This window comes from Nitrososphaera sp., assembly GCF_037447015.1.
GTDB lineage: Archaea > Thermoproteota > Nitrososphaeria > Nitrososphaerales > Nitrososphaeraceae > Nitrososphaera.
In genome coordinates this window covers 1-57671 of sequence record NZ_JBBIHK010000008.1, presented here as the reverse complement: position 1 = coordinate 57671, position 57671 = coordinate 1, and the positions used below count along the sequence as shown (strand labels likewise).

General features: G+C 56.6%; 52 protein-coding genes and 2 tRNA genes (1 of these 54 running past the window's edge). 33 read left to right on the top strand and 21 right to left on the bottom strand.

Annotated elements, in window-relative coordinates; genetic code table 11:
* On the top strand, positions 1–3949 hold the 3' portion of the coding sequence (locus tag WKI84_RS04835) for a S8 family serine peptidase (RefSeq protein ID WP_337862396.1). 989 nt of this gene lie to the left of the window's left edge; only the last 3949 of its 4938 coding nucleotides appear in the window; its start codon lies off the left edge, out of view; its stop codon occupies positions 3947–3949.
* Positions 3950–3993: 44 nt separating this feature from the next.
* Positions 3994–4338, top strand: coding sequence for a thioredoxin (gene trxA / locus WKI84_RS04830; protein WP_337862395.1), 345 nt, complete (start codon positions 3994–3996; stop codon positions 4336–4338).
* Between the two features lie 6 nt (positions 4339–4344).
* Here trxA (WKI84_RS04830) and infB read toward each other — a convergent pair whose 3' ends face one another.
* The 6 genes from infB to glmM all read right to left on the bottom strand — a co-directional run bounded on the left by infB (position 4345) and on the right by glmM (position 8928).
* A complete protein-coding gene (gene infB / locus WKI84_RS04825; protein ID WP_337862394.1) occupies positions 4345–6144 on the bottom strand; it encodes a translation initiation factor IF-2 in 1800 nt (599 codons plus the stop codon).
* Positions 6145–6146: 2 nt separating this feature from the next.
* Positions 6147–6551 (bottom strand): nucleoside-diphosphate kinase, encoded by a 405-nt coding sequence (gene ndk, locus WKI84_RS04820; protein ID WP_337862393.1) that lies wholly within the window; start codon positions 6549–6551, stop codon positions 6147–6149.
* A 47-nt stretch (positions 6552–6598) separates the two neighbouring features.
* Entirely contained in the window at positions 6599–6814 is a 216-nt protein-coding gene (locus tag WKI84_RS04815) for a 50S ribosomal protein L24e (protein WP_337862392.1), read from the bottom strand.
* Between the two features lie 9 nt (positions 6815–6823).
* Complete coding sequence (locus WKI84_RS04810) at positions 6824–7045, bottom strand: 30S ribosomal protein S28e (protein ID WP_337862391.1); 222 nt, start codon at positions 7043–7045, stop codon at positions 6824–6826.
* A 16-nt stretch (positions 7046–7061) separates the two neighbouring features.
* Positions 7062–7445 carry a 50S ribosomal protein L7Ae gene (gene rpl7ae / locus WKI84_RS04805; RefSeq protein ID WP_337862390.1) on the bottom strand — a complete coding sequence of 128 codons (384 nt, stop codon included), beginning with the start codon at positions 7443–7445 and terminating at the stop codon, positions 7062–7064.
* Positions 7446–7521: 76 nt separating this feature from the next.
* Entirely contained in the window at positions 7522–8928 is a 1407-nt protein-coding gene (gene glmM, locus WKI84_RS04800) for a phosphoglucosamine mutase (protein ID WP_337862389.1), read from the bottom strand.
* 62 nt (positions 8929–8990) lie between these two features.
* Here glmM and WKI84_RS04795 point away from each other — a divergent pair.
* Positions 8991–9102, top strand: a tRNA-Leu gene (locus tag WKI84_RS04795).
* 511 nt (positions 9103–9613) lie between these two features.
* Here the strand turns inward: WKI84_RS04795 and WKI84_RS04790 are convergent.
* Positions 9614–10120 (bottom strand): hypothetical protein, encoded by a 507-nt coding sequence (locus tag WKI84_RS04790; protein WP_337862388.1) that lies wholly within the window; start codon positions 10118–10120, stop codon positions 9614–9616.
* A gap of 139 nt (positions 10121–10259) precedes the next feature.
* Between WKI84_RS04790 and WKI84_RS04785 the strand changes: the two genes are divergently transcribed.
* The 3 genes from WKI84_RS04785 (at position 10260) to WKI84_RS04775 (ending at position 11416) form a co-directional block, all read left to right on the top strand.
* On the top strand, positions 10260–10418 hold the full coding sequence (locus WKI84_RS04785) for a hypothetical protein (protein WP_337862387.1): 159 nt from the start codon (positions 10260–10262) through the stop codon (positions 10416–10418).
* Between the two features lie 64 nt (positions 10419–10482).
* Positions 10483–10713 carry a hypothetical protein gene (locus WKI84_RS04780; protein WP_337862386.1) on the top strand — a complete coding sequence of 77 codons (231 nt, stop codon included), beginning with the start codon at positions 10483–10485 and terminating at the stop codon, positions 10711–10713.
* A gap of 247 nt (positions 10714–10960) precedes the next feature.
* Positions 10961–11416 carry an Lrp/AsnC family transcriptional regulator gene (locus WKI84_RS04775; RefSeq protein ID WP_337862385.1) on the top strand — a complete coding sequence of 152 codons (456 nt, stop codon included), beginning with the start codon at positions 10961–10963 and terminating at the stop codon, positions 11414–11416.
* Between the two features lie 5 nt (positions 11417–11421).
* On the opposite strand, the gene WKI84_RS04770 is transcribed toward WKI84_RS04775, so the two are convergent.
* On the bottom strand, positions 11422–11697 hold the full coding sequence (locus WKI84_RS04770) for a winged helix-turn-helix transcriptional regulator (RefSeq protein WP_337862384.1): 276 nt from the start codon (positions 11695–11697) through the stop codon (positions 11422–11424).
* A gap of 112 nt (positions 11698–11809) precedes the next feature.
* Here WKI84_RS04770 and WKI84_RS04765 point away from each other — a divergent pair, with 112 nt between their 5' ends.
* The 5 genes from WKI84_RS04765 to leuS all read left to right on the top strand — a co-directional run bounded on the left by WKI84_RS04765 (position 11810) and on the right by leuS (position 18443).
* Positions 11810–12016, top strand: coding sequence for a hypothetical protein (locus WKI84_RS04765; RefSeq protein ID WP_337862383.1), 207 nt, complete (start codon positions 11810–11812; stop codon positions 12014–12016).
* 12 nt (positions 12017–12028) lie between these two features.
* Positions 12029–12226 (top strand): hypothetical protein, encoded by a 198-nt coding sequence (locus tag WKI84_RS04760; protein ID WP_337862382.1) that lies wholly within the window; start codon positions 12029–12031, stop codon positions 12224–12226.
* A gap of 35 nt (positions 12227–12261) precedes the next feature.
* Positions 12262–12615, top strand: coding sequence for a thioredoxin (trxA, locus tag WKI84_RS04755; RefSeq protein ID WP_337862381.1), 354 nt, complete (start codon positions 12262–12264; stop codon positions 12613–12615).
* A gap of 121 nt (positions 12616–12736) precedes the next feature.
* Positions 12737–15502 carry an alanine--tRNA ligase gene (alaS, locus tag WKI84_RS04750; RefSeq protein WP_337862380.1) on the top strand — a complete coding sequence of 922 codons (2766 nt, stop codon included), beginning with the start codon at positions 12737–12739 and terminating at the stop codon, positions 15500–15502.
* A 7-nt stretch (positions 15503–15509) separates the two neighbouring features.
* On the top strand, positions 15510–18443 hold the full coding sequence (gene leuS / locus WKI84_RS04745) for a leucine--tRNA ligase (RefSeq protein ID WP_337862379.1): 2934 nt from the start codon (positions 15510–15512) through the stop codon (positions 18441–18443).
* A gap of 5 nt (positions 18444–18448) precedes the next feature.
* Here leuS and WKI84_RS04740 read toward each other — a convergent pair whose 3' ends face one another.
* Positions 18449–18643, bottom strand: coding sequence for a hypothetical protein (locus WKI84_RS04740; RefSeq protein ID WP_337862378.1), 195 nt, complete (start codon positions 18641–18643; stop codon positions 18449–18451).
* Positions 18644–18749: 106 nt separating this feature from the next.
* Here WKI84_RS04740 and WKI84_RS04735 point away from each other — a divergent pair, with 106 nt between their 5' ends.
* The 4 genes from WKI84_RS04735 to argF are packed head-to-tail and all read left to right on the top strand — an operon-like array spanning position 18750 to position 22935.
* Positions 18750–19778, top strand: a complete 1029-nt coding sequence (locus WKI84_RS04735; RefSeq protein ID WP_337862377.1) for an NAD(P)/FAD-dependent oxidoreductase — start codon at positions 18750–18752, stop codon at positions 19776–19778.
* A gap of 36 nt (positions 19779–19814) precedes the next feature.
* A complete protein-coding gene (gene pfdA / locus WKI84_RS04730) occupies positions 19815–20342 on the top strand; it encodes a prefoldin subunit alpha (RefSeq protein ID WP_337862376.1) in 528 nt (175 codons plus the stop codon).
* Positions 20343–20378: 36 nt separating this feature from the next.
* Entirely contained in the window at positions 20379–21977 is a 1599-nt protein-coding gene (ftsY, locus tag WKI84_RS04725; protein WP_337862375.1) for a signal recognition particle-docking protein FtsY, read from the top strand.
* Positions 21949–22935 carry an ornithine carbamoyltransferase gene (argF, locus tag WKI84_RS04720; RefSeq protein ID WP_337862374.1) on the top strand — a complete coding sequence of 329 codons (987 nt, stop codon included), beginning with the start codon at positions 21949–21951 and terminating at the stop codon, positions 22933–22935. Before ftsY ends, argF begins: the two co-directional genes overlap by 29 nt.
* Here argF and WKI84_RS04715 read toward each other — a convergent pair.
* Complete coding sequence (locus tag WKI84_RS04715) at positions 22932–23651, bottom strand: DedA family protein (RefSeq protein WP_337862373.1); 720 nt, start codon at positions 23649–23651, stop codon at positions 22932–22934. The two genes, argF and WKI84_RS04715, sit on opposite strands and share 4 nt — an antisense overlap.
* Before the next feature lie 158 nt (positions 23652–23809).
* On the opposite strand from WKI84_RS04715, the gene WKI84_RS04710 reads away from it, so the two are divergent.
* From WKI84_RS04710 to WKI84_RS04700, 3 genes are all read left to right on the top strand, one after another.
* Entirely contained in the window at positions 23810–25030 is a 1221-nt protein-coding gene (locus WKI84_RS04710; RefSeq protein ID WP_337862372.1) for a DUF763 domain-containing protein, read from the top strand.
* A 4-nt stretch (positions 25031–25034) separates the two neighbouring features.
* Positions 25035–25379, top strand: coding sequence for a non-heme iron oxygenase ferredoxin subunit (locus tag WKI84_RS04705; RefSeq protein ID WP_337862371.1), 345 nt, complete (start codon positions 25035–25037; stop codon positions 25377–25379).
* Positions 25380–25550: 171 nt separating this feature from the next.
* A complete protein-coding gene (locus WKI84_RS04700) occupies positions 25551–26501 on the top strand; it encodes an MBL fold metallo-hydrolase (RefSeq protein WP_337862370.1) in 951 nt (316 codons plus the stop codon).
* Between the two features lie 84 nt (positions 26502–26585).
* Here WKI84_RS04700 and WKI84_RS04695 read toward each other — a convergent pair whose 3' ends face one another.
* The 3 genes from WKI84_RS04695 to WKI84_RS04685 are packed head-to-tail and all read right to left on the bottom strand — an operon-like array spanning position 26586 to position 28562.
* Positions 26586–27851, bottom strand: coding sequence for a cation:proton antiporter (locus tag WKI84_RS04695; RefSeq protein WP_337862369.1), 1266 nt, complete (start codon positions 27849–27851; stop codon positions 26586–26588).
* A gap of 15 nt (positions 27852–27866) precedes the next feature.
* On the bottom strand, positions 27867–28202 hold the full coding sequence (locus WKI84_RS04690) for an MTH1187 family thiamine-binding protein (RefSeq protein ID WP_337862368.1): 336 nt from the start codon (positions 28200–28202) through the stop codon (positions 27867–27869).
* 48 nt (positions 28203–28250) lie between these two features.
* Complete coding sequence (locus WKI84_RS04685) at positions 28251–28562, bottom strand: hypothetical protein (protein WP_337862367.1); 312 nt, start codon at positions 28560–28562, stop codon at positions 28251–28253.
* Positions 28563–28658: 96 nt separating this feature from the next.
* On the opposite strand from WKI84_RS04685, the gene WKI84_RS04680 reads away from it, so the two are divergent.
* From WKI84_RS04680 to pckA, 9 genes are all read left to right on the top strand, one after another.
* Entirely contained in the window at positions 28659–29483 is an 825-nt protein-coding gene (locus tag WKI84_RS04680) for a methyltransferase domain-containing protein (RefSeq protein WP_337862366.1), read from the top strand.
* A 314-nt stretch (positions 29484–29797) separates the two neighbouring features.
* Positions 29798–33871, top strand: coding sequence for a hypothetical protein (locus WKI84_RS04675; RefSeq protein WP_337862365.1), 4074 nt, complete (start codon positions 29798–29800; stop codon positions 33869–33871).
* Positions 33872–33981: 110 nt separating this feature from the next.
* Positions 33982–34368 carry a hypothetical protein gene (locus WKI84_RS04670; protein WP_337862364.1) on the top strand — a complete coding sequence of 129 codons (387 nt, stop codon included), beginning with the start codon at positions 33982–33984 and terminating at the stop codon, positions 34366–34368.
* A gap of 49 nt (positions 34369–34417) precedes the next feature.
* Entirely contained in the window at positions 34418–34681 is a 264-nt protein-coding gene (locus WKI84_RS04665) for a hypothetical protein (protein ID WP_337862363.1), read from the top strand.
* 194 nt (positions 34682–34875) lie between these two features.
* Positions 34876–35823 (top strand): PhnD/SsuA/transferrin family substrate-binding protein, encoded by a 948-nt coding sequence (locus WKI84_RS04660; RefSeq protein WP_337862362.1) that lies wholly within the window; start codon positions 34876–34878, stop codon positions 35821–35823.
* Positions 35823–36554 carry an ATP-binding cassette domain-containing protein gene (locus tag WKI84_RS04655; RefSeq protein ID WP_337862426.1) on the top strand — a complete coding sequence of 244 codons (732 nt, stop codon included), beginning with the start codon at positions 35823–35825 and terminating at the stop codon, positions 36552–36554. Before WKI84_RS04660 ends, WKI84_RS04655 begins: the two co-directional genes overlap by 1 nt.
* Positions 36555–36653: 99 nt before the next feature.
* Positions 36654–37376 (top strand): ABC transporter permease subunit, encoded by a 723-nt coding sequence (locus WKI84_RS04650; protein ID WP_337862361.1) that lies wholly within the window; start codon positions 36654–36656, stop codon positions 37374–37376.
* 280 nt (positions 37377–37656) lie between these two features.
* Entirely contained in the window at positions 37657–37857 is a 201-nt protein-coding gene (locus WKI84_RS04645; protein WP_337862360.1) for a hypothetical protein, read from the top strand.
* Positions 37858–37990: 133 nt separating this feature from the next.
* A complete protein-coding gene (gene pckA / locus WKI84_RS04640; RefSeq protein ID WP_337862359.1) occupies positions 37991–39574 on the top strand; it encodes a phosphoenolpyruvate carboxykinase (ATP) in 1584 nt (527 codons plus the stop codon).
* A 54-nt stretch (positions 39575–39628) separates the two neighbouring features.
* Here the strand turns inward: pckA and WKI84_RS04635 are convergent.
* Positions 39629–39746: transfer RNA gene (locus WKI84_RS04635), tRNA-Gln, on the bottom strand.
* 35 nt (positions 39747–39781) lie between these two features.
* On the bottom strand, positions 39782–40153 hold the full coding sequence (locus tag WKI84_RS04630) for a hypothetical protein (protein WP_337862358.1): 372 nt from the start codon (positions 40151–40153) through the stop codon (positions 39782–39784).
* 51 nt (positions 40154–40204) lie between these two features.
* Between WKI84_RS04630 and WKI84_RS04625 the strand changes: the two genes are divergently transcribed.
* Positions 40205–40918: a YkgJ family cysteine cluster protein gene (locus WKI84_RS04625; protein WP_337862357.1), complete on the top strand. Its 714-nt coding sequence runs from the start codon at positions 40205–40207 to the stop codon at positions 40916–40918.
* A 26-nt stretch (positions 40919–40944) separates the two neighbouring features.
* Here the strand turns inward: WKI84_RS04625 and WKI84_RS04620 are convergent, their stop codons facing one another.
* From WKI84_RS04620 to WKI84_RS04610, 3 genes are all read right to left on the bottom strand, one after another.
* On the bottom strand, positions 40945–41568 hold the full coding sequence (locus WKI84_RS04620; protein WP_337862356.1) for a superoxide dismutase: 624 nt from the start codon (positions 41566–41568) through the stop codon (positions 40945–40947).
* Between the two features lie 32 nt (positions 41569–41600).
* Entirely contained in the window at positions 41601–42200 is a 600-nt protein-coding gene (locus WKI84_RS04615) for a hypothetical protein (RefSeq protein ID WP_337862355.1), read from the bottom strand.
* Between the two features lie 80 nt (positions 42201–42280).
* On the bottom strand, positions 42281–43516 hold the full coding sequence (locus WKI84_RS04610) for a hypothetical protein (protein ID WP_337862354.1): 1236 nt from the start codon (positions 43514–43516) through the stop codon (positions 42281–42283).
* A 173-nt stretch (positions 43517–43689) separates the two neighbouring features.
* Between WKI84_RS04610 and WKI84_RS04605 the strand changes: the two genes are divergently transcribed.
* From WKI84_RS04605 to WKI84_RS04595, 3 genes are all read left to right on the top strand, one after another.
* Positions 43690–45093 (top strand): hypothetical protein, encoded by a 1404-nt coding sequence (locus WKI84_RS04605; protein ID WP_337862353.1) that lies wholly within the window; start codon positions 43690–43692, stop codon positions 45091–45093.
* Entirely contained in the window at positions 45090–45497 is a 408-nt protein-coding gene (locus WKI84_RS04600) for a hypothetical protein (RefSeq protein WP_337862352.1), read from the top strand. The genes WKI84_RS04605 and WKI84_RS04600 overlap by 4 nt, the downstream gene beginning before the upstream one ends.
* 232 nt (positions 45498–45729) lie before the next feature.
* Complete coding sequence (locus WKI84_RS04595) at positions 45730–47130, top strand: hydroxymethylglutaryl-CoA synthase (RefSeq protein ID WP_337862351.1); 1401 nt, start codon at positions 45730–45732, stop codon at positions 47128–47130.
* Between the two features lie 9 nt (positions 47131–47139).
* On the opposite strand, the gene ilvA is transcribed toward WKI84_RS04595, so the two are convergent.
* Positions 47140–48390, bottom strand: coding sequence for a threonine ammonia-lyase (gene ilvA, locus WKI84_RS04590; RefSeq protein WP_337862350.1), 1251 nt, complete (start codon positions 48388–48390; stop codon positions 47140–47142).
* Between the two features lie 402 nt (positions 48391–48792).
* Between ilvA and WKI84_RS04585 the strand changes: the two genes are divergently transcribed.
* Both WKI84_RS04585 and WKI84_RS04580 read left to right on the top strand, forming a co-directional pair.
* Positions 48793–52761 carry a hypothetical protein gene (locus tag WKI84_RS04585; protein ID WP_337862349.1) on the top strand — a complete coding sequence of 1323 codons (3969 nt, stop codon included), beginning with the start codon at positions 48793–48795 and terminating at the stop codon, positions 52759–52761.
* A gap of 313 nt (positions 52762–53074) precedes the next feature.
* Positions 53075–53368 carry a hypothetical protein gene (locus WKI84_RS04580; RefSeq protein ID WP_337862348.1) on the top strand — a complete coding sequence of 98 codons (294 nt, stop codon included), beginning with the start codon at positions 53075–53077 and terminating at the stop codon, positions 53366–53368.
* Positions 53369–54111: 743 nt separating this feature from the next.
* On the opposite strand, the gene WKI84_RS04575 is transcribed toward WKI84_RS04580, so the two are convergent.
* Complete coding sequence (locus WKI84_RS04575; RefSeq protein WP_337862347.1) at positions 54112–55296, bottom strand: hypothetical protein; 1185 nt, start codon at positions 55294–55296, stop codon at positions 54112–54114.
* Positions 55297–55350: 54 nt separating this feature from the next.
* Complete coding sequence (locus WKI84_RS04570; protein ID WP_337862346.1) at positions 55351–57543, bottom strand: S8 family serine peptidase; 2193 nt, start codon at positions 57541–57543, stop codon at positions 55351–55353.
* Positions 57544–57671 lie beyond the last annotated feature (128 nt).

The window sequence follows — 57671 nt, the reverse complement described above, 5'->3', positions numbered from 1 at the left end:
GATGGGAGTCCAGCTCCAGGTAAGCGTACAGTTTGGCACCTTGACGCTTGTCCTGGTGCCTGTCCTGGTGGTCGATTCGGAAAAGCCGGGCGCCTATGACACTATAGTCGCAGACATGTCCTACGCCTGGTACTCGTTTACGATAGCGATAGCCGGTGCATATCCGGGCACCAACCACCTGATACCTCCCAAGCTGACGTTCGACTATACCGACGAGACGCCGTTCAAGATAGGCGGCGGCAACGAGTTTTTGACCTACGACTACAACAGGGACGGCTTTGCCGACTTTTCCGCAGGCACGGCAGGGGCGCGCGTGCTTGACATCTGGCGCGTAATAGACAACAAGACACGCGTCGTGCAGGCCGGCGACGCGGACAGCAGTAGCGGGATGGGATACGCAGGGGCGATATCGGCGAGGCTGCTTGAGCCGATGGACCCGGCGGGCGAATACGTCGGCGTGATGTTTGACTTTCAGGGGCACGGCACGAGCACGGCGGCAACCGTGGCGTCAAAGGGAGAAGCCAAGTACGACATTTACAGCAACTCGACAAAGTACAGGCTGGCAGGGATGGCGCCGGACGCCAAGATAATCCCGGTCAAGGCGCTGTGGGCCGGCGACGCGCTTTACGGCTGGCTGTACGCTTCCGGCTTTGAGCCCGACTACAATGATAATAACAATGACGGCAAATGGCGCTACACAGGCGAGCACAAGGCAGACATCATCAGCAACAGCTGGGGCATCTCCAACTTTCCGCTGCTGAAATACGGCCCCGGCTTTGACCTGCTCAGCGTTTTTTCGTCGCTTCTGGTGGTGCCGGGCCTTTTGGCAGACGGCTATCCGGGCACCGTGATGGTCGACAGCGCAGGCAACAACGGCGTCGGGTACGGGAGCGTCGCGACGCCCAACGTGTCACCGTTTTCGATCTCTGTCGGCGCCACCACAAACAACGTGCACCTGCAGTACGGCCCCTTTGCCAACATCACCCGATTTGGCTCCTCCGCCGCTGCGTTTGACGATGTGGCCGAGTTTTCCAGCAGGGGGCCGGGCCTCATTGGAGACCCCAAGCCAGACATCATGGCAGTAGGGTCGTACGGCTTTACCCCGACTGCAGTGACTGCCAAGAACCTGGAGGCGAAAAAGAACGACGCCAACAACGACGGGGCGTTCTCGCTCTTTGGAGGGACGAGCATGGCCGCGCCGATGGTCGCAGGCGCAGCGGCGCTTGTCGCGCAGGAGCTAAAGGAGGGCGCAGGTGGTAAGCCGGCAGATCCGTTTGAAGTAAAGCGCATACTGATGGCTTCGGCCAAGGACCTGAAGAACGACCCGTTCGTGCAGGGTGCAGGCAGAGTAGACGCGCTTGCCGCAGTCGAGCTTGCGCGGGGCAAGACAGGCAGGTTTTCCATGCACACAACGAGCACGGCAGAGAACGTGCTGTCCGTCATGGCTCCGGCGCTGTATGCGTACAACAGCACCCTTGGGATAATAGAGGGCGAAAGGCTGTCGTCGCTGCTGTCCTTGCTGCCGGCGGCAACGACGGCGTCGACGACATCACCAACAGCATACCCATCGCTGCTGGCAGGGCATGCTTCTCTAAAGGATTCGCGCTGGTTTGCCGGCTACATAGAGCAGGGCGGCTCGTCGTCGACCAGGCTCGTGATAGAGAACCCGTCAAAAGAGAAGGACATTAACGTAGAATTGTCCAGCACGATAGAAAAGCTGGTGGCGCGGTACGAAGTGAGCAACACGACCAAGCTGTTCGTGGTCGACCCGACGCACAAAGAAAAGCAATTTGGATATGCGCCCAACTATTACAACCTGACCAAGGTGGCGGGTGGGAAAATCCCCCCTGGCGCAGACCTGATGGTAGCCCGCGTCAACTTTCCGTTCAACAGCTTTTTGAACTCGACAGAGCTCTTTGCAGACCACCTGCGCATAGCGTCCGTCTACGCCTATGACTGGCGCGACGCTGACGGCGACGGCAAGGTCGAGTTTAAAGAGACCACGCTCATCAACAGGGGTGGCTCGTGGGGCACCACGCAGGAGGTGAGGGTGGGCGAACCGGTGTCCAAGTTCAAGGGCACTCCCCTCATCGGCGTCTACCCCGTCCCAAGCGTGTTCTCGTTCTGGCGCGGCGACCGCCACATCAACTCCACTTCCATGAACTATACGCTCACAGTGGAGCTGTACAAGAGGATGCCAAACCCAGACGTCGAGATCGAAGGCACTCTGATTGGAGGAGACAAGGCGTTTGTTTCCGTGCCGGCAGGCGGCAGCGCCGGGGTCAGCGCCACCGTAAACGTCAGTGACGACGCCCTGTCAGGCGTGTATTACGGGGAGATCGTCGCAAGGAGCAGAGAAGGCAACAGAGACAGAGAGATGGTGATGCCGGTTAGCTATGTAGTCACGACCAGGCCCGTCCCAAAGGACGTGCCGGTGGTAATCTCTCCCCCGGCAGGCGGCAGCGGTATTGCTGCTGCGGCAGTAGGAGGAAGGCACGGCCCGGAGGAGATAGAAACGGCGCTTGGCCTGCGGCCAAACGGCTACGTCGGCGGCCTGTCTGACATGACGTCGCGCTACTCTGCCGGCGACTGGCGGTCGTACTATTTCAGCGTCAAGGATCCCACGATAACGTCCATGAACCTAAAGGTCTCGTGGCCCCACAACTCGACTTCGATAAACGCGATGGCGTACGGGCCCGACGGCAGGATGGTCGCCTCAAGCGTCCCGGCCGGCGTGTTCCAAGAGTTTGCAGGGTGGGCAAGCAACGACTGGCTGGGCACCTCGTCCGTGAGCGAGGGCGGCGCCTTTTACTTTGGACAGAACAACGGCGCCAATTCCACAGTACTGTCCGTCCCGATAAACGGCACGGGCATCTACTCAGTGCTTATGCACAATACCCTGTTCCACGGGGAGAGCCTGTACGAGTCCGTGATAGTAGAGGCCAAGTTCTCCACCCTGCTGCCAGATTCAGAGCCGCCCAGGATATTGGCAAGCGTGCCAGAGTTTGTGACAGGCGTGTCAAGGGTGCCTGTCAAGGTGGACGACGAAAACGCCGCAGGGGTTTCTTATTCCATAGACGGCATCATCCAGCAATTGCCGCCGCCTGACACGACGAGAGGCAGAAATGCAGGTGTGGTCATAATAGACGGCAAGGGTCTCACAGAGGGCCGGCACACCATCATCATCGAGTCGTCCGACACCGTGGGCCACTCGTCGTCGCTTGAATCCGCCTTTATCGTGGACAGGACCCCGCCGTCTGTCGTCCTTGCAATAGGCAACAGCACCCTTCCTCAGGAGGGCGGCAATAGCAAGATCTATGTTTCCAGCAGAGATATCCTTGCGTGGAATGCTACTGACGCAAACGGCGTGTCCGAAGTCAAAGCCAGAATCCCCGGACTCGAGGTGCCCATAATCAAGAGCGCGCGGCAGCCGGCGGCCAGCGCCGCATCATCATCAGCGTCATCACCATCAGTAGCAACAGGAGGGGTGATCAACTCGACCGGCCTTGCAGACGGCCAGTACAAGCTCCTGATCACCATGCGCGACGTGCCTGGAAACGGCATCACCAAGAGGTGGGACCTGGTCGTGGACAACGCTGCGCCTGCCGCCACCCTTGGTATCGCAGGCGAGGTGAGCGGCACGACGAAAATTGCAATCGGCGCGCAGGACGGAAGCGGCGTCAAGAGCGCGGTGCTGAGGGTGGGCAACACCGTCGCAGACGTCACGGGCATTGACAGCTATGTGCTTGACACCACTTTCCTGCCGGACGGAGAGCACGAGGCCACCCTGACCGTCGCAGACCCAGCTGGCAACGAGTCGACTGCCAGCGCGAAATTCATGGTCGCAAACGTCAGGCCAGTCATAGTCATGGTGGCCCTGCTCGGGGTCGCAGGAGGCGTCGGCGCTGGCTTTATCATCGCAAGAATAGTCGCGTCGAGGCGCGGCTAGGGGCACAGCAATATTAAATAGCAGGCCATACAAAATTTCAGCAGATGAGCGACAAGCAGCACGCCTCAAACCCTAACCTGATGGAGCTTGCAGAAAACAACTTTGACACGGTCGTGAACGGGAGCAAGCCGGTCCTCGTAGACTTTTGGGCGACATGGTGCGGCCCGTGCCAGTTCATGCTGCCGATATTTGACAAGCTGGCCAAAAAGTACGGTGACAAGGTGACGTTTGGCAGGCTCAACGTAGACGACAACCAGGGCGTCGCGATGCGCTATGACGTCTACGCGATCCCGACGTTCATCATATTCATGAACGGCAAGCCTGTCGACAGGGCGGTCGGCGCGGTCGGAGAAAAGGGCCTCGAGGGCCTGCTGCAGAAATACCAGTAGCGCCCATCAGAGGTACCCAAACGCAGGGTCTTCCTTTCTTTTAAGGGCCACCAGAAAGTCCAGCACCTCTTTTTCCTTCTCGTTGAGCCTGTGGCTGAACCTTTCCAGCAGCTGCTTGGCCTGGCGGCTGTTAAGATCGGTGTAAAAGACGTCGCCCTCGTTTATCTGTCTCCCTATCGTGGGCTCTTTGATCGAGACTGCCACCTGCATGCCTGTCGTGGCCTCCTCCATTGACTTGCCGCTTTCCTGTATCTGGTGCACGGTGCCCACCTTTCTGCCCTCCTCGTTGACCACCTGCACCTTCTGCCTCAGCCTGCCCACCTGTATCTCGGCTCCGAAAACGGCAGGGTCGTTCCTGCGGAACACAAAGCCCTTCATGAACTGGAACTTGCACACCGGCGGCAGCTCGTTGAAGAGTATCGACTCTTCATGCTCCTTCTGGTACGCGACCCAGTCCACGTAGCTCCGCACCAGATTGTAGATGATCTGCTCGTTGAATATCTTGACGTTCCTGTCCTGTGCCTCCTTTTGCGCGTCTTCAAGGACCTTGACGCTAAAGCCGAGCACGACCCCCCGGTAGCGGTCGGTCTCCTTGACTGCCGCGGCCTCGACGACGTCCCGCCTCGTTATGTTGCCGATGTCGGCCGTCCTTATCGGCACGCCCTCTTTTTTCAGCAGGTCGATTATCGCCTCAAGCGAGCCTATCGTGTCGCATTTCAGGATGACGCCGGTGGTCTCGGTGCTGCTGACAATCGCGCTCTTGACCTCCGCTTCCACCAGCGATTCCAGCCGCCTGCGCTCCTCGTCGCCCTTTTGCTTTTCAAAGACATAGAGAGGGCTCCCCGCAAGCACACCTTCAAGGTCGGGCGATGTTATCTTTAGGCCGGCCGCCGCGGTGACCTCGCTGACCGGCTTGAACTTGTCTCTCGGGTCGCGCATCTCATCGAGGGGCTTTGGCAGCAGGAGCGCCTTGACGCGCGTGGCTACTGCGCTGTCCCTCTTTGCCACGATGATGGTGTCGCCCTGCCTGAGCGTGCCGTCGAGCAGGATGACGTTTGCAGAAGGCCCGAGCCCCGGCTCCTCGTTTATCTCCAGCACTATTCCCCGCGCAGCCCCTTCGTGACGCTCAAGCCTCTTTGCCATGTACTGCTGCGTGAGGCCGACCAGCACTGCCAAAAGTTCAGGGATGCCGGTGCCAGTCCTTGCGCTCACCGGCACTATTGCGACCTCCTTTGTAAAGTCCTTGACGCGCCAGAACGCCTCAGACGGGAACCCCATGCGAGAAAGCGACCCGACCACTGTGTAGAGTTTCTCGTCAAGCATGTTCTGGACGCCGGCGTCCTGCTTTTTCACCTCCTCGGTGATAAAGCGAGAGTGCGGGCGCCAGCCTGTCACCATGTCGACCTTGTTGAGCGCGACCACAAACGGCACTTTGCGCTTTTTGAGTATCTCGATGCTCTCTATAGTCTGGGCCTCAAAGCCCTTGTTCACGTCTGCGACCACTATGGCAATGTCTGCTGCCGACCCGCCGCGTGCGCGCAGGTTGGCAAACACCTCGTGCCCCGGTGTGTCTATCACCAAGAGGCCAGGGATGGGAGTCTCGGACTTGGCAAGCTTGGCAAACAAAGGACCGGTGACCTCTTTTATCGTCTCGATTGGAAAAAAGCTGGCGCCAATGTGCTGCGTGATGCCCCCCACCTCGCGGGCTTGGACGGCGGTCCCGCGTATCTTGTCCAGTAGCGAAGTCTTGCCCGAGTCCACGTGGCCAAGGACGACCACCACAGGCTGCCGGAGAGCTAGTACCACGGTCAGCCGAAAATGACTCGCGACTCTTTTATGAAGCTTTCAGGGGAATCGGAGGCGTGTATGATGTTGTCAGTAAAGCCCAGCCCAAAGTCGCCCCTTATCGTGCCCGGCGCCGCCTCAAAGCTCTTGGTCGAGCCTATCATCAACCTCGTGGTTGCGACCGCGTTGTTGCCTTCCAGTATGCACGCCACGACAGGTCCGGACGAGATGAACGAGACCAGCTCGCCAAAGAACGGCTTGTCCTTGTGGACAGAGTAAAACTCTTGCGCCTTTTCCTTTGTAAAGTTATAGTATCTCAGGTTCTTTATCTGAAATCCCTTTTCTTCAAACCTCGCAAGGATCTTGCCGGTCAGGTTCCGCCGGAACCCGTCAGGCTTGACCACTATCAGCGTTTGTTCGACTGCCATTTTTGTTGTCCACTCTGCCCCTCTCTGCTATTGCAATAATAATAAAATTACTTTTTGGTGGTGCGCAGGCCGCCCTTGACGTACCTGGCAGTCCATTTCAGTTTCCTAGGGTCGCGCTTTAGCACCCGCAGGTTCTTTTTGCACTTGCTGGAGCACGTCCACTGGATCTGGCCGTCGTTTTTGACCAGCATGATGCCCTCGCCGGTCGGGATGTGCCTGCCGCAGAAGAAGCAGTTGCGAAGCGATGTGGATGTCTTGCTCATTTACCATTATCACCTGATCTTGCGAGCCTCGCGCTCGGTTTCCCTCAGCATCAGAATGTCCTTCATCCTTACCGCCCCTTTTACGTTGCGGGTGAGGATCCTGCCCCTGTCCTTGCCTTCGAGCACCTTGACGCGCACCTGGATGACCTCGCCAGCGATGCCGGTCCTGCCGACGATCTGGATGACCTCGGCGGGGACTACTTTCTCTTCGGCTGCCTTGCTGCTGCTCATCTGGAACTACCCCGTGTCATTCCTTCTTGGCGGCCTTCAGGCTTGCTATCGATGTCACGACCTGCTCGACGATGTGCTGAGCCTCGCCGGCTTCAACAATCGTGGCAGCGGCCGAGCCGACGTCGATGCCGAGCGAAACGCCCAGCTGCTGCTTGCTCGGGACGAAAATGTACGCCGCGTTCCTCTCCTCGCACAGTATCGGAAGGTGCGCAACAACCTCTGGCGGCTCGACGTCCTCTGCGATCACGACCAGCTTGGATATGCCGCGCTCGATCGCCTTGGTCGTCTCGTTCGTGCCCTTGCGGACCTTGCCGCTCTGCTTTGCCACCCTCACTGCCTCGTACACTGCGTTGACGAGATCCTTAGAAGCTTCAAATTTTACGTAATATGGTTTGCTCATTCTTCTTGTATCACCCTATGGGATCATCCGACTGCATACATTAGGAGGCGTATTAAAAACGTTTGTTGAGGCGCTCTTAGGACATCTTCGAGCGCACCAGCCGCGAGTATTCGTCCACCTTCGAGTCGAGCAGCGACTTGTCCGTCGACTCGGCGTACATGCGTATCAGCGGCTCCGTTCCAGAGGGCCGGACCATCAGCCACGTCTCGTCGTCTATCCATATCTTGGCGCCGTCCATCGTCTCTATCTTTTTGGGCGTGCCGTGCTCGATGCAGGCTTGAACCACGCGCTCGACGACTTCCCGAGAAGCGCAGGAGAACTTGCCCTTGTGCTGATATGTTTTTGGCAGTTTCTCTGCAAGGGCGGAGAACGACTCGCCGCCGGCCGGCGAGGAGAGCATGTCAAGCACCAGCGCGGTGGTCATCGAGCCGTCCCTGACCTCGTTCAGCGGCCCGTACATGAACCCGCCGTTCTCCTCCAGCCCCAGAGGAGCTCTGCGCCTGACCATCTCCCTGGACACTTCGACGCTCCCGACTTTTGTATGAATTACCTGCAATCCTGATTCCTGCGCGACCATTGAAAGGACCATCGACGTGTTCACGGGGCACACTATCTGGGCGCCTGCGTGGCGCGCAGCCAGCAGGTGGCGCACCAGGAGCGAGCCGGTCTTGTCGCCCCAGTACATGTTGCCCCTGTCGTCGCAAAAGATGCTCCTGTCGCCGTCGCCGTCGAACGCGACCCCAAAGTCGGCCCTGCCCGACCTCACAGTCTCTGCCAGGACGCCCAGGTTGTCCGGCGTAGGCTCTGAACCCCGGCCGGGAAAGTCGCCGTCTATCTGGCCGTTGACAACGATGACTTTGCAGCCTAGCCTCTGCGCTATCAGCGGGGCGCAGACTGCCTGCGCGCCGTTGCCCGTGTCCATCGCGACTGTGAACCTCCTTTGGCGTATCCTGTCTGCGTCGACGAGCGAGAGCACTTTATCCATGTATGACGGGATCACGTTCTCGTCGGCGTACTGGCGGCCGTGGCCGTCTATCATGGCGAATTTTCTGGAATAGTAAATGTCTTCGACCTTTAGCTCGTCTTCCCGTGCAAGCTCGACCCCGTCTGCCGCGGCAGGCTTGATGCCGTTGTACTCGGGCGGGTTGTGCGACGCAGTCACCATTATCCCGCCGCTGTAGCCCAGCCTTTTGGCAGCATATTGCAGGCAGGGCGTCGGGACGAGGCCGGCGTCTGCCACGTCGAGGCCGGCTGAATTGAGGGCGGAGCGCACCAGCCTGGACACTGCGGGGCTCGACTTGCGCCCGTCGTACCCGACTACCAATGGCCCCTTGCCGTAGTGAGTGGCAAGCGAATATGTCAGGTCTATTACCAGGTCGGCTGTGAGGGTCTGGCCCCACACGCCGCGCACGCCGTTGGTGCCAAAGAGCCTCGGCCTCGAAGTCGGTGTTGATGGTGATGGTAATGGTGATGATCCTTGCACGCCATTGCAACTGTACTGACAATAGATAAATTTGGCTGCCACCCGCTGCCTTTCGCGTGCGGGCGGGGGTCGCCAAGCCCGGTCAACGGCGCGAGGCTTAGAAAGATCTAGACAAAGGGTCCTGCAACCTCGTTCCTCAGGGATTCGTGGGTTCGAATCCCACCCCCCGCACCATTTTACTACCGTGGTATGTGTGTGTGTGCATGCGCGCGCGTTTCCAGTGCACTACAAATACAAGCGTAGTTGTAGATGTTAGTTCTTTTATGACGATGCCGCCGGAAACACAATAACACTGCAACACATTCATGCAGAGGTGCTGTCAAATATGCGGCGGATGGGTCATTGTTGGGGCGAAAAGTTACCCTCAGCCGCCAGCTTGACAGGGCCCCACTCGCATTCCTAATATCTGACTGAACCTGCTTTAGGGCGCCGTATAGTTTGCGTCGGTTAAGGAAATATAAGATGAAAAAGCCACCCGACGACAACGCTACAGTGCCCGCTCCAGAATGCTGTTAAATTCGCGGCTGGTCGCTAGCGATTTTACGAAGGAGAAAATGTGAAATCAGCCGCCAACTTAACAGCGTCCGCTCCAGTACACTGTTAACTCTGCGGCTGATTTGCCACATTTTCCCTCGTAATATCGCTAGTGATCCGACGAAGAATTACCAGTGTACGCTCCAGCTCTCTAGAGGAGCTTGGCGCTCCTTGCCACGGCGTACACGTGGTCTTTCAGGTCGCGCTCGTAAAGCGAGCTCATCTTCTCCCGGAGGGCGGCCTTTGCCTGCTCCCTCCCCTCCTCGGTCGGCGAGGTCAGCGCGGCGGCAAATATCTCGGGCAGGTTCTCCTTTATCCAGCCGTCCAGTACCAGGTAGCGGTTCTCGTTTATCCAGATCACCCTGTCCAGCGACTGGTCGACTTCGCCGTTGAACGGAAAAGTCTCCACCCTGTCAATCAGCATAAAGACGCAGTTGTTCGGGTCCGGGCTTGCCAGCACCTGCTTTGAGCGGTCGCCTGCCTTGCCGGCGCTCACGCGCTCGATGAGGCCGGAGGGCCTTATCTGGGTGCCTGCCACATGGACTTTGCTGCCCTTGACGGCCTGTATCCTGCCTATCGTGACCCTGTTATAGTCGCCGTCCTTTTGCACCACGAACACAAACTCGCCCGGCTTGATCCCGCCCCTGCCAAACAACATTCAGGCAACTTGAACTCATGCAAATTATATATTACTTGCTGTGTTTTTTCAAACGGCGCTTCCTGCGTGCAATTATTCTCCTGTATCGCAGTACAGCGTAACCAGAATCCCAATATATCTGGAAACAGCACCCTTACCCTTGACAACAAGCAGCAAAAAGCTCTCAGAGGCCGAAATCTACCGACGGCTGGCAGGGCTTGGCGTCAATGTGGACGAGATAAAGGGCATGGGCCTTGCCAGAGATGAATTGAATGATCTTTACATAGGGATAAAAAATCTTGTAACTTTGCGCCATTGATATTGGAAGATTTGCAATCATGCAAGCTTGCTTAAATATTTCTTCAAGTAATGTACAGGTTGACATGTCCGAACCGGCAATACTGCACTGGGAGCGGGTCATGCACAAGAACGTGAGGTCCAAAGACAGAGTAGACGTAGGCACCATCATCTCCGACGACGCGGAGACGATAACCATCCTGAAAGGAGCAAGCAGGGAATACAAGCTGCCAAAATCGTACGTGGAAGGGTTCGACGGGGCAGAAGTGTGGCTTTCAATACCGTACAACGAGCTGCAAAACTTCAAGATTCAGTAGCGTACCGCAAAAATGTGCACACACACGTAGTGCGTGCGCCGCTTGATAGTGGCGGAGGCGACGGCATCATGCATGTCGCGGTCCATGCCCTCCTCTCCCCCTCCACCACCTCCCGCGCTTTTTTCTGCCGCACGGTCTGACCAAGTTTTTCAGGAAATGCGCACGTATGCGCAAGTAATCATTTTTTTGGAATAACAATTATTGGAGAATTACATTTATTAACACAGGCATGGAAGGTTAGGGGGATATGCACAAGTTCGACGAGCTTGACATGAGAATTCTTTCCGAGCTTACCCGGGACGCCAGCATCTCTGTGCCGCGCCTGAGCAAAAAGCTCAACATTAACGCTTCTGTGCTTTACAGCCGGATAAAGCGACTGACAAAGCGCAACCTGGTAAAAAAATTCACGGTCATTGTCAACGAGGGCATGCTTGGCATCAACGTCAAGGCCACGGTGGGCATAAACCGCGACCCCAAGCTGAAGGAGCCCATACATGCAGAGCTCTTGAAAATCCCCGAAGTGCGGTCGGTCTCCGAGGTGACGGGCAGGTTCGACATGATAGTGACCGTCAACGCCCACACCCTTGAAGAGCTGCACAACGTCGTGATAGAGCGGGTGGGCAAGATAGAGGGCATACAGAACACAGAGACGTTTGTAGAGATGCAGCGCACTGAAAAAGAGCCGGTCTACACCACGAAATAGGTGCCCTAGAGCTCTGACAGCTCGCGCACTTTTTCAAGCACTACCCTTCCCCTGTCTGTCAGCGTGTAATGCACAAACGGCCTCCTGCCTATCTTTAGGGTGGTGGTGGTTACAAGGCCCCTGCCCTCGAGCTCTTTGAGGCGCTGCGAGCGCGTCCTTTCGTTAGGGCCATAATCCTCGAGGTCCGTAAAGCGCATGGGTTTTTTCGCCAGCGCGCCAAGGATTTCTATGGCGTACGACTGCGCCAGCATATAGATCATCGACCTCTTGCGCGGGTTCACGCTTATTGCTTGACGTTATGATAAAAATGACTTTTCGGCAGGCGGTTATAGAAAACTTTATCTCTTTACCGTAAAAACTTGTATTCAGGTTCCTTGGTGATGGTATAACCAGATGACAACGATGACAGCTGCCAAAGACGGGAGGGAAAGCCGCGACGGCCAGGTATGGACTGGCACGCCCTGCGTGCTGTGCGTCGCTCTTGCCGCCCAGGTGTTGTCTGCCGGGGGCAGGAGGAAGGAAGAGCTCGCCGCGGCCCTGTCGGGCCACAAGGACGCATGCCACCGCAAACCCATGTTTTATATAGCGCATGGAGTCTAGTGGTGCCTGCTCATGTCGCTTGTAGAGCGCAAGATAGGCGAGATAATCCAGACGCTCAGGCTCGCCAAAAAGACCAGCAGGGAGGACTATACCCAGCACCTGCGGTTGGTGGCCCTCGGCCTCGGCGCAGTCGGCGGCATAGCCTTTGTAATCAAGCTGATATCCGAGTTCATCACCATCGGCTTTGGCGGCACCGGCTCTGGCAGCTGACGAGGGTTCAAATACCGTTTATTCCAAGGGTCTTTATGGAAAATACCGCTACTAACAGCGCCCCGGTGGCGCACGTCACGACCAAGTCCTGGGACTCGGAAGTGCTCAAGTCGGACCTCCCTGTCTTTGTCGATTTCTGGGCCGAGTGGTGCGGCCCGTGCAGGATGGTCGGCCCCGCCGTGGAGCAGATAGGCAAGCTGATGGCCGGCAGGGTCAAGGTGGTCAAGGTAAACGTGGACGAGAACCAGGAGATAGCGATGAGGTACGGCATCCAGTCGATCCCGTCGCTTTTGCTCTTCAAGGGCGGCAAAGAGATCGCACGCACGATAGGCGCGATGCCCAAAGAGGCGTACATCAAGTTCATCGAGAGCTCGCTGGCAAAAGCCTGACCCTCATTCTTCCTCCTCCTCCGCCTCCTCCTCTGCCGCCTATCTTTTCCCTCTTGGCCGTGTCGTTCTACGAAAGCATTAATACCGTATCGGTGACGATTACGGGAGAGTAGCCAGCAAAATGGGCAAGAAAGAGCTAGCCGCCATGTTCTCGTCGGACCCCGACCGGTACTACCGGGTGCAGCTGTTCGACCGGCTCGGGTTCAAGAGGCAGAAATGCGGCGTATGCGGCAAGCATTTCTGGTCGCTTGCCGACAGGCAGTCCTGCCCCGACCACGAGGATTACGGGTTCATAGGCAGGCCGCCTACCAACAAGCGCCTCGACTATGTGGACGCCTGGAAGGAGACGGAGAAATATTTCTCGCAGAACGGCCACGAGATAGTGAGGCGCTACCCAGTGGTGTGCCGCTGGCGGGACGACCTCTATTTCACGATAGCTTCAATCGTCGATTTCCAGAGGGTGGTGGGCAACCAGATCGTGTTTGAGCTGCCCGCAAACCCTCTCGTCGTGCCGCAGATGTGCCTGCGCTTTAACGACATTGAAAACGTCGGCCTGTCCGGACGGCATTACACGGGCTTTTGCATGGTGGGCCAGACGTGCAACGCCGACGCGCCGGGCGGCTACTGGAAGGACAGATGCATCGAGCTCGACTATGGCATGCTGACGCAGGGGCTTGGCATCAGGCCAGAGGAAATAACGTTTGTGGAAGACGTGTGGATGGGCGCAGGCGCGTTTGGCTACTCGCTTGAATATTTCGTCAGGGGGCTGGAGCTTGGGAACGCCGTCTTTACCGAGTTTGAGGGCAACGAGAGCAGCTACCGCACCATGCCAAACAAGATAATAGACATGGGCGCCGGCCTGGAACGCTTTTCGTGGGTGACGATGGGGACGCCCACAAGCTATGACTGCTGCTTTGGGCCCGTGACTGAAAAGATGTTCTCAATGACGGGCAACAATAACAACAACAGCAGCAAAAACTCGGAGCTGCTGGCAAAGTATTTCGGCTCTGTCTCGTCGAAACTAGAGGCCACGGGCGGCAACGTCAGGGAGCTAAAGGCCGTCATTGCAAGGCAGATGGGCATGGACTATGACAGCCTTGCGAGGCTCGTGGCCCCTCACGAGGCCGTGTACACTGTGGCAGACCACGTCAGGACGCTCGTGTTTGCAATATCTGACGGCGCGCTCCCGTCAAACGTTGGCGGGGGCTACAACCTGCGGGTCATACTGCGCAGGGCACTGTCAGTCCTGGAGCGCATGGGCTGGCGCAACGTGAAACTGGAAGACATTGCAGACATGCACATCGACTATTTGCGCCAGATGTACCCAGAGCTTGAAGAGCACAGGGAGGACGTAAGGACGATATTGAAACTGGAATCGGCCCGTCACGTAGGATCGAGGGAGCGCATGGACGCCACCGCTGCCTCGCTCAAGTCGAAAAAGGGTGCACTTGCAGTCGAAGACCTCATCCGCCTGTACGAGTCTGACGGCATAACGCCGGACTATCTCGTCGAGCAGGGGGTCATCGAAAGCGTGCCCTCTACGTTTTACACCCGGCTTGCAGAGCTGCACGCAAACGTGGCGGCGGCCAGCTCTGGGGCAGCGGGCGCGCAGGCCCGGCCCCTGCGCGAGGCAGAGGGGCTGCCGCCGACCAGGCTGCTCTACTACCAGGACGAGAGCATACGCGAGTTCGAGGCCAAGGTGCTCAAGGTGATAAACAACAAGTATGTCGTCTTGGACCAGACGGCCTTTTACCCGCGAGGGGGAGGGCAGGAGCCCGACACCGGCGAGCTCTCCGGCGTCCGGGTGGCCGAAGTGATCAAGCAGGCAGACGTCGTCGTGCACAGGGTAGAGCCCTCTGAGAAGCCCCTTGTGGACGGGCAGGTCGTAAAGGGGAGAGTGGACGGCCGCAGGCGCGACCTGATAACCCGGCACCACACGGCGACGCACGTGCTCAACTCGTCGTCGCGCAACAACCTGGGCTCGTGGGTGTGGCAGAACTCGGCGTTCAAGGAGGAGGATTACGGCAGGCTCGACATCACGCACCACTCGGCGCTTACAAAGGAGGAGGTGCAGAGGATAGAGCAGACTGCAAACGACGTGATACGCAGGAACCTGCCGGTGGACATCAACTTTTTCGACAGGGGCGAGGCCGAGCAGAAATACAGTTTCAGGATATATCAGGGGGGAGTGGTGCCAAGCAACAACGTCAGGATCGTCAACATCGCCGGCTGGGACATCGAGGCGTGCGGCGGGACGCACGTGCGCCGGACGGGCGAGATCGGCTTGGTCAAGATAGTCAAGTCAGAACGCATCCAGGACGGCGTGGTGAGGCTGGAATTCGTTGCCGGCGACGCCGCGATAAAGCACGTGCAGGCGCAGGAGGGCCAGCTGGCGTCTATAGCGCAGGCGCTTGGCTCAAGCAGGGAAAAGGTCGTCGAGTCGTTTGCAAAGGCGATGGACGAGGCCGAGGCGGCCAGGAAAAAGGTGCGCACCATGCTGCGCGTGGCCGGCGCAAGCGTCGCCAGGGGCGCGTCGGAGCAGGCCAGGCCGATTTCGTCTGATGTAAGGCTGTACAGCACGTTTGACGAGGAGCTGGACGACGAGTACCACATCGCAATCGGGGAGAAGGCAATAGAGCTCGACCCGTCGCTTGTGTACGTCGCGCTGGTTGCCAAGGGGCAGGGCATGAGGGTAATCGTATTTTCAGGAGAAAAAGCGAGGAAAAAGGTCAGGGCCGGCGCGCTTGCGAAACAATTATCGGCAAAACTTGGAGGCTCTGGCGGCGGGGACGACCGCTTTGGGCAGGGCGGAGGCAGGCTGAAAGAAAAGATAAAGGAGGCTCTCCTCCTCGCCGAAGAGGAAGCAAGGGCAAAGGCAGGATCCTGATAATAATATGAGCTTTCTGGTAGACTGGGGATTCATCGAGGACAAGTGGATCAGGAGGTGGGACGAGCAGAAACTGTTCGAGGCCGACCCCGACCCCTCAAAGAAAAAGTACTTTGTGACTGTAGCATACCCGTACCCCAATTCGCCGCAGCACATCGGCCATGGGAGGACATACACGCTGGCAGACGCGCACGCCCGCTACATGCGCATGAAAGGCTACAACGTGCTCTTCCCTATGGGCTTTCACTACACAGGCACGCCGATACTTGGCATGTCGAGGAGGGTTGCTGCCGGCGACAAGGACCTGCTGGACACGTTCCACAACGTCTACAGGCTGACAGACGACGTGATAGCCACCTTTGTAGAGCCTGTGAAAATAGCAAGCTACTTCCACAACGAGATCAAGCAGGGCATGAAGGAGATGGGCTACTCTATCGACTGGCGGCGCGAGTTCACCACCATCGACAGGATATACTCCAAGTTCATCTCGTGGCAGTTCCGCACTTTAAAGAAAAAAGGGCTGATAGTGCAGGGCTCCCACCCGGTGGGCTGGTGCCCCCGCGACCAGAACCCCGTGAGCCAGCACGACACGATGGGAGACGTCGAGCCCGACTTTACGGAATATGTGATCGTGAAATTCAGACATGTAGATCCGTCTAATCTGCATGTACCTCTAATTATTCCAGCAGCTACCTTAAGACCTGAAACCCTGTTTGGCGTCACGAACATGTGGGTCAACCCGGACGCCGAGTACGTCGAGGCGACGATTGACGGCGGCGAGAGGTGGGTGGTGAGCAAAGAGGCGGCGCGCAAGCTGGAATTCCTCAACCATTCCGTCTCTGTCGTCCGGGCGCTCAAGGGGAGTGAAATGATCGGATGGCAGGTTATAAACCCGCTCAACAACGTCACAGCGCCGGTGTACCCTGCGTCGTTTGTAGAGCCCGACAGCGGCACAGGCATCGTGATGTCTGTGCCTGCCCACGCGCCGTTTGACTACCAGGCCCTTGCGGACCTGAAAGCAGACGCCGCGACTCAAAAGAGGTTCAACATTTCCGTTGCCGCCGAGCCGGTCAAGATAATCGAGTCCGAAGGCTACTCTTCTTCCGGCTCAATCCCTGCTGCTGAGGCGATACAAAAGGCAGTCCCCGGGCCAAACGAGAGCCGCCTCGAGAAGGCGACAAGCGACCTGTACTCGCACGAGTTCTACAAGGGCAGGATGGCGATGGAAAACACCGGCAAGTACGCCGGCATGCCAGTGGCCGAGGTCAAGGAGCAGGTCAGAAAGGACATCGCCGGCTCTGCCTCGGTGATGTACGAGCTGACCAACAAGCCGGTGCGCTGCAGGTGCGGCGCTGAGTGCGTCGTCAAGCTCTTGAGCGACCAGTGGTTCCTCAACTATGGCGACAAAGAATGGAAGGCCCTTGCCCACGAGTGCATCCAGAAGATGGACATTGTGCCGCAGGACATCAGGCAGGAGTTCGACTACGTCATAGACTGGCTGCGGGAGCGGGCCTGCGCAAGGAAATCCGGCCTTGGGACAAAGCTGCCGTGGGACCAGGAGTGGATAATCGAGAGCCTTTCTGACTCTGTCATTTACATGGCCTATTACGTCATTGCCCGGCACGTGAACGCCGGCGCCATCACAAGAGACGAGGCGATTTCAGACCCGTTCTTTGATTACGTGCTCCTTGGGAACGGCGACGCCCAGTCTGTCGCCAGGGAGAGCAACCTGCCCCTTTCACTTGTGGAGCAGATCCGCGACGAATTTCGGTACTTTTATCCCGTGGACTCGCGCCACTCGGGCCGCGACCTCGTGCCAAACCACCTCTCGTTCTTTATCTTTAACCACGTCGCCATCTTCAACAGGGAGAACTGGCCGGGGCAAATAGTGGTCAACGGCTCGGTGCTCATGGAAGGCAAGAAGATGAGCAAGTCGCTTGGCAACATCATCCCGCTGCGGGCGGCGATCCGGGAGCAGGGGGCAGACACCATCCGGCTTGCGATGCTCATATCTGCCGAGCTTTTGCAGGACGCCGACTTTTCCTTCGACACTGCAAGGGGCATACGGTCAAAGCTGCTCGGCGTCTTTGAGCTGGCCGAGAGGTGCAAGGGCGCTGTGCCTGCGCCGCCAGAGCAGGTGGAGGACAGGTGGCTCTTGAGCAGGCTTGGACGCGCCGCGGCCGAGACTGCCGAGTCGATGGACAGGCTACGCGTGAGGGAGGCCATACACCGCATCCTGTACTCGATGGAGCAGGATCTGCAGTGGTACGAAAAGAGGGCGGCTGCAAAGGGCAGGCAGGGTTCTGCCGCCGTAAAGGCGATGCTTGCGCAGTATTTGCAGACGCAGGTGCGCATGCTTGCGCCGTTTGCGCCCTTTACCGCCGACGAGGTGTGGGAGCGCCTTGGCAACAAAGAAGAAGGCGCAACTATAACCCAGGTGGGCTGGCCCAAAGAGGACAAGGCCGGCGATCCTGAAGCAGAAGAGTCCGAGTTCCTTGTTTCAAGCCTGCTTGCCGACCTGCAAAACATTGTCAAGGTGACCAAGATGGCGCCCAAAAAGATAGTCGTCTACACGGCGGCTGGATGGAAGGCGCCCGTGTACAGGACCGTGCTTGCAAACGTGGCTGCGGGCAAGACCAATTTCGGGGAGACCATGAAGCAGCTGATTGCAAATCCAGAGACTGCCAAGATAAAATCGGATCCCAACCTTGTCAAGAAGATTCAGGACGACATACTCTCGATACCGGAAGACGCAAGGATCAGGAGGGCCCGGCTGGAGCTCGACGAGGTCGCCGCGATAAAGGACGCCGTTTCGCTGATCTCAAAAGAGTTTGGCGGCGCAGAGGTCGTCGTCTACTCGGAGGACGACGCGTCGAAATACGACCCAAAGGCAAAAGCCAAGATGGCAAGGCCGTTCAAGCCAGCCGTATTCATGGAATGATGGAGCTAGCGCGCAGTCCTTCTTGCGTGTATGGACGACGCCATGTACAGCACAAAGCCCCCTGCCACCATTATGATGCCGTAGAGCGAGAGCGCCCCGCGCTGCGTGTATTCGCCAAGGCCAACGATTATCCCGCCCATTATGAGCAGGCCGATGCCTGCGCGGGCCGCTGCCGGCATGCGTATTTTGGGCTTTGACACGCTCTATTGAAAAGCGGACTTGTAGATAATTGTTGGCACTATCTGCGCAAACCCTGTCGCCAATGTTTTTATTGGTTCTTTTGCCACTCTCCTCCAGGAAAAAGAGATGAAGGTCGCAGTCGTGGGCATAGGGGTCGCAGGCGCGTACCTGATGAACCAGCTCAGCGACATGCATGACGTGCGGGTCACAGGATTTGAGCGCATGCCCGAAGACCAGCACGACGCCGTGTGCGCCTGGGCGACTTGCGAAAACGTCATGGCCGGCCTTGCGAAAAACTGTGGCCTCAATTTCGACGACTATGTGCTGCACGACGGCAAGCGCATGAGGGTCGACGTGGGGAGCGACGGCAGCGACTATGTCGACCTGAAGCTAAAGGGCATGGTCAGCTACGACAAACTGAAACTCATACAGGACATGGTCAAGGGCACCGAGATAAGGTTCGGCCGGGCCCCGGGAAAAGAAGAGCTGGAGCCAGACTTTGACCTCATTATAGACGCAACCGGCTTTCACCGCAACTATTTGCCCAAGCTGCAAAACGAGCTGTGGATCCCGTGCGTCCAGTACAAGGTAAAGTACGAGCGCGGCCAGGAGCCGTTTGACGACTTTTACCTGAAGGCGTTCCCGTCCATGACAGGCTACTTCTGGTACTTCCCGCTTGGCAACGGCTACGCGCACGTCGGCGCCGGCGACTTTTCCAAGGCGCACAACCAGTTCGTCGACGAATTCATGAAAAGGCATCCCGGCACCGCCCTCAAGAAGGTGGGCCGGCCGGTGCGCATAACCCCGCCTGCCAGCTGCGAGCCCTTTACCGACGGCCGCAAGACCGTGGGGGTCGGCGAGTCGATAGGGACGGTGTTCGCGCTCCTGGGCGAGGGCATAATACCGTCAACCTGGTGCGCCGACCTTTTCGTCAGGAACATGCACGACCTTGCAGCATACAGGCAGGCCGTGCTGAAAAAGTTCGAGATCTATTCGACCGTTTTCAGGTTCGTCCAGCTAAAGATACAGGGCAGGTTCTCCATGATAAAAAACGCGCCGGACATGATCAAGATATACAACCACATGAAGGGCGAAGAGGACAGGTACGGCATGGCTGTCAGGATGGCAGACATGCTCAAGGTTGCAAAACTTTAAAAATCGAGCAGGGGCAGTGACCCTGTAGGAACATATATGCACACAGATTCGGCAGGGCACCCTCACGATCACTCGCACGGCGATAACGATCACTCTCACCATCACGGTCACCCGCACTCCTCTCATTCTTCCCTGGAGCAGCAGCTCAACGAGATGGCACAGCAGTCAAGGATGCTTGAATCCTACATGAACGACATTGTGGGCCGCCAGGCAGCGGTGGGCAGGCTGCTGGAGGAGGCAAGGCTGGCGTCTGCAACCATTCAGGGCATTACCGCCGAGTCGGAGGTAGAGACCCTGATGCCCGTAGGAGTCGGCGTCTACGTAAAGACAGTCGTCCCGCCCGTGAAAAAGGTGCTGGTCACCCTCGGCTCGGGCGTGGCGATGGAAAAATCGCGGGAAGACGCGCTGAACTTTGTAGAATCGCGCATAAAGGAATACGACGTGGCCCTGCGCCAGCTAGAAGCGCAGCGGCAGCAGGTGGTCATGCGCATGGAGCAGCTGCAGGAACAGATGAACATGATGCTCCAGCAGTCGGCAGCGGTGGCAGCGGGCGCCCAGAGATAATGATGCCATCATCCCAGGGCTGATGACAGTCGGCAAATGTTTGACAAGCTAAAGAAGGCTTTTTCCAGCGCGGCCAGGAGCATTGGTCAGAAAGAGATAACCGAGAAGGTCCTCGACGACACGCTGCTCGACCTGCAGATAGCCCTGCTTGAAAGCGACGTTGCGCAGGAAGTCGTGGACGACCTCTCAAACCAGCTGAAGAAAGAGCTGGTTGGGCTAAAGCTGGAAAAGGGGCAGGAGGCCAGCCAGGTGATCGAGGCCAAGCTGCAGGAGGCCGTTGCCCGCATATTTGCCAAGGCGGGCAGGATAGACCTCCTCGGGCAGATAAAGGCAAAGAAGGAGGCCAAGAAGGGGCCGTTCGTCATCGTGTTTCTGGGCATAAACGGCACCGGCAAGACGACCACCGTTGCCAAGGTCGCAAACCTGCTCCGCAAGAGCGGCATTTCGGTCGTGGTGGCGGCCGGCGACACGCACCGCGCCGGCGCGATAGAGCAGCTGACGCAGCACGCAGAGAGGCTGTCGCTCAAGGTCATTGCGCAGAGGTACGGCGCCGACCCGTCAGCAGTCGGCCGGGACGCAGTCGACTATGCCCGCAAGCACTACATCGACGCCGTGCTCATAGACACGGCCGGCAGGATGCAGACTTCAAAGAACCTCATGGACGAGATGGCCAAGATCGTAAGGGTGGTCAAGCCCGACATCCGGCTTTTTGTCGGCGACTCGCTTGCCGGCAACGACACGATAAACCAGGCCCGCGAGTTCTTCCAGTACGCCAACTTTGACGCCGCGATCCTTACAAAAATAGACGCCGACGCCAAAGGAGGCGCGGCAATCTCGATAGCCTACCTGACGGCTAAGCCAATCGCCTACGTCGGGGTGGGGCAGGGCTATGACGACATGATACCCTTTGACCCTGACAAGTTCATCCAGTCATTATTTGGAGCATCGACGACAGCAAGCGTGGAGGACCTGATGTCAAGGGAACTGCCCACACCGCAGCCCATGCAACAACAACAGCAGCCACCAGAGCCGCCCGCCGAAGAAGAAGAAAAGCCGGAACCTGCAAAACCTGCGGCTGCTACTACTTCTTCTGCAAGCCCGCTGGCCGCCTCGCCGCTGTTCAGGCAGCCCACTCCACAGTCGCCACCCGAGCCGTCCGCCGAACCCCATGCTCCAAAGCCTGCAGAGCACATCGTCTCTCACAAAGATGGCAGCAGGGAGCCAGAGCCGCCCAAGCCAGTCCAGGCACCCCGGCCTCCTCCTCCACCGCCACCGCCGGCTCCGGTGCCCGAACCCGTCGTGAGGCCGGCAGCGCGGGAAGAAACAACGCCGCTACAGCCGCCGAAGGAAGAGAAGAAGAGCCGCTTTGGCTTCTTTGGCCGCAAGAAAGACGAAAGCCGCGACAGAGATGAAGAGGAAGGGGAAAGGGAAAGGCAGAGGGAGAAAGAAAGAGAAGAACAAGAAAAAGAAAAGCAGAGAAAGAGGGAGGAAGAGGACAGGCGCAGGCGGGAAGAGGAGGAGCGCAAGAGGAAGGAGAAGGAGGAGAAGAAAAAGCGCAAAGAAGATAAAGACAGCAAGAAGCAAGACGAGGTTGTATACCTGACAGATGAAGACATCGAAGACCTCCTCAAGTAAAAAGCGCGACCTGCTTTCAATGCACGACCTGAGCGGGAGCGAGATCGAAAACATACTGCGGCTTGCGGCGCGCCTGAAAAAGGCGCAAAAGGCGGGCAGGCCAGTGCAGCCTTTGCGGGGCAAGACGCTTGGCATGATATTCCAAAAGCCCTCGACAAGGACGAGGGTCAGCTTTGAAGTGGGCATGTACCAGCTGGGCGGAAGCGCCGTCTACCTCGGGGCAAGCGAGATCCAGCTGGCCCGGGGCGAGACCATAGAGGACACGGCCAAGACGCTCTCCGGCTACCTCGACTGCATAATGGCACGCGTCTACGACCACGCAGACGTGGTCAAGCTTGCGGCTCACGCTTCTGTGCCTGTCATAAACGGACTCTCTGACGCTTACCACCCGTGCCAGATCCTTGCCGACCTGCTGACCGTACAAGAACAAAAGAAAAAGCTGGCAGGGCTAAAGCTTGCCTGGCTTGGCGACGGCGACAACGTCTGCAACGACCTGCTGCTTGGCGCGGCCAAGACCGGCATCAGCATGGCGGCCGCCTGCCCGCCGGGGTACGAGCCGCTTGAAGGAGTGGTGGCGGCCGCCCGGTCCGAGGGGAAAAAGACCGGAGCCGACATTATGATAACCGGAGATCCTGCTGCGGCGGCAAAGGACGCCGACATTGTCGTCACGGACACGTTCATATCCATTGGCAAGGAGGGCGAGCGCGCAAGCAGGGAGGCAATCTTTATGCCCAAATACCAGGTCAACGCCGCCACGATGAAGCTTGCCAAAAAGGACGCGATATTCATGCACTGCCTGCCTGCCAAGCGCGGCCAGGAAGTGACGGCAGAGGTAATCGACGGCCCGCAGTCTGTCGTGTGGCAGGAGGCCGAAAACCGGCTGCACGTGCAAAAGGCCGTCCTGTGCCTCTTGCTTGCAAATAACAGCAAGAACAAAAAGAAGAAGAAGGAGTCCTAGAGCTCTTTGCTCCTTGTGCGCTTGCGGTAGTGGAAATAGACAGCGACTGCGCCGACTGCGACCACCACCACGATGCCTGCTACCGTAAAGGACGACGACAGCTGCTCAGACACGTTTGCCCACGCGTCGCCAAGGTAGAACCCGATGAGCGTGAGGGCAACGGTCCAGACAAGCGAGCCGGCAAACGTGTACGCCGCAAACTTTGCAATGTTCATGCTGCTGATGCCGGCAGGTATCGAGATTATCTCCCTGATGCCCGGCACCATCCTGGCGCTGAACACAGCTACCGCGCCGTGCTTTTCAAACCACCTTTCTGCCTTTTGCAGGTCTCTCTCGCCGAGCCTGACGTACCTGCCCCAGCGCACGATGGCGGCCCTCCCGACCTTCTTTGCGACATAGTAGATCAGTATCGCGCCTGCAGTCGACCCGAGCGCGCCAACGGCTGCCATCCCTATCGCGTTTTCCATCCCGAGATCCCTGCTGTGGGCCGTGAACCCCACCAGGGGAAAGACTATCTCGCTTGGGATGGGCGGAAAGATGACTTCGAGGAATGCGGCCGCAAACACCGCCGGGTAGCCGTACTGCGCGACAAGGCCGGTGACGCCGTCTACTATCCTGTCAAGCAACCCCGTCCCTCCTCCTCCTTCTTCTACTCCTGTTGCTGATGCGCCGGCTGCAAGGAGGGCTGCAAGGAGGGCTGCTGGGAGCGGCGACATGTACTCTGCAGTTCGCGTGCACTATATCTAGTTTCCATGGATCTCTTTTTTCTCCCATCCCTTCTCCACACCCCCACCCTCTCCCTGCGGTGCCTGCCCGCTTAATAGCAGGCAATACGCACTGCAGAGCGCAAATACAAAAAGAAGAAGGCAAAACCATGCAGCGCTCCCATTTCATCAACCTGCCCCTGCACACGGGCCACCCGCCGGCCTACCTCGTCAGGCGCATGATCAAGCTGTCGCACGCCATGTCAAAGGTGATAGTGGACTCGCACGGGCAGCTAGAGTTTTTGCGCCGGCTGTCCGACCCGGTCTGGTTCCAGGCGTTTGGCTGCGTGCTTGGGTTTGACTGGCACTCTTCCGGCGTCACGACCGTAGTGACGGGCATACTGAAGCAGTCGCTGTCGCCGGACGTGCACGGCATCGCAATAGCAGGCGGCAAGGGGGCCCGCGCCACTCGTGCCGTGCGCGACGTGCCGGCAATGGCAGAGAGCTTTGGCCTGTCTGACGCCAAGACTGCCGCACTCCTGCGGGCAAGCAGGATGTCTGCCAAGGTGGACAGCGCGGCCGTGCAGGACGGCTACTCGCTCTACCACCACGCCATCCTGTTTTCCGAGCGGGGCGACTGGGCGGTGGTGCAGCAGGGCATGAACGCCCAGAACAGAATGGCCCGGCGCTACCACTGGATTTCAGAGAACCTTTCGTCTGCCGGCTGCAGTGGCGGCAATGGGGGGTTTGCAAGCGAGCCGCACGCCGGCATCATCTGCGCGCAAAAAACAGAAGCCGCCCTTGACATGACTGCGGCCGGCTCGGCAGAGAGCCAGAAGGTCTGCCTCGACCTTGCGCGGGGCAACACGGAGAATTTAAAGTCATCCATCTACCGGATGATGATGCCTGGCGGGGAAAACACGCTTGACAGGTGGATGGCCGGAGAGGGCGGCAATAACAATAACAGCAACAATGGCATCCGCGGCCTGGCAGGGTACGAGATGCCGCGCCGGCTCGACTGGGACCTGTTCAGAGAAATATACGACGTCCAGCCGAAAAACTATGAAGAGCTGCTGGGCATGAGGGGCGTGGGCGCTGCGACGGTGAGGGCGCTTGCGCTCGTCGCCGAGCTGATATACGGCACGCCGGCGTCCTGGCGCGATCCTGTCAAGTACAGCTTTGCACACGGCGGCAAGGACGGCGTACCCCACCCCGTGGCAAGAAAGACGTACGACCAGTCGATACAGTACCTGCAGGGCGCAATCGAGGGGGCAGAGATGGAGAGGCAGGACCGGATAGCGGCGCTGAAAAAGCTGGCCGCGTTTTCAGAGCAGATGTTCCCCTCTGATGATGACGACGATGACTTGCCATCGTCCTCGTCCTCAAGATAGAAATATGCCTTTTTCTCCTCTCCTCAACAGGATTCAGGAAATGGCTAAAGTCATGGTTGGCAAGGCGTCAGACATTGGCGAAGGCAAGATGACGAGCGTCACTGCGGGCGGAAAGGAGATTCTGGTGGTAAACGTGGGCGGCACCTTTTACGCGACGGGCAACATCTGCACCCACGCCGGCGCACAGCTGCATGAAGGCGGGCTCAACGGCAAGGAGCTGACCTGCCCCTGGCACGGGGCCAAGTGGGACGTGACCACCGGCAACCTGAACTGGTTCCCCCAAAAGCTAAAGCCGATTGGCTCGTACAGGGTCGTCGTGGAAGACGGCACGGTGTACGTCGAAGTCTAGAGCCTGGCGGTGCTAAGAAGGAAGGAAGGAAAGAAAGAAAGGCAGGGCACAACGCCTGTCAATCTTTCGTGGAGCCTTATTGCTGGCCGACAGATGGTGTGCTGCCCGGGATCGCGGCATGTGCAAATTTCAGTGCAAAAGCCTTAGTAGTTTGTCGTTGCTAAAGGAAGCGTGGCATTAAAGGAAGTCGAGAAGGTAGAGATCACCTGCCTTGTAGACAATAACGTGGACGTGCTTTTGCCAAGTACCGAGGTGGCCCGCCGGCCGCCGATCGCAAAAAACTGGTACGACAAACCCCTGATAGCCGAGCACGGTTTCTGTGCCGCCCTGACCTTGCATAAAGACGCCGCCGGGGTGGAGCGCAGGCTGCTGCTCGACTCCGGCCTGGACCCTGTGGCCGCCTCACACAACATGGACGTGCTCGGGATGGACATGATGTCTTCCTGCGAGTGCTTGATTTCAAGCCACGGGCATATCGACCATGCAGGCGGTCTGCTTAGCCTCCGAAACAAGCTTGATCAAAAACAAAAGATCCCCCTCGTCCTCCATGAGGACGCCTTCAGAAACAGGCTGGTCAAGTTCCCGGACGGCCGGACAATAGATCTGCCTGCGCCAGACAGAACCCTTTTGGCCAAGGCACGATACGAGGTCGTCGAAAGGCATTGCCCGAGCTCGTGGGTCGATGACGGGGCTCTTGTCACCGGAGAAATCCCAAGGGTCACCGGCTTTGAAAAGGGATTCCCCAACCACTATCTGGAGCTTGATGACGGGAAACTGGAAGCCGACCCGCTGATCAAAGACGATCAGGCCGTTGTTGTGAACGTCAAAGACAAGGGGCTGGTGGTCGTCACGGGTTGCGGGCACGCCGGGATAATAAACACCCTGCAATATGCTAAAGAACTGGCCGGCGAAGACAGGATATACGCTGTGCTGGGAGGGATGCACCTGTCTGGCAGGTTGTTCGAGCCCGTAATCTCTCCGACCCTCGAGGCACTGGAAAAACTAAAGCCGAGGTTCATCGTGCCCTGCCACTGCTCTGGTTTCAAGGCTATCAGCGAAATAGCCAGAAGGATGCCTGACGCCTTTATCCAGAACAGCGTTGGGACCACCTACGTTTTCTGATCCTGCGGCTGTACGCGAGTGAGTGCAACCGCAGGTGCATCACATATTCGCTGCGCCGGACGTTTTCGGTAAAAACAGCCCTGGTTAGTGCGAGGTCGCCGGCGGCGGGGGCTGGGCGCTCCCTCTTCCTCCTCCTGCCTGCGCCGGCTCTGGCGGCTCTTTCCTGTACGCCATCTTGAGCCAGATGGGGGTTATTATCGTGGTGGCGGCGACCATGATGATGACTGCTGTGTACGTGTTTGCGGCAAGCGCGCCTGCCGACACGCCGACGCCTGCCACTATCAGGCCGACCTCTCCCCTCGATATCATGCCTATTCCGACCTTGCCCGCCTTCTTTTTGTCTTTCAGAAATATCATGGCCGGCAGCCCGCAGCCTGCAATCTTGGTCGACGCTGCTACTGCGACGATGATGCCTGCAAGCGCCAGCACCTCCAGGTTGACCCCCCTGAGGTCGACCTGCGCGCCTATTATCGCAAAGAACAGCGGCGCAAATATTATCTCGAGCTTGCCGACGTACTCCTCTATCTGCTTGATGACCCTAGTGCTTGCCACCGCCATGCCGACTGCAAACGAGCCGACGATGGGCGACAGCCCGAAAAACGCCGCGATGCCGGCGGCCGCAAAAAATGACGCCGTGGCAAGCCCCTCGACTGCGCCCTTGGACCTGAGCCTCTCGACGTGCAGTATGCGGGGCACCAGGAAGACGGCGCCTGCCAGCAGGACGCCAAATATGCCGAGGATCTGGGCGATGAGGATTATGATGTCTGGGATGGCAAGGACAGTCTCGCCCCCTGTCTGGATCATCGTCGTCACCACCGAAAGCGCGGCGATGGCAAGTATGTCGTCTATTATTGCAGCCCCAAGTATCAGCCTGGCCTCCTTTGACTGCATCCTGCCAAGCTCTGTCATCACCTGTATCGTGATGGCGATGCTTGTCGCCGTGAGCGCAGTGGCTATGAGCGTGGCTTCAAGTGCCTCGATGCCGTACAGGATAAAGACGTAATAGCCCACAAAGAACGGCACAACGACGCCAAGCGAGCCGACGGTGAACGACGCGGCGCCGCCCTTTACGAACTCCCGGGGCGTGATGTGCATCCCGGCTATGAACAGTATCACTATTGCAGATATCTCGCCAATGTGCCTCACCGTCTCGTCAAGGACGACGAGGGGCTCGCCGTTGAACAGGGGCAGGCCGCCGATTGCAAAGGGGCCCACCATGATGCCTGCGACAAGCTCGCCAAGCACGACCGGCAGCCTGACTTTGTGGAATACCTCGGCCATTATCTTGGCCGCAAAAAGCAGCACACCAAGGGATATGATGACATGCAGGAACGCTGACTCGGCCGCCATGGCTACGTCACCACTCTACTGCTCCTGCTTTTCTCCCATGCGCTCTACAACAGACCTGACCTTGTCCTCAAGCGTCTGGTCCTTGTCAAATCGCTGGTCTATCCTGACAGTCGAGATGATCCTTGCAGCGCCCGCCGCCCGCACCGCGTCGTGCGCGGCCCTGACTGCCGCAAGCGCGGCGTCGAGGCTTTCAGCCTCTATCTGGGTGCCAAGCGCAGTCAGCGTGGCCCGGACGCCCGCCGTCCTGCTTATGGCGTCAAAAGCCGCAGAGACCTCCCTGCTCATGCTGGTGTCATCCCTGCCTGCTACGATGGGCACGACGCTTATCTCTGCGTGGACGGCCACGACCATTGATGGGCGCTGCGATGTAAAAGGTTTTGTTGCAACATCTGTACTCTGCTACTGCTTTAGCCTGTTGACAACGACGTTAAAGTCCGTCAGCGGCACTATCTTGACCGTGCTGAACGCCGATATGCCCGAGTCTATGCAGAGCGCCTCGATGCCGTGCGCGTTCTCGGCCTCCATTATTATCGTCCACTCGTGCTCGAGGACCGAGAAGTAGAACCCTACTATTTTCTTGACGCCGTTCTTCTCCATAGACTGCTTCATCTTGCCGTCAAGCTGGGCTACGATGCCCTTGCTCTTTTCGTTGTTGAGCGGACACGACTCGGGCGTGTGCGACGCAAAGACGCCGAATAGCTGGGGGGCCATGTGCTTATCGCCTTTGTTTGACGCCAGCTATAATAACAATTTTTCCTTCACTTTTTATTATCCATCCGGTACAGTCGCTATTGCCTGACAACAACGATGATAATGAACATCGGCGAGTTCCTCTCGACGCTCCCAAAGGACGTGGTAAGCGGCAAGGAGGCTGCCCTTGCAGACGCTGTCGTCAGGAAGATGCTAAAGCTCGCCGGCGTGCGCAGGAGCGACGTATTTTACCACCTTGGCTGCGGGCGTGGAAACGCCGTGGCGATCGCAGCAAAGGAGTTTGGCGTCAGAAAAGCCGTGGGGGTGGAGGCCGACTCCCGGCTTGCAGCTGCGGCCAGGCGCGCAGTCGCAGGGCTTGAGAACGCCGAGATAGTCAAAGGCGATCCGCTTTCTAATGCTGCCGACCTGTCAAAAGCCACCGTCGTCATGTTCATGCCGCCTTCAGACCCAGACGTGGCGGAGGCGATTGCAAAAAGGCTGCGCTTGCTCAAAAAGAAAGGCGCCCGCCTCGTCACGGTGTGGTCGCCGCCGGGCATGCTGCTGCCAGACAGGGTCGATTTTCCATTCATCGTCTGCAAAAAGCCGTTCCGGCGCGCCCGGTCTGTCAGGCAGCAGATAAAGGCAGTCTACGGGACAGAGTGCATCGACTTTACCGCGTCGTGGCTGATGGCAGAGCGCTACATCGACGCGCTTGAGGCCGTGCCTGCCCAATACAGGCGCTTTGTCAACATGCTGCAGAGCATGATTATCTGGATAAACGCGTGGAACATGGGTGTCACGTGCGAGGACGGGGTGCCTCCGCCCGTCACGACCTACCTGGGAATACTGCGCGAATTCTTTGGAATCGACCTGTCAGACATGTTTGTCCGCCCTCCAAAGGACGAGAGCATGACGCCCCCTTCAAGCAAGATGGGCTGCTGACGGCCTGCCATGGACGCCCATAGATCACATAGAACTGGGACGTATTCTCCTTCTCTATAATGAGAATCAATGTCTATAATGATAATGTTGGCAATTCTTTTATGACTTTTCTCTAGCACGCAAGCCAATCTATGAATGTAAATGGCCTGACCCGCAAGTCGGTAGGCTCTATAGCAATGGCTGCCCTACTTTTGATGGGCATTGTCGCTATCGTGCCAAACCTGACAAATAGTGCCTTCGCACAAGCTGGCACTACAATCACCACTAGCGCAGATTCCAATGGCGCGAGGTTCTTTGGTCCAGCAATACTTGAAGTGCTGATCAGCGTATCTTCGCACGCCTCGGATACAGGACAGGGCACGCTCCCCGTGACAATTACAGCGTTTGGCGCATCCAGCACGTACCAGGTGTCAGAGACCGGCACTACAAGCGGCCTGTTCCTGATGTACATCAAGGCCGATCCGACTGCAGCAACACCTGACGAGCCGTTGGTGCCTAACACGCCATTTTCGTCGAGCGTCCTGACCCGGCTCTATATCGGCCCGGCCGGCGTCGCAGGCACGTACCCTGCCACTTCCGGCACAGCCCCGCACGACAACGAAAACGCCGAGCTTGCGGCCACCGTGGTCGAAGGCGGTTCTGTCCAGATATCTGCAAATGGCGTCACCAAGACAATCACGTGGGACGACAGCCCGGCGACGCTCACGCTTGACAGGGCGGCGTACGGCCCGGCAGGCACCATAATCGCGCAGATCAAGGATCAGGACGCCAACCTCGACCCGACGAGGGCAAACACCATAACCGAGACTGCCGCAGCAGGCGACGAGCTGATCACGGGCACCGACGCCCCGGCAACGACTGCGACGACGGTGTGGACAGAGACAGGCCCAAACACCGCGGCCTTTGAGCTCACTTCGATCACTGCAAGCGGGCTTGGACAGAGCGTCGACTCTATAGCAAGGTCGCTGAGCGCCAACGACTACAAGGCGTTTACTTCCGGCGCAGGCGGCACGCCGATAACGCCAAACGCCGCATCGGCATCATACGGTGCGATTGTGACGACAGGCGTGCAGGGGACTGCATCCACTTCGTACACAGTGCAGGCCGTCAGGGGCCAGTTCCAGACTGTCAACGCGACAACCTATGCCTCTGAACTGCCGCTGAGGATAAACGACCTTGACCGCAACACACAATCTAGGTCAGAACAGGCAATAGGCGGCGCCATCCGCGTGTCAGTTGCAAACGTTGCAGCAGGCAGCCTTGGCAGCTCGACAAACCCGCTGCTCTTCAACATCCGCGAACTGTCGCTGAACAGCAACACGTTCCGGCCAAACTACTCTGGCGACGACATCGACGTGACGCCAGGCACGCCGGCGTCAATCGGGGCGCCTGACACGGTACAGGGTATCCTCAAGGTGCAGCCCGGCAACGACATTGTAGTCGAGTATCTGGACGCGTTCTTCCTCCCTGCGGGTCCTGCGTTCAACGAGAACAGCATGACTGCCAGGATAGACCTCAACGGCAACGGCAGCTTTGAAGCAGCAGCTTCGCTGGCGTCAGTCAACGAGGCAGGCATCAGGCTCGACCTCAACGCAGATGGCGACACTGGAGACACTGTCAACGGCATCGTCGAATCGCAGACAAGAGTTGACCTCAACGGCGACCTGGACTTTTCAGACACGCTCGCACTGACAGGCTCGTTCAACGAGCAGACAACCGTGGTCACAATCGACCTCAACGACAACGACCTTACAGCTGCGGTGGCAATCACGCCGCCAGGACCGATCATCGAAGCAACGGCAAGCCTCGACATTGGCAACGACGGCACCATCCTGGCAGCTGCCAACGCAAACGGCATCACAGAATCTCGCACCGCAGTAGACTTTAATGCCATCGACCTCGGCGGCGTGTCCTCAAGGATCACGTTCCAGATCGGCAACACTGCACCAACACTTGCAGCCGACAAGACAACAGTCTCTCGCGGCGGCTCTATCCTCTACACACTGACAGACCCGGACCTCAACGACGACACAGGCGTCATCGAGTCGTACACAATCAACTTTGTGCCACAGAACAACGCATTCACAGACACTGACTTTGCAACAACGAACGGCGTTGCAAGCGGCACCACGCCAGCAACAAGGGTGATCGTCAACAGCGCCGCAGTGATGGACGGCAGGATAAGAATCTCGGGCTCTGCAAGGGACCTAGCTTCGACGTTCTCGCTGACCTTCACAGAGACTGGCGCCAACACCGGCATATTCACAGCAAACCTCAACCTCCAGACGCTGTCAAACGCACTTGGTAGCACGTTCTCGTTCGTCGACGGCGACAACGTCGAGCTGACGATAAAGGACGTGATGGACCAGACGCAGTCAGTGTTCACAGAGGTAAGCAGGACAACCCAGATTGGTCTGGCCAAGCCCGTGGTGACAGTCGACAGGTCCACGGTACCTGTGCCCCGCGTCGGGACAGGGAACGACGCGACTGACGAAACCCTGGCAATACCCAAGTCTGCTGCCAACCTCGGCCCGGCAATCATACACATAACCATCACAGACCCGGCAGCAAACACCAACTCTCAGACACAGGAAACACTCTTTGGCACACAGACAACAACAACCACAGCAGGCGTCCTGACACTGGGCGGCAAGCTTAGACTGACCTTCCAGAACTCTGCAGGCACAACCTTCACAGGCGCAACAGGCGTCACCATAAGCAAGGCCATCAAGGAAACAGGCTTTGACACAGGCGTGTTTGAAGGACAGATCCAGATCGACTCCAACCCAGCAGACACACCGGCACAGTGGATAGGCTCCAAGATGAAGATTGAATACGCTGGTCAGGACAACACGTTCGGCAACACCGACGATGCTGACACGACAAGCGTAGGCTTTACCGCAAGGAACGCTGTCATGACCACAGACACGACCATAGTCGCAAACGGCAAGGCCATCACGATCCTCGTGAACGACGCTGACGCCAACAGGGACGTGACCACTGCAGAAAGGGTCAGGGTCAGCATCAAGTGGGTGGACGACACCGGGGCGACCAGGTTCCAGCTCCAGACGCTTGACGAGACAGGCATAAACACAGGGCAGTTCCGCAAAAAGCTGGACGTGGGGACTTCTGTAGTCGGAGGAGTGACCTTCAGGGTCAACCCTGACCAAGACGTGCGGTTCCGCTACTACGACCTCGCTCCTAACCTCTCTGGCGCCAGCACATGGGCAGCGGCCAGCAGCACAACAACACAGATCGACCTGACCTTCAGGACGAGCGCAGACCTGGGCGGCCTCACCATCTCCTCACCAGGCAATGTGGTAGGTCCGGCAACCCAGATCAAGGTGTCCATCGTGGACAACGACCTGAACACCAACCCGTCAAGCAAGCAGACCGTCACCGGTAGAGTAACAGCAACCTCCGACAGAGGTGCAGGCAGCAGGGCAGACCTCAACATCGACGAGACTGGCCCCAACACTGCAGTCTTTGAAGGCAAGGTAAGGCTCAACCCGGCGCAGGCGGCAGGCGCGGCCAACACACCAAGCAACGACGTGACCATCAACGCGCTTCCGGGCGACCTGGTGGCAATCAGGTACGAGGACGAGAAGGGTGCCAACGGCCAGCGCACTACAGTCACAAAGACCGTCCAGGTGGTGAGCAGGGACCCGGTGATGAACTTTAGCAAGACCGGCTACGCAATCGGCGACACCATCGAACTGACTCTGAACGACCTGGACGCCAACCGCGACCCGGACACCGCTGACATCCTGACTCTGCGCGTAACCTCCACAACAGACGCTGTGGGCCTCACAAACGTGCAGGCAATCGAGACTGGCCCTAACACCGGTGTCTTCAAGGCAGTGATACAGACATCGAGGACCTTCTCGACAGGGGCGCTCCAGGTGTCAAACGGCGACAACGTCACCGTTGAATACGAGGACGCATTCCCGGCAGCATTCCGCCAAAAGTTCGACAACAACGGCACTCTGGCAGGCTCGACGCAAAAGTTCCGCGTCAACACAGTGATAGGCACGGTGCCCACGACGGACAGCACAACGCCGTCCAAGCCCTCGCTTGTCAACGTTGACGGAAGCTCTGTCAGGGAAGTCACAGCAGGCCAGCAGGTCGTGATAACAACGACGATCAAGAACAACGACGACCAGCCAAGGCCAGCGACAGTGATAGTCGAAGTCAGGGACGCAGACGACATCACCGTCTACCTGCAGTGGCAGACAGCTACCATTGCCGCAAGTGGCGATGTGAACGTCGGCCTCTCGTGGATACCTGACGGCGCCGGTACTTACACCATAAGGACCTTTGTCGTCGACGACCTGTCAACCCCGGCAATCCTGTCTGACATAGTCGAGTCCGAGATAACGGTGAGCTAAAGGCAGCAAGGAGCCTTTACCTCCCTCCTTTTTCTTTTCTTTTCATTTTGCTGACCGCGAAATAATGTTTTTAATCATAATGCCGTATATTGTCCTTGTAGGCAAGGCATATGCATCCAGCCGCGTTTGACCCGCACAGGGTTGTGCTCCAGGTCGAGTGTACCGACTTTGAATCCGGGAGCAGGCTGGTGGGATCGGTGCTTGGCAACCTGGCCAAGATGGTCGGGGCGGAGGACGCCGAGATACGGGCGGGCCCGGCCAAGTCTACCTTTGGGTGGGTGTTTTACCCGCTTGCAGTCAGCAAGCGATTCGTGACGCGCCTTGCAAGCCTGCCTGAAAACGACATCACGCGCATGAAGGGGGGCACGCTTGACCAAAAGTTTGCGGCGTGGCTCGACCGCCAGCTGAAGGCGCGCCTGCCAGAGGGAGGGGAGAAAGGGAGCGTGCACGTGCGACTGCTGTCAGACCTGTGCTCCCCGCAGTTCGGACTGTTTTAATACGTGCCAGGACAACAACAGCCGCAGCGGCGGTGGTAGCAGAAGAAGAATGGATCCAAGAGTGAGGGCGGCAGTCACGTCCAAGATCGCCGAGGCAATCGGCGCGGCAGGCGAGGTAAAAGAGATCCAGCGCCGCATACCCTCGTCAAGCCCCCAGGATCTGGCCCTTGGGATAGCCGTCGGGCGCATCTACAACTCGTTCCACTACCAGACCCGGCGCATACTGGGGCGCGACGCAACGGCGGCCGAGTTTCTCGAGTTTCTCGAGCTACTCGGGAGCAAGATGCCTGAAATCAGGCGCGCATTGCAGTAGCTCTGCATGCCTGCAGCCAAACTCCTGCTCTGCTCATTCTGTCACTGTGTGCTGCAATACGGCGCGGCCTCTCGCACCCTCAGCTGCCAGGCAAGCAAGCGGTCGCCAATATTCTAAGAAATGAAAATGCAGGATCGGTTTAAATCGGCCGCCACCATTAGGCTGGCCTAATGCAATGGGGTAAATCTGCAGCCTTGTTCCTGGCTGCAATACTGATGGCAAGCATTCTCACTTTCGGGCACGGTGCCAACAACAATCAGGCGTACGCCGCCGCCAAGAATGACAAGCTGGTCATAGTCGCGCAGGTGATACCTAGGGACAGGGTGGCAACGGAGGCTGTCGAGCTGGAAAAGTACCTTGAGAAACGGACGGGAAAGGACGTGGAGATATTCTTCCCGACAAGTAACGCGGCCATAGTCGAGTCCATGAGGTCAGGGCACGCGCAGGTCGCCCTCGGAGTGGGCACCCTTGTGGCCGCCCTTGCTGCAAAGCACGTCAAGGTGGAAGACCCGATGCTCGTCGAATACCGAAACATCTTTATCGGCAACGAGTCGAGGGTTGAGAGCTTTTACTATACGTACTGGATAGCGCACAAGGACTCGTGGTACGCCAGCGCCAAGTCGCTTGAGGACCTGAGGGGATCCAGGGCGTGCTTCCCAAGCGAGACGTCCGTTTCAGGATTTGTCATGCCCATGAAGACGCTGGTGGAGAAAGGGTACGCAAAGCCGCTCAAGAGCAGCCAAAAGATAAAGGACCTCCCGCTGCAGTTCTTCAAGGACGTCACCTTTGGCGGCGGCTATGCCCAGTGCTGGGAGGCGCTGAAGCAGAACAGGGTTGACGTCACGGTCATGGCCGGCGACGTTCCCGAGAAGGTCTACAAGGAGGCGCTTGAAAACAGCAACATCCTGGAGACAAGCGGCCCTGCCCCTGCACACGTGGTCCTCATGTCCAAGAGCCTCCCCAAGGACGTAAAGCAAAAGCTCACGTCGGCGCTCATGGACCTCAACAAGGACCCGGAGATGATGAAAAAGTTCGTCTCGGGCATATTCGTCAAGTTCGACAAGAAGCAGAGGAAGGAGCACCTTGCACCCGTGGCCGAGGCGCTTTCGAGCACGGGGCTTGACAGAGTGATCAAGTTGTGATGACAGACACCATGACGAAGGCGACGGCCGCTGAAGAGGGGCAAGAGTACGCGCTGGAGCTGCACGACCTGGCGTTCAGCTACGACGACCGGGTGCTCTTTAGCGGCGTCAACCTTTCCGTCAGGAGGGGCGACTGCGTGGCGATAATCGGCAAGAGTGGGCTGGGCAAGAGCACCCTTCTCAGGATAATCAACGGGTTCCTGCGGCCTTCCGCCGGCACGGTCCGGATATTTGGCACGCCTGTCAACGGGAGCTATGGCAGCGAGCTCAGGCGGAAGGTGGCGTACATACCCCAGAACCTCGGGCTGGTGGAAAACGCGACGGTGCTTGAAAACGTGCTCCTGGCCAGGGCCACCGAGTCCCCGCTGAGGACGCTCTTTGGGCTGTGGGACAAGAAATTTGTCAGCGAGGCAAGGGCCCTGCTCCATGACGTTGGGCTTGGCGACAAGGCTTCAAGGAAGGTGGCCAGGCTTTCCGGCGGTGAGAGGCAGAGGGTGGCCATCGTCAGGGCAGTGATGCAGGGCGCCCGGATAATACTTGCCGACGAGCCCGTGGCCAACCTCGACCACGACACCGCAAGTTCCATACTTGACCTCTTGACCTCGCTTGCAAAAAAAGACCAGGAGCGCGTCACAATACTGGTAGTTATACACGATCAAGAGCTTGCCGCAAAGTACATCGGGGAGGCGTACGCGCTCTCGCAGGGCTCTTTTACCAAGGTCGCCCTGTAGGAAGAAGAAGGCGCCGTAATTTAGTTACGCTATTGTTATCATCATTATCATTATCATCATGACAACTCGCTACTCAACTCTGGAGGGGCCGCCGGGGACATGATGTGGATCTTTATCATAGTGGCCGTCGTCTTTGCCTACCTGCTCGGCCTCCTCGACCCGGAAGCGTGGCTGAACGCCTCGGGCAACCTATCGCGCTTTCTGTCCGAGCTGTACATAAGGGAAGACCTGCTGGGCGACGCGCTCTATGCGGTGGGGGATACCTTTGTCATGGCCCTCTTTGCCACAGTCGTCGGCTTTTTGATCTCTTTCCACATAGCAGTCATGTCAGTCCGGGAAATAACGCCCCGCCCGGTCGCCCTTGCATTCCGGGCGGTGGCCAACGTCATCAGGACGGTGCCTGCGATATTCTGGGGGATACTCTTTGTCATAATGTTCGGGCCCGGCCGCGAGTCGGGCGCGCTGGCACTCGTGCTCTATACGACGGGCTATCTGTCCAAGTTCTTTTACGAGACGCTTGAGAACGTGGGCAAGGAGCACTATGAAGCGCTGCAGTCGATGGGGCTGTCGTGGCTCATCCTCGGCAAGGCGCTCTTCAAGCACACCGAAAAGCAGAACATTGCCAACATCATGTTCATGCTGGAATACAACCTCCGCACCGCCAGCATCCTTGGCATCGTCGGGGCGGGCGGGGTGGGCTACTACATAATCCAGTACGTCAACATCTTGGATTACGCGGCCGCGTTCACCTTTTTCGTGGTCATCCTGGTGTTTGTGTTTGCGCTCGACGGCCTCAGCCACCTGGTCAGAAAGCGCTTCTGACAGGCCGCCAGCCGGACCGACATCTGGTCACCGTCGAGCGCAAACAAGACGCTGGCTGGCATGCTGCGGTATCAGCCAGCCGCCATGACGATGATGATGACGATGACGACGACTACTAGCTGTCTCGTGCGCCCAAGACTTGACGGCGCGCATGCGTCAATAGCTGCGCGCCCCCGCCCGCCCCTGCAGCCGTAAAAGCTCGTTGTGGCGCCCGCAGGTAAAATTGAGCATAACAATCCTCTAAATCTTTTTAAGCTACCAGCTTTCACTCACACAAAGCTTGGCTCTCGACGCATCATCGGACGATATGGTGCCGCTGACTCCCGCCGAAATCGACCGCTTCATTTCCGGCCTGAAGGTGAGGTATCCATCTCCTTCTTCTGCTGCCAGAACCGCAGCAACTTCGACTTCCTCCGCTGCTACCACTGCTGCCGCCCACGCAAAGCACCGGCGAGCTGCCGCCGGGACAATACGCGCCTAAAAGAGTTTCAGCGGGCGCGGCGCACTGGGCACGCCTACCTCTTTTCATCGAATTTTCTGGCAACTATGGCGCAGCAGCGGGCGCATAAAGGGGTCAAAGGTTATAACCACTGGCCATGTGCTAGAGGCTGAAAGTGTTAGACATAAAAAGACCTGTTACAGAGCTTGAAGCGTTGGACATCAAGCTTGGCAATGCCCACGTCAACCTTTCCGTGCCCATGCTCGTCGAAATGATACTGGAAAGGAGGGAAGGCATCCTCTCTTCCACCGGCTCGCTCTCTGTCAAGACGGGCAAGTTCACCGGCAGGTCGCCGGACGACAAGTACATCGTGGACGACGAGGTGACCCACAACACCGTGGACTGGGGCAAGGTCAACCGGCCCATCTCTGAAGAGAACTTTGAAAAGATATTCCGCCGGATGAAAAAGCACGTCGAAAGCAAGGAGCTCTTTGTGTTTGATGGCTACGTCGGGGCCGACCCCGACAACCGCCTCCCCATAAGGGTGATTAACAACCGCGCCTGGCACAACCTCTTTGCCCGGCAGATTTTCATAAGGCCGACGCCGGAGGAGCTTGCGACCCACAAGGCCGAATTTACGCTGATAGCGTGCGACGACTTTGCAGCCGACCCTGCGACGGAGGGCACGCGCACCGAGACTTTTATCATCATCAACTTTAAGCAGAGGATTGTGCTGATAGGCTCGACCTCGTACGCCGGCGAGATCAAAAAAGCCATGTTCTCGATAATGAACTTCCTCCTGCCCAGAAAAGACGTGTTCCCGATGCACTGCTCGGCAAACGTGGGCAGGCAGGGCGACGTCGCGCTCTTTTTCGGGCTGTCTGGCACCGGCAAGACCACGCTCTCTGCCGACTCTGCCCGCAGGCTGGTTGGCGACGACGAGCACGGCTGGTCGGAAAGCGGCGTCTTTAACTTCGAAGGCGGCTGCTACGCCAAGTGCATCAACCTGAAGCAGGAGCACGAGCCGCAGATCTGGAACGCGATAAAGTTCGGCTCGCTGATGGAAAACGTGGTGCTCGACGGGAACCGCGAGCCGGACTTTGCAGACGGCAGCCTGACAGAGAACACGCGCGTAGTTTATCCATTGGATTTCATCGAAGGCGCAGTCATACCGAGCGTCGCCGGCCACCCCAAGGTGATCATCTTTCTTACGGCAGACGCGTTCGGCGTGATGCCCCCGATTGCAAAACTAACCAGGGAAGGCGCCATGTACCATTTCATGTCCGGCTATACGAGCAAGCTTGCTGGAACCGAGCGCGGCATCACAGAGCCCAAGGAGACGTTCTCGCAGTGCTTTGGCGGGCCGTTCATGCCGCTCCACGCACAGACGTATGCCAAGCTGCTTGGCAAAAAGATGGAGGAACACGGCACGCGCGTCTACCTCATAAACACGGGCTGGACGGGCGGCCCGTACGGCGTCGGCAAGCGCATGAACCTCTCTTACACGAGGGCCATGGTGACTGCCGCCCTCACAGGCGAGATAGAGAACAGCCCCGTCAAGCGCCACGAGATATTCAACCTGGACATGCCGACTGCGTGCCCCGGCGTCCCGTACGAGGTGCTCGACCCGAGGAACACGTGGCACGACAAGGACAGGTACGACGCGGCTGCCCGCAGGCTGGCTGCACTGTTTGTCAAGAACTTTGAAAAGTTTGGCGCCGTGTCAAAGGAAATAGTGAACGCCGGCCCCCGGCCATAGGCAAAGGAAGGCAGCAGAGAGCAGTAAAAGTGAGAATAGGGGAGGAAAATATGATGGTAGCCCGGAGCAGATTCGAACTGCTGTCTCCAGGTTTCTTTTCTCTTAGAGATCCAGAGCCTGAAATCCCTAGCCCTACCAGTTTTCTGGAGATTGGCCACTAGACGACCGGGCTGACCAACGAAATGGCTGTGACGCCGGTATTTGTGCCTAACGCTTTGTGTTGACTTCGCGTATCACCTGGCCGTACTCCAGGGGCGCCCTCTTGCGCATGTACGGTATCAGCCGGTAGTGGATGGAGTACATGTTCTTGTTCCTGGAAAGTATCCCCTTTATCAGGAGCGACACGAACCCGCCGGCCACCCTGGAAGCCGGGACTCCTGAAACCTTGCAGAACTCGTCCCTCTTGGCGTGGTATTCCTTCAGGGTAAAGTACGGCCTGTTTATTTCAAGTATCAGCGGCCAGACGACGTTTTCCCACACCATGCGCCTGTTCTCAGTCGATGACGCGTGCTTGCCCTTGCCATGCTCTGCCTCGCCAATACCAACTGCAGTTGCGTCTATCTGGTGGGGACTGAGCATCGCAAGTACATTTAAACACTGCCGGGTTTATAATTTAAGACAATCCCAACTTTGCAGAGTGGTAATTCGGTTAAAGAGTCGCTGGACGTGCTTGTGAAAAAATGGCCCGTTGACCAAAAGCTGTACGACATGCAGGTGGGGCTGCGCACAGACGCAGTCGACACGCAGGTCAGGGTCGAAGGCGTGGTCTTTCACGTACCGATGCTTTCGCAGGACAGCCTCTACGTGCTGTGGAAGTGCCTGTGGCCCGACTGCCACAACTGCTGCGAGAGGCAGGGGCGCCTGCCGCTGACAAAGGACGACATCGCCCTCCTTGCCCGGAAAATGGGGTACCAGTCCCGGGCCGAGTTTGTCAGGGACGAAGCAAGGGTGTCTAGCTGGGAGCAGGACGGCGGCAACGGCGTGATAACGACGCTTTCAATGCTTTCGCTCAAGCGCAAAAAGGACGAGTGCGACGAGGAAGACGGCACCCCGCTGCGCTGCAGGTTCCTGGACGACAGGGGCTACTGCGGCATCCACCCTGACAAGCCCGGCGTCTGCTGGCTGTACCCGTTTGCGTCCTGGCTCGAGTCTGAAAACGGCAGGCCGGTAGTGCACGCGACGTTCCAGTTCACCGGCGACTGCCCCGGCTTTTACCTTTCAGAGTCGCTCGATCCTGTGATGCCGGTCCTGCAAGAGTACGCCAAAAAGATATACGACTACAACATGGCCGTGCAGCGGACGACCCGGGAAAATTACGGGTTCATAAGTTTTGTAAACAAATGAAAAAGAGGAGGAGGACGAGGCGGCTGTTACGCCTTGAACCTGCGGGCCACTTCGTCCCAGTTTACCACGTTCCACCAGGCTGTCACGTAATCAGCGCGGCGGTTTTGGTACTTGAGGTAGTAGCTGTGCTCCCAGACGTCTAGGGCCAAAAGTGGCGTAAGCTTTTCCGCCTTCCACCTCGTCCACGGGCTGGTCTGGTTGGGCATCGTGATGAACTGCACTCCTCCGGAGCCGTTCTTGACAAGCCATCCCCATCCAGAGCCCTGAATCGCGACCGAGTCTGTCTGGAATTTCGTCTTGAAATCTGCAAAGCTGCCAAACGCCTTCTTGATGGCCTCTGCAAGCTCGCCCGACGGCTCGCCGCCCCCGCCCTTTTTCATGTTGTTCCAGAACAGCGTGTGGTTGTTGTAGCCCCCGCCGTGGAAATTGACGGCACTGCGGGCGCTTTCCGGCACCGTGTCAATGTTCTTCAGTATGTCCACCACGTCCATGCTCTGGAACTCGGCTCCCAGGTTCGCAAGGGCCTTGTTGAGGCCGTCGGTGTACGCCTGGTGATGCTTGGTATGGTGGATCTCCATCGTCCTGGCGTCAATGTGCGGCTCCAGGGCGTCGTACGCATAGGGCAACTGTGGAAGAGTAAAGTTAGCCATGGGGTGAGATCGCCGTCGGGGGTTATAACGTTTTATCGTCGTTTCACCGTATGTTTGCGCCGGTAGTTCCTTCTATTGCCGTCGCCATTGTCCTTTCTGCTGAAGGTGGGCAGGAACTGCGTGCCGACTATGCCTGCGTGCACCAGTATCGCCATCGCCGTGTAGATGCCGGTCCTGTAAGGGCCTGCAGTGTCCCTGTGCTGCCCCCACGAGTCTCCGACCCTTGCCAGGAACTTGATCTGCATAAACAGCCTGTCAAAGTTCAGCTCGTCGTCCACCTCGCAAAACCTGACGACCGGCCTCAGCCCGCGCCTGGAGCATTCGTACAGGATGTTCTGCTGCCCCTGCGCGTCGCCGGCGGCAACCGCGCTTGCGTACAGCATCCCTGCCATGCCGGGCGTGATCCTGGAAGCAGTCGAGTCGTCCGTTACCATCCCCAGGGCCTTGAGGAACGGCAGGTTTGCCACCACCGTGCGCTCCCCTATTTTTACCGTCTTGGCAACCTGTCCTGCGGAAGGGGCCGGCCCCGCTATCATCATCGTGTCGTCGAGGGCCACGAGGATCGACTCCCACTGGTGAAAATCTACTGCGTACGGGATTGCAAGCGGCTTGTTCGCACCCTGTAGCAGCATATATAAGATTGTTATAGAAACGAGTTTGGTATTTAATGTTTATCGGCTTCCGTCGATTATGGCGGCGACGGCGGTGGCAGTCAGGACCTCGTCTGCGGCGGCACCCTTGAAAGCGACAGCGCATGGTCGTCTATCATGGTGCCTGCCCCGACGCTCACGCCCTCTATCCTTATCGCAAGCCGCGACGCCTGCGCCTCGGTCAGGCCGTACTCCCTGGCAAGTGCCTGCCTGACCCTCTCTGCGGGGTCGGACACCTGGTCGAGGCCGGCCCTGACCGTGATGTCGAGCGTCCTGCCTACTATGGCGTCTTTTGGCAGCTTGCCGCTCGGGTCTGCAGTCACCGTGAACACTATTTTGTCGACCAGCACTTCGCGCGGCAGCTCCTCCAGCGCGTTTGCCGTGTAAAACACCTGGACGTCCAGCACGTCTACGGCGGAGGAGGAGCCCTGCCTGCCAGTTACCACCGTGGAACCTCCTGAAAGGGCGCCCTGCAGGCTGGCGTCGAGCGGGACGGTCACTATGACAAATCCTTCGACGAACTTGGCCTTTCCTCCTCCCACCCCTCCTCCCCCTACCAGCTGGCGCAGGTCCTTGCAGACTATTCCAGTAGACGCGTGCGGCTCCAGCGTCTTTAGTATCGAGTTGGTGCTCTTGCCGTCGTTTACCACGGCGCTCCACGTCATCCTGACTGCAAAGTCCTGCTTGTTGAGGATGCCGATGTCGGTGTCATAATGGCCCGGCCTGAGCGGGCCCTCGCTCCCGGATATTGTGCCGCACTCGAACTTGGCGGTGTATATGATGTCCTTGGCCGGCGGCTGGCTGGCAGCAGTGCCAGTCCCTGCCACGGCGTTTGAAAACGTCACCGTGATGCTGTCGTTATTGTTATCTATTTCAACTATTTTTGACATCCGGTTCCGCTCGTAGCCCGGCGGCGCCTCCGCCTGGGTGACGGTAAAGTTGCCGCCGCTGCGCATACCGGTAACCTGTATTATGCCGGCAGCCGGGTTAGAGTCGCCTTCCCCTCCGTCTCGCACCGTGTACGCGCCCTGGCCTGTAAAGGGGTCGGGGGTTATCGAGTAAGCCGCGCCGGTGAGGAGCGAGTTGGACGATATCGTGATTATTGTGAGCGAGCCGCCGACAGCGCCGGTGGCGCCCTGCGCGGCCGCCACCGTCTGCCTACTCTGATACTCCTCATCATCACCACTATTGGTTGGCGGCGGCAAAAAATACGTCGCTGCAGCCACAGTCGCTACTATTGCTGCCGCAACTATGGCAGCAGCTGCTACCAGCAATTGGAGGCTCTGCCCTGGTGTCAAACGGTGTGCACTCTGCCATGTATATGTCTCGCCTGGCGGTAATTAAACCGTCGTCGCAGAACACTTTCCATCAGGATTAAATATGCATGGGGGCAAATCTGGGCGTGGAAGCAGGAAGAAGACGCAAATTTCTTGCCGTCGCTTTCGTGGCGTTCCTTGTTTTGCCAGCAATTTTGTCGAGCCAGCGCGCCTTTGCAGACGGGCTGTTCCAGGAGAACCTGCCGCCGGCAACGATAGGCGACAGGCAGGCGAGCCTCTTTGTCCGGATAAACCCGCCCATCCTGACAAGCGACACCCGCCAGGACGCGTTTTTGCAGCTCAGGCTGTTTGACGCCAAGAACAACGAGACCATCAAGTTCACCACGTTCTTTATCACAATCAGCAAGGGGACAGACCCTGAAGCCCGGCCGCTGATGCCGCCGGACGCGTTCCACACCGAAAGCGGCCTGCTCACCCTGAAAATACAGCCGCAGGAAGGCCCAATCACCGTGGCGGCAACCCGGGAGGACTTTTTGAACTCCTGGAAGGCAGACCCAGGCGGAACCATCAACATCCGCGGGCCGATACTGCTCGAAGGCGGCCTGTACCATTTCAGGATAGAAGTCCTCACAGTGGACAACATACGCAACCTCTTTTTGCCAGAGAACGCGCCGGTCTTTGACACCTATCTCAGCGTGGGAGACGTCACCACGCAGCAGGTCGACTCTGGCGGCCAGACGTACCCTGTCACGCTCATCTCCTACTACGACCGCGTGAAGGACTTTTCCTTTGCGCCGGACACAAAGACGTTTTCGTGGGCGATGCCGTTTGACTGGAACGCAACCAGAATAGAGCAGGCTGCAAACGTCTTTGTCCACGAAGAAGTGAAAATACCTAAGTCGTTTGGCGGGGTGGGCGACGCCATGGCGTACGACGCGACGGTCAACGACAAGCCGATAAGCGGCAGGATGCTGGCCGTAGATCCGTTCTCCTCAGAGACGGAGCAGATACTGCACTTTTTGATAAACAAGAACGACATACTGGCGTTGGCCGGAGAGGTGCCTGCCGGCACGTCCGACATGACCTTCTCCTTTGCGCCTTCGTCAGAGGAGACGGGCGAAAAGACGAGCAGCGAGATAGCCACGGACACGGGCGGCGTGCACGTCAAGCTTGACTGGACGCCTGACCAGCTTGGAGCGGGGCAGGACACGAAACTTGGCTTCCAGTTCGTCGACGCGTTTTCCGGCAAGGACATCACGGCCGACGTCACGTACGACCTGAAAATAGTGGACAAGCAGGGCGAGCAGGTGTTTGCCGCAAGCGACCAGGTTGCAAGGGGCGGCAAGGGCGAGCAGACGGGCCTGACCTTCCCTGCAGACGAGGTGTACAACATCGAGGTGCAGGTCAAATCCATCCAGCAGCAGGGCCAGTCGCCCGACCTGACGCGCAACGGCATCGCCCGGGGCGTCGTCGTCGTGCCGGAATTCCCTGCAACAGCAGGCGCGGCCCTTGCAGTAGCAGGCGCGCTCGGCGCAGTCATTGCCGCAGGCAGGTTTGTCGCCTCTCGCAGGCAGCAGAAAAAGAAAAAGCTAGAATGAAAATGGGCAAGGGCGGCGGCTTTTACGACGGGCTGTCCGAGAAAACCTACAAAGAGATGCCTTCGACAGGCGGCAAAGGCAGGGTGCTCCTAAACATCGGCAGGTTCGAGATCGGGCAGAGCTATGTCACTGCCAAGGTGGAGAACCGCTACGGCGACAGGGTGGGCATAAACATAGAGGGCGGCCGGTCGGGCATTGACCTGCAAGAGACGCTGTTCCGGCTCGACCCTGCGACGATGCCGCGCCACGCGTACGTCGTCGCGGCAGTCAACGAGACCGGCAAGCTGCTCGTGAGAAAGCTGCCCGTGCTTGGCGTAAAGGACTGGCTCCTCATCTACGACGACGACCTGTTCATGCTGGCGGTCAAGGACGCCTACGACGAGCTAGAGATAACGGCCGTTTGATGATATTGATGTTGAATAACAAGATAGCCTGACTGGACGCGGCTTTTGGCCGCGCCAGCCAGACGTTTGTTCCCCATCGGTTTGGTCGATGTAACTTCTCTACTGCACAATGATAATTTAAACCTGATGCTTGCGTTGCACGAGGTTGCATGCAGGTCTAGAGTTTGTTAGGCGGGGGTCAAATCCGTCCAGAAATACCTTTAAATGACTAGGGGGCATACGGATTACCGTAATGCCAGTCGTAGGGATTGATGATCTGGCAATCTACGTCCCCAAGCTTTACATCGATTACAAGGACTTTGCCCTTGCCAGAGGTATTGATCCTCAAAAGCTAGAATATGGCATTGGCATCCGCAAGATGGCCATAGCCGACACGAACCAGGACCCTGCCTGCATGGCCGCAAACGCATGCCTGAAGCTGATGCAAAAGAACCACCTGCACCCGCAGGACATCGGCCGGCTTTATGTCGCGACCGAGTCGGCGCTGGACGAATCTAAAGCGTTGAACTCGTTTGTCATTGGCATGCTGGAGCAGGTGTACGGCGACGGATCGTTTGAGCAGGCAGGAGGCATCGAGTGCAAGTTTGCGTGCGTCTCCGGCTCGTACGCCCTGCACGACAACGCCAACTGGATTCGCGCAGAGGAGAACAACGGCAAGGCCGCCATAGTCATTGTAAGCGACATCGCCAAGTACGACCTGGGCTCTGCCGGCGAGTACACGCAGGGCGCAGGCGCTGTCGCCCTTTTGATCAAAGAGAACCCGCGCCTTTTGGCTTTTGACCCCAAGGTCGCCTCCACCGTCATAAAGAACGAATACGACTTTTACAGGCCGTTTGGCAAAGAGACCCCCCTTGTGAACGGCGGCTACTCCAACCTTCTTTATTTGATACAGGTGAGGAAGGCGTTTGACGCCTACAAGGAAAAGGCGATCAAGCTGGGCCTCATCAAGCTCTCCGAGGGCGAGGCTATCACCGACCATATTGACTTTTTCGCCGTGCACCTGCCGTACCGCAGGATGGGCGAAAAGGCGCTTGCCTACCTTATGAGGCACGAGTGGCGCCACCTTCCGAGGTGGAAGCACGTCATCAAGGAGGTCGGCATGGACGAGCCCATCCCCAAGGACCCGCGTGGCACGATAGAGTCGATACTTGCAGACACCGACTTTATGAAGGCCGACGAGGCGTTCAGGCGCGCCTTCATGCAGACTTCCTTCTACAACGAGACGTACGAGAAAAAGATGGCCAGCTCACTGGAGGCGTCAGCCGTCATAGGCAACGTCTACACCGCGTCCATGTACATGGGCCTGCGCAGCCTGCTCGAGTTCGAGTACAAGAAAGGGACGGATCTTTCCGGCAAGCGCATCGGCTTTGGCTCGTACGGTAGCGGCAGCAGCGCGATGGTCTTTTCAGGCGTCGTGCAAGAGACGTACAAGGAGCTTGTCGCCCGCATGGACCTCGACACGGACATTGGCGACAGAGTCAAGCTCTCTATCGAGGAGTACGAGCGCCTGCACAGGAACGAGCTCGACTCAACCGAATCAGTCACCAAGGCGCACAAAGAGTTCGTGCTGGTAGGCGTCGGCGGCAAGACCGCTGACAAGGCCGGCTTTAGAAGGTACGACTATGTCAGCTAGCTAATTGCGCTAGCTGACTACCTTGAACTCGATCCCCTTCTTTTTGAACAGGTCGATGAGCGCCTGGGTGCGCCTTTCGTTTTCAAGCTCCAGGCTGAGGTAGACGCCGGCAGTCCCGGCCGGTATGTTTGACGAGAGCCTGTCGTGGTCCACCTCGACTATGTTTATCGACAGCTCTGTAATGCCGTCCACGACCTCCTTGAGGGCACCCGGCTTGTCTGGCAACAAGATAAAGATCTTGACCATCCTGCCCATCTGCATGAGGCCCTTTGCGACCACCTGCCCAAGCAGGTACATGTCGACGTTGCCACCAGAAAGTACCGAGATCACGCCCTCGTCCTTGCCTGCCCTGTGGCCGTTTGAGAGCAGGTACGCGAGGCTTGCAGCCCCCGCCGGCTCGACCACCAGCTTGGCCCTCTCCATCAGCAGGAACATCGTCTTTACTATCGCGGCGTCGTCTACGAGCACAATGTCGTCCAGATATTTATCAACAATCTCGTACGTGAGCCTGCCGGGGCTCTTGACAGATATGCCGTCTGCGATGGTGTAGCCTGCCTTTATCGACTGGAGCGAGCCCTTTTCAACAGACGCCTTCATGGCGGGAAACGCCTTTGACTCGACCCCTATTATCTTGACGTCCGGCCTGCGCTCCTTGACTGCTATTGCGACCCCCGCCGCAAGCCCGCCCCCGCCCACGGGGAGGTATATCCTGTCCATGTCTGGCATGTCTTCGAGCAACTCGAGCCCGAGCGTGCCCTGCCCCGCAATGACATCTGGGTCGTCAAACGCATGGATTATCGTTCTGCCCTCCTTTTTTGCAATGTCTTGCGTGGCCTCCCACGCCTCGTCATAGTTGTAGCCCTGCTGTATGACCGTCGCGCCGTACGATTTCGTGGCGGCCACCTTGGCCGGAGACGCGTTCTTGGGCATCACGATGGTGCACGAGACGCCCTTTCTTGCGCTTGCAAACGCCACGCCCTGGGCGTGGTTGCCCGCCGACGCCGCGATTACGCCATAGCCTGCCTGCTTTTCAGACAGCCTGCTTATCTTGGCAAAGGCGCCCCTCACCTTGAACGAGCCGGTCAGCTGGAGGCATTCCTGCTTCAGGTAGACGTTGGTCCCTGCCAGCCTCGAGAATGTGGCCGAGTGCAGGAGCGGCGTCTTTCTCACCGTGCCGTTTAAGAGCTCCTTTGCCTTTACAATGTCGTCAAACGTGGGAGCCTTTTGCCTGCCGGGCTTCCACACGCTGTCATGGTTCAATTGTTAACATGCAACAGGAGCCGGGCGCCTTAATTATAATTTGCCCCGCCCGGTGCTGTCAAGTTTTCGTCGGATCTGGTTGCACCTCACTTCATTACCATCAGACGAATTTTTGACAGTACCTCCAGCTCAATACTTCAGACAGCTCTAAAGACACCTTGCAGGTCTATCTCAAGTATAGATAGATGTCTACACGACAATCTCGCTGATGGTACTTTTGAAGAATATCGTTACTATATCATGAAAGTAGAACCAGATACACGATTTCCGTAAGTACTGTAACAGCAGTGTTAGCCCCCCCCACACGAAATCCTTCATTTCGTACCTATGCTTTAACAACCGACGACTTGACAAGGTCTACTCGGACAAAAGTAAATATGCAGAACTACAAGATCAGCATCATTGAGAATTAGCAGGATAATTGCGGTTTCATCCGCCCTTATCGTTTCTCTAATTATCTCGTTGATATTTTCATACACGCCCTACAGCCATGAAAGTGAATCCAAGGCGCTGCAATCGGATGGTACTAATCCAGGTGACGGAAATGCCCTCAGCGCTCTCGAAACTGATGGTAGCAGCTTGCACGCTATTGCTGCCAGCGCAGATGGCAAAATACAGAGAAAGGTCATCACTGTTTCAAACACCACTGATGCAGGCAGCTATCTCGTAAGCCTGTCTTTTCTCCATCCAATTATAGCTGACAAGGAAAAGAACGCAGAGATGAGTTTTCAAATAACAGACACCAAGACCGGCGAGCCTGCAAGAGGCGTAGAATACATGCTTGTAGTTTCAAAAGCAGACTCAAAGGGTGGAGGTCTGCGACTCATCAGCCAGGGTCAGACAAAGGACGGCATTGGGCAGATCCAGATGCAGTTTGACAAGGTTGGCTGGTATATTGTGGAAATAAACCCTGCAAACGAAAGGGCCTCGTTCAGGGTCTTTTCCGCAGGGGTAGATTTTGGCACTGACAGAGAAGCGTATTTCCCGGGGCAAAATATCAAGGTAAGCGGCGTAACCTACCCTGATGACAAGGTCTTGATAACTTTGAGAGGGCCTTCATTCAAAGACGGCGGTGACAACGCCAGTTCTACACAAGCAAAATCTGGGCCAATAATTGATAACAAAACCATCCTAGCTGACAGGGATGGCGCCTTCAAAGATGTCGAACTGAGCTGGCCGTCGTCTGACGACGACGGTGCACAAGCAAAAGATGGGCTTTACACGGTAACCGCATTCTCCGCCTCAATTGGGGTGGAGGCTGAAAAGAGCGTTTATTTCTCTCATGAAAAACCGGCAATGGACATCGATGTTGAACCTATCCCATCGGTCATGCTTGCAGAGAAAGCTGATGAGAGCTGCATGGGACCCGCAGCGAGGGTTCTTCTAAAGGTAAAGGCCTTCTATTCTGACTCTGAAAAACCGGTTGATAACGCAACAGTCAGGCTACTTGATATTTATCGGCTGGATGATGCTGAATCCACCTCTCACGGCAATGGCAGCAGCGGCGACAAAAACGGGCAAGGCCAGCGCGTTGCATCATTCACAATCTCAGAATTTGAGAACAAGTTCAGATACTCCGATAGACACAAGGCATGGTTTGGGCCGGGCTCGAGTCCGCCGGGTGCGTACTTCTATACAGACCAGACGCCATACGTGTACGGGAATTACCTATTACCCGGCAAGTACTACTTTACGGTCCTTGTCGATGATGGCCAAATGAAGGTGGTTGAAAAATCAAGACCTTTTGAACTGACAGGGAATGTTACACGATACGTAGAGTCTGTGGGGAAGACAGGCTCAATTGGGCTGCTAAAGCCCGGATACAACGCCACGTTTGCTGGCACTTCTAAATATGCAGGCATGGATGTGGACTGGCCATACGAGGAAGGGAGTATCCATTATTATTCTCCTTCTCCACCTGTGATGTCAAACGCGAACAGGAATGGTGACTACGTTATGCTTAACGCCACCGGTTGGCTGCGCCTTTACGAACTGGAAAGTGCATACGGCGGCTTTGACTCCATAATTACCAGTCCCTTTAACGTCAAAGTCGACAGGTCAAACAGGCTGATGGCCTGCTCCAACGATCTATCTAGGATTGGCCAGTTCTTCCCATTTGCCATACATAACGCCTCTTCTCTGCAACCAAGCGACCAGATAGCCTGGAAGAGCGCCCCTTTCATGAATGCAACAGTCCTGGGAGACGAGAGGATCAAGATAATGAATGCGACTGTAGAGACCGTAAGGATAAGGGAGGATAATTCTATCCTGCTCACCAGCGCCTACAGCTTGGGGGACAAGTACGACCCGAACTATTTTGAAGGATCTCTCACCCGGCTTGGAGACGTGGACGCATGGTTTGAAAAGAGTACCGGCCACCTGGTCAAGCTTTCTGCCCAGACTGTGCGACACTTCTCCGAAGAGATGGGCTACAGGCCGGTCGAGGTTGTGAGCGTAATGAACTCGACCAACATGCCCATGGAAAAGACATATGAATTTCCGGTAACTGACAAGAACGGCATCACCCGAAAAGTGTTTATTGAAACAAACGCAATAATTGACGGGTTTGAGTACGGGGGTCAGCCAGATGAAGGCGGCAGCGACGACACTGCTTTGGCTAAATTCAGAGTCAGGCCCTCTATGACAGACGAGCTTCACTACACCATCAAGATCCCCAAAGCAATAATGACGACTCCTGTAGCATCACTTGAGGTACTAGCAGGAGGCATTGCCGATCCCTCAGCGCCGAGGTTAGACAGCAAAGTCGATGCCATAAGCGACCAATTTTACGCAATCATAGAAGTGAAGTTAAATAATAACATCACACCGCCCTCTTCTGACGGCGCGGGCTTGGGTACGTCGATCGCAGAGTTGATCATTGCGGAAATCGAGCAGACGCGGGTTGATGTGAACATGCATGATGGTCCCGAGGAACAGACAACGACTAACTATCCGTTGAAGCCTCTTCCGTTCTTCGCCAAGAATGCGACCGCTGAATATTATGCCCAGAAACTTTCAGACGTGCTTGGCACAGGAAAGCTCCGATTGCTTGACAGCAGCGCCGAATATGATGGCACATGCGGTTACTCTCCTGAGGACATCCATGCTGTATACCGGTTTACCCCTGTAGTTGGAAATATTGGCGGCGGAGGCATTAACGCCGAAACAGACGCATCGACAATAACGGTGTCAATGTGCGCAGGCCAACTTGAGGGAATAACGTACGACGCCCTTGATTCGGCACTGCAGATGGAGAGGCAGGGCTACAATAGTACAAATTATGGTTATGCCGGCCCATACAGTAATGAGTTTCAGTTTCTTCCTGTCGATGGAGTAAAGGACGCTCCGGTTGTCGTCAGGCCACTGTCTGATTACAGAACCTACCTTGAGAAGACAAGGGAAATAACGTTACAGTATCTTGACGAAGTTCCCCCGCTTGAATGCTTTTCAAGTGAACGCTCGTGCGATTCTGACGAGAGCCTGCTTGATACCTTCCCCTTGGCGCCTTACATACGATTGGGCCAAAAGATTTCCTTGAGCGAGAACAACACCGAGATTGGAAAGGGCATGGTGTTTTCAGGGACGGGCGTAACAGCTTCCTTTGACAATACAAGAGGTACTCTGCTACAGTACTCTATTACAAAGATGTACGATGCCGACGCCATATCGCAACCCGTAAAATACACTCCGGCAGACGCCAGAGACATAATGCGGTCATTTTGGAACAAGACGCTGAACCTTGACCTCGCCGTAGGCGGCGGATGGGAGAGGGAAGACGGCACGATTGTAGCTGTGGTCTGCGCTGGCAGGATCTACTACCATCTTGATTCGTATCACGAAGAGAGGACAGGGCCTGTCAACATACATTACTTTGAGAACAGTGTCGCTGCAGTTACAGGCGACATAGTGACTGATGCCCAGTTCTATGCTGTAAGCTCAGGTTCGTGTCCGCCCATTGACAGGTTCAAGAACTTTACAATCTCTGCCAAACCGGAGAAACAGGACTATGCGCAGGGACAGGACGTTGGAATCATTCTGGAGGTTACAAACAACGGCAACGAGGATGTCAAATACGAGTATGTGGTCGCAGGATTTGTGGCGTACGATTCGAAAACAGGCCAGCCCGTCGGAGGACGTATTATGAAGTACGCGGGAGGTTCCACATCTGACTATGTATACAGACATGGTTTCTTTGAATTCGCTGCAGGGCAAACGACAGTCCTTGGCAATGATGATGACGGAACAAATAGCAAAGTTGGCGAGATGAACAGGATGACGTGGGAGAGCGTGCCATCAGGAGACTACTTGGTCAAAGTCTTTGTCCTTTCGCCATTTCTGAACCTGGCAGAGTTTAGAGTCATGGTGGACTAGTCTTTGTGAGACACTGTTAAATTGGCTGCTGATTTTGCCCCGGCCAGCCGGGCGTTAACTTGCGGCTGATTTTCCGACATGCAAAAAGAGGGTGTTAGGACAGGGGTGATGGGCGAGCCGTAAACTTTACTTTTAAGTAGATTATTCTCTGGCACATGGCAACGTCCCGCAAGCTAATATTGATGACGAATAAAGCTGGAAAAGCCTTTGCTTCTGCTGAATTATTCAAGCGCGGCATTCAAAACGACGTAATATCAGAAGGCCATCAAAAGTTGATCAAAGTTAGTAAAGCAAAACAGTAGGATACATTCACGTGATAGCCTGTCATCCTGATAGAGGGAGTACCTTTCTTCTGACAGAAGGGCATGAGGGATGGGTTAATGCTGCAGATAATCAGTTTGTTATTTTTGTATGGCTCGGTTCTGCTAAAACTAATGGCAGTCCTTCGTTCTGGATTGCTAGGAAGAATGAAGTTGGTAGGATGTGTAAAACCCTTGCAAGTCATAATACTCGCAATTGGGAAAGAAGATTCGGAACGGATCGCCTCGATGCAAGAGGCTGGAAAAACAATTGGAAAGTGCTTAAGAAATTCGCCATATCAAAATAAGACGTAGCAGGCATCAAGCCATCCTAATCCAGCGGCGTTTCATCGCGCTCTATTCTTGTAGACCTTGGAATCTTCCTTGAACAAGTCCTCTAACATCTCTATTAGTTGTGGAGTATTCCACACGCCGCCGACAGATTCCCCTGGGAAATTCTATTGTTTCTTTTAACCTTCTGACTACTTCTTTGTCCGATACAACCATACCAAAAATCACTTGTATTGGAATAAAAAATTTAGGAAGTCGGCTTTAACCCGCAGCTATCCTTCCCATTTGACAGCCACGCAAAGCCGTTTATCCTGAGAATGTCGTTTATCTCTCTCACCAAGTCTGCTTCTCAAACTATGTCTTTTGCTTGAACTTGATGGTCCTTCTCCTAAGACGGCTGCTGACCATTGGCCTCTCGTTCCCTGCCGCAAGCGCCTGTTTTGCGTCTGCTATCTCTCTGCGCTTTGATTTCGGAGGCCAGCACAAATTTTGTCTGCCTGTCCAAAACGTTCCAGCACCAGCTGTAGAATCCTGCGTCCATCTTTTCGGTGTCCTTGATGTTTACCATCATCTAGTCTACATGGCGTACTTATCCAAGCTCGGGTTTCAGACTATCTACAAACCCTTGCAGGGTCTTTACGAACTTGGTCAGCCAGTGCTCGAAATCGTCCGCGCGATACTGGACATCACCGGGCAATTCTGCTAATAGCCGCTCAGAGCACCCCGCAAAGTATGACTACGCCAAGCTCTAACGATAACGCTAATTGCTTTGATGGTTGCTCAAGGTATTATTCCCATTTTTTATCAGTTTCCCAGCGAGGGAAGAGCGTAGCATGACGATTGTTCCTGCCACTGTTGCTGCGAGGATCAGACTAACTAGAACTAAATCAAATTCAGGTATGGCGGTTGTCCCAGTAATCCTTATGATATCTTGTTGGCCGGAGTGTCGGTAAAACAAGTCCACCGCCGACTGATCCGCATCAGAATTCACATTGAAACCAAGGTCGCGGATGTCCGCGACAGGCGCAAGTCTCCCTCCCAGCAGCGGATGAGGAATATGCAATCTTGTTTCGCCCTGAACCTCCTCTGGCCCATCCATCAGTAATCCCAGTGTCATGCCATGTTTGAGGAAGAAAGGCTCGTACGAGCTTGAGTTTGAAGAGACAAAGAAATTTTCATTTTTTCCTTCAGTGCTCACTTTGAAGAATCCAGGGGCGTGCACGTTCAAAAACTCGTATCCCTTAATCTTGGGTAGCGTGCTTGAGTCACTCTCTGCAGTTATCTCATATCCTCCTCCTTCAGCGCCCTCAGGAATTGTGTCGGTCAATACGAACCGTCCCTCTGGATCGGCGACAACTTTCTCGTCCAAAATTACTATTCCTGCGGCATTCTGAACGATTATCCTGACAGACCTGGCCTCGGCGTCGCGCCCCCCGGTTATCATCCCCGTTATTTCTACGGACTCGCCAGGTTTCACCCATCTTGTAGGCGTCTCCAGAGTCAGTAAGAAGGCTTCACCGGGTATCGAGCCGCCCGCGATGTCTACATTCTCAGAGCCGGCAGGGAATTCAAAAGCTATTGCAAAGCGCGAACCGACATGCGTAATGTCCGCTGGAACTTGTTCTCCGTCTACAAACACGACTAGGCCACTCAGTTCCTTGTCGCCAGTTGCCTCCGGCCAGAACTGCTTCAGGAGCCCATAAGGAAGTGCCAGTTCTAAGAGGCCGCCATTCTCTTTATCCGAATTAATCGAAAGGTGCAATGAGCCATTGTTAACTTCAACATCGCCCAGTTCTGCATTTAAAATAAAGTACGGAACAACATACTCCTTTCCGTCATGGCTGACCCTGACTGCCATGATTGACTCGCCACTTTGAGCGTCTGCAAAGGGGACGATTGGAATCATGCAGATTGCTATGATGAGCGCAAAGGTCACCTTGAACAAATCCATCTTCCTTTGGATCTCCTTTATTGGAAATAAAAAGAATGGGGTTTGCGCCTATGGAGGGGAACTCCAATTGACGTAAACCGTTGGACCGCTGTAGTAGCTGGTGGTGGTCTTCGAGTCTCTGTAGTAGACGAGGATGTTGTCTCCGCTTCCGCTGGGATTGATGCTCTCTGTGGATGAGTAGTAGCCGTCAGGGTTGTTTGTGGGCGCTTCGGTGGATTTCCACTTGAGTATCCATTCAGTTATGGTAGTACCTGCGCCGTAATTGAAGTTCAGCCATGGCGTCACAATCGGACTGTTATCTCTGATGTTGAAGGCAGTTCCAGACGTGAATTTCTGTTCAGTGTTGTAGGCCGTGTATGGGCTTGACGGGAGAGTTGCTTTGTCGTTTGCGTTTGTGGATGCTATGTCAAAGTCCAGATACTGGGTCGCTTCAAAGCTCTTCGAGCCCGAACCGGAATCGAACTTTGCGTATGGTTGGATCGCTCCACTGTAGACGAACCATATCAGCTGCACGGTATCACTTCCGATCTTGTACTTTACGTACGTATCCGCATGCGATGAGCCAGTGCCGTCGACTCTCGGACCGGAGAAGAGTTTGTCGTCGGTCAGTGTGTATGATATGCCCGAGATCTTTATTCCACTGAATGACATCTTGTTGAAGGTTTTGGTGCCCTTTATGTTGCCGTTGTGCACATAGATGGAACCTATGTTGCTGCCGTTCGTCTCCTTTCCTATATTGTACGTCACACTATCGCCTGCACCGCTTTGTGCAGTATAGGTCGAGAGGTTGATGCCATATGCGAGCGAGTAGTCTATAGTCGAGGACGTAAGGGTAAGTGCTTGACCGACATCGACGATGCCTTTTCCCCTCTGGTTCTCTGTCAGCGGGCTGAGATTGGAGTTCAGGTATGCCATCTGCTTGATGGCCGCCTTGATCTGTGCAGGAGTCCAGCCGGGGTTCTTTTCCAACAGTTGAGCTACGGCACCCGACACGGCTGCGGTTGCAAAGCTCGCACCGCTCTTGTCGCTGTAGGTAACGCCGCTAACTCCGGATTGAGAGTAGATGTTCCAGCCCGGAGCGACCACATCAGGTTTTGTTCTGCCGTCGCCGGTAGGGCCGGTGGTTGTGTAGGTCGTATCTGTGACCAGGGTGTCATCTGTCCTGCTTGATGTGTTCTTGTCATCGATTGCTCCAACGGTGATGACATTGAAGGCGCATCCTGGGATGGATACTGCGCTGCCCTTTCCTATCGCCGCGACAACAATGACTCCCTTGTCTATTGCCTCGTCTGCTACCCTTGCTATGCTGTTATATCCGCTCGTACAGCTTGCACCAACGCTGACATTGGCCACTTTTGCACCCTTCGTTATCGCCCAGTCAAGCGCGATGCCAAGGTTGCCGATATTGGTGTTTATTTTCGCGTTGATTATCTGGGCGTTATAGGCCACACCCCTGTACGGGTTGCTCGAACCTTGAGCCGCGATTATGCCTGCAACGTGCGTTCCGTGGTCGCTGCTGTCCGCAACGGCAGAATTCGCGCTGGTGTATTCTATGCACGAAGTGCCCGTACAGTCTGCTTGGTATACTATTTTTGTACCGACAGGCAGGTCAGGATGATCCTGTTTGATTCCGGTATCTATGACTGCTACCTTTATCCCGCTACCGGTGTAGCCAGTGCCGTCAGCATTGATCGTCGGCCTGAGTATATTCTGGTCGACTCCTATGGGATTCGGTTTATTCGTCAGGCTGGCTTTCCCTTGGTCAATCCCCTTGAGATTCGCGAGCTCGAAGGAGCCGCTGCCCAATGCATACCCTTCTATTTCTCTGTCGCCAATAAGCGAAACATAGTCGTACCTTGCAAGCGTGAATACTTCGCTAACAGGGATGTCGGCCGCTATAAATGAGAGTACTTGTGCCTTGTAGATGTTCTTGGCCTTGTGCGAAATCAGAAGCTCCTTCTCAAGGGCGTCTTTGTTCTTCTTTGCATCATTCAGATCTGACGAGTCCGACGCAAAGTCCGGATACACGTGTATCATGACCTTGTAGTCCCGGGTCTCGCCTGAATCCTTCATTTTCTTGATTTTATTGTATAGCTCTGGTTCGACTTTTTTCTTTGCCATTTCTTCCTCCGTCAGGGCAGAGTTCTGCGCCGATGCTGATGCCGTCGCGTATGTTGCGCCTAACAAAATCGAGGCCGCGACGATCGCAGCGATCAGCCTGAACGTCATCATGGTGTTCATGGCGACGATCTTTCTAGGAGACTATTATATAACTATTTTCTATATGGGCTACTATACGTACAAGTAGTCTATATAAGGTACAATATCAGCAACTGTCCCGACGAGTGGGCAATTAGCCTGAAAACGGT

Bases quoted from the DNA above. Each gene is read 5' to 3' on its own strand.
- WKI84_RS04600 (WP_337862352.1), top strand. From the start codon at position 45,090: ATGAAAATGGGCAAGGGCGGCGGCTTTTACGACGGGCTGTCCGAGAAA.
- WKI84_RS04665 (WP_337862363.1), top strand. From the start codon at position 34,418: ATGGATCCAAGAGTGAGGGCGGCAGTCACGTCCAAGATCGCCGAGGCA.
- WKI84_RS04735 (WP_337862377.1), top strand. From the start codon at position 18,750: ATGAAGGTCGCAGTCGTGGGCATAGGGGTCGCAGGCGCGTACCTGATG.
- WKI84_RS04670 (WP_337862364.1), top strand. From the start codon at position 33,982: ATGCATCCAGCCGCGTTTGACCCGCACAGGGTTGTGCTCCAGGTCGAG.
- WKI84_RS04780 (WP_337862386.1), top strand. From the start codon at position 10,483: ATGTCCGAACCGGCAATACTGCACTGGGAGCGGGTCATGCACAAGAAC.
- WKI84_RS04650 (WP_337862361.1), top strand. From the start codon at position 36,654: ATGATGTGGATCTTTATCATAGTGGCCGTCGTCTTTGCCTACCTGCTC.
- WKI84_RS04680 (WP_337862366.1), top strand. From the start codon at position 28,659: ATGATAATGAACATCGGCGAGTTCCTCTCGACGCTCCCAAAGGACGTG.
- trxA (WP_337862381.1), top strand. From the start codon at position 12,262: ATGGAAAATACCGCTACTAACAGCGCCCCGGTGGCGCACGTCACGACC.
- WKI84_RS04620 (WP_337862356.1), bottom strand. From the start codon at position 41,568: ATGGCTAACTTTACTCTTCCACAGTTGCCCTATGCGTACGACGCCCTG.
- WKI84_RS04715 (WP_337862373.1), bottom strand. From the start codon at position 23,651: ATGTCGCCGCTCCCAGCAGCCCTCCTTGCAGCCCTCCTTGCAGCCGGC.
- WKI84_RS04615 (WP_337862355.1), bottom strand. From the start codon at position 42,200: ATGCTGCTACAGGGTGCGAACAAGCCGCTTGCAATCCCGTACGCAGTA.
- trxA (WP_337862395.1), top strand. From the start codon at position 3,994: ATGAGCGACAAGCAGCACGCCTCAAACCCTAACCTGATGGAGCTTGCA.
- WKI84_RS04775 (WP_337862385.1), top strand. From the start codon at position 10,961: ATGCACAAGTTCGACGAGCTTGACATGAGAATTCTTTCCGAGCTTACC.
- WKI84_RS04810 (WP_337862391.1), bottom strand. From the start codon at position 7,045: ATGAGCAGCAGCAAGGCAGCCGAAGAGAAAGTAGTCCCCGCCGAGGTC.
- WKI84_RS04595 (WP_337862351.1), top strand. From the start codon at position 45,730: ATGCCAGTCGTAGGGATTGATGATCTGGCAATCTACGTCCCCAAGCTT.
- argF (WP_337862374.1), top strand. From the start codon at position 21,949: ATGAAGACATCGAAGACCTCCTCAAGTAAAAAGCGCGACCTGCTTTCA.
- pfdA (WP_337862376.1), top strand. From the start codon at position 19,815: ATGCACACAGATTCGGCAGGGCACCCTCACGATCACTCGCACGGCGAT.
- WKI84_RS04815 (WP_337862392.1), bottom strand. From the start codon at position 6,814: ATGAGCAAGACATCCACATCGCTTCGCAACTGCTTCTTCTGCGGCAGG.
- rpl7ae (WP_337862390.1), bottom strand. From the start codon at position 7,445: ATGAGCAAACCATATTACGTAAAATTTGAAGCTTCTAAGGATCTCGTC.
- WKI84_RS04630 (WP_337862358.1), bottom strand. From the start codon at position 40,153: ATGCTCAGTCCCCACCAGATAGACGCAACTGCAGTTGGTATTGGCGAG.
- WKI84_RS04710 (WP_337862372.1), top strand. From the start codon at position 23,810: ATGCAGCGCTCCCATTTCATCAACCTGCCCCTGCACACGGGCCACCCG.
- ndk (WP_337862393.1), bottom strand. From the start codon at position 6,551: ATGGCAGTCGAACAAACGCTGATAGTGGTCAAGCCTGACGGGTTCCGG.
- leuS (WP_337862379.1), top strand. From the start codon at position 15,510: ATGAGCTTTCTGGTAGACTGGGGATTCATCGAGGACAAGTGGATCAGG.
- WKI84_RS04760 (WP_337862382.1), top strand. From the start codon at position 12,029: ATGTCGCTTGTAGAGCGCAAGATAGGCGAGATAATCCAGACGCTCAGG.
- WKI84_RS04705 (WP_337862371.1), top strand. From the start codon at position 25,035: ATGCCTTTTTCTCCTCTCCTCAACAGGATTCAGGAAATGGCTAAAGTC.
- WKI84_RS04570 (WP_337862346.1), bottom strand. From the start codon at position 57,543: ATGAACACCATGATGACGTTCAGGCTGATCGCTGCGATCGTCGCGGCC.
- WKI84_RS04695 (WP_337862369.1), bottom strand. From the start codon at position 27,851: ATGGCGGCCGAGTCAGCGTTCCTGCATGTCATCATATCCCTTGGTGTG.
- ftsY (WP_337862375.1), top strand. From the start codon at position 20,379: ATGTTTGACAAGCTAAAGAAGGCTTTTTCCAGCGCGGCCAGGAGCATT.
- WKI84_RS04655 (WP_337862426.1), top strand. From the start codon at position 35,823: ATGACAGACACCATGACGAAGGCGACGGCCGCTGAAGAGGGGCAAGAG.
- WKI84_RS04685 (WP_337862367.1), bottom strand. From the start codon at position 28,562: ATGGCCCCCCAGCTATTCGGCGTCTTTGCGTCGCACACGCCCGAGTCG.
- WKI84_RS04690 (WP_337862368.1), bottom strand. From the start codon at position 28,202: ATGGTCGTGGCCGTCCACGCAGAGATAAGCGTCGTGCCCATCGTAGCA.
- alaS (WP_337862380.1), top strand. From the start codon at position 12,737: ATGGGCAAGAAAGAGCTAGCCGCCATGTTCTCGTCGGACCCCGACCGG.
- WKI84_RS04790 (WP_337862388.1), bottom strand. From the start codon at position 10,120: ATGTTGTTTGGCAGGGGCGGGATCAAGCCGGGCGAGTTTGTGTTCGTG.
- WKI84_RS04765 (WP_337862383.1), top strand. From the start codon at position 11,810: ATGACAACGATGACAGCTGCCAAAGACGGGAGGGAAAGCCGCGACGGC.